General features: G+C 65.1%; 54 protein-coding genes and 2 pseudogenes. 11 read left to right on the top strand and 45 right to left on the bottom strand.

Annotated features, from left to right (window positions below):
- The 14 genes from Q8P38_01465 to mtrA form a co-directional block, all read right to left on the bottom strand.
- A partial coding sequence (locus Q8P38_01465) for a serine hydroxymethyltransferase (protein ID MDP4013282.1) occupies nucleotides 1-854 on the bottom strand: 854 nt, incomplete at its 3' end.
- Between the two features lie 83 nt (nucleotides 855-937).
- A complete protein-coding gene (locus tag Q8P38_01460) occupies nucleotides 938-1,864 on the bottom strand; it encodes a HemK/PrmC family methyltransferase (GenBank protein MDP4013281.1) in 927 nt (308 codons plus the stop codon).
- A complete protein-coding gene (gene prfA / locus Q8P38_01455; protein ID MDP4013280.1) occupies nucleotides 1,861-2,934 on the bottom strand; it encodes a peptide chain release factor 1 in 1,074 nt (357 codons plus the stop codon). Before prfA ends, Q8P38_01460 begins: the two co-directional genes overlap by 4 nt.
- 161 nt (nucleotides 2,935-3,095) lie before the next feature.
- Entirely contained in the window at nucleotides 3,096-3,314 is a 219-nt protein-coding gene (gene rpmE, locus Q8P38_01450; GenBank protein MDP4013279.1) for a 50S ribosomal protein L31, read from the bottom strand.
- Between the two features lie 137 nt (nucleotides 3,315-3,451).
- Nucleotides 3,452-5,095, bottom strand: a complete 1,644-nt coding sequence (gene rho / locus Q8P38_01445; GenBank protein ID MDP4013278.1) for a transcription termination factor Rho — start codon at nucleotides 5,093-5,095, stop codon at nucleotides 3,452-3,454.
- A 167-nt stretch (nucleotides 5,096-5,262) separates the two neighbouring features.
- Nucleotides 5,263-6,177 carry a homoserine kinase gene (gene thrB, locus Q8P38_01440; GenBank protein ID MDP4013277.1) on the bottom strand — a complete coding sequence of 305 codons (915 nt, stop codon included), beginning with the start codon at nucleotides 6,175-6,177 and terminating at the stop codon, nucleotides 5,263-5,265.
- A complete protein-coding gene (thrC, locus tag Q8P38_01435) occupies nucleotides 6,174-7,205 on the bottom strand; it encodes a threonine synthase (GenBank protein ID MDP4013276.1) in 1,032 nt (343 codons plus the stop codon). The genes thrB and thrC overlap by 4 nt, the downstream gene beginning before the upstream one ends.
- Before the next feature lie 32 nt (nucleotides 7,206-7,237).
- The gene (locus Q8P38_01430) at nucleotides 7,238-8,533 is read right to left on the bottom strand and encodes a homoserine dehydrogenase (GenBank protein MDP4013275.1); all 1,296 of its coding nucleotides are present in this window, start codon (nucleotides 8,531-8,533) and stop codon (nucleotides 7,238-7,240) included.
- Nucleotides 8,534-8,830: 297 nt separating this feature from the next.
- A complete protein-coding gene (gene lysA / locus Q8P38_01425; protein ID MDP4013274.1) occupies nucleotides 8,831-10,258 on the bottom strand; it encodes a diaminopimelate decarboxylase in 1,428 nt (475 codons plus the stop codon).
- Between the two features lie 51 nt (nucleotides 10,259-10,309).
- A complete protein-coding gene (argS, locus tag Q8P38_01420; GenBank protein MDP4013273.1) occupies nucleotides 10,310-11,968 on the bottom strand; it encodes an arginine--tRNA ligase in 1,659 nt (552 codons plus the stop codon).
- A gap of 57 nt (nucleotides 11,969-12,025) precedes the next feature.
- Nucleotides 12,026-12,415, bottom strand: coding sequence for a hypothetical protein (locus Q8P38_01415; GenBank protein ID MDP4013272.1), 390 nt, complete (start codon nucleotides 12,413-12,415; stop codon nucleotides 12,026-12,028).
- A gap of 3 nt (nucleotides 12,416-12,418) precedes the next feature.
- Nucleotides 12,419-12,679: a hypothetical protein gene (locus tag Q8P38_01410; protein ID MDP4013271.1), complete on the bottom strand. Its 261-nt coding sequence runs from the start codon at nucleotides 12,677-12,679 to the stop codon at nucleotides 12,419-12,421.
- A gap of 30 nt (nucleotides 12,680-12,709) precedes the next feature.
- On the bottom strand, nucleotides 12,710-14,230 hold the full coding sequence (gene mtrB, locus Q8P38_01405; GenBank protein MDP4013270.1) for an MtrAB system histidine kinase MtrB: 1,521 nt from the start codon (nucleotides 14,228-14,230) through the stop codon (nucleotides 12,710-12,712).
- On the bottom strand, nucleotides 14,230-14,904 hold the full coding sequence (gene mtrA / locus Q8P38_01400) for an MtrAB system response regulator MtrA (protein ID MDP4013269.1): 675 nt from the start codon (nucleotides 14,902-14,904) through the stop codon (nucleotides 14,230-14,232). Before mtrA ends, mtrB begins: the two co-directional genes overlap by 1 nt.
- A 68-nt stretch (nucleotides 14,905-14,972) precedes the next feature.
- On the opposite strand from mtrA, the gene Q8P38_01395 reads away from it, so the two are divergent.
- Nucleotides 14,973-16,490, top strand: a complete 1,518-nt coding sequence (locus tag Q8P38_01395) for a PQQ-binding-like beta-propeller repeat protein (protein ID MDP4013268.1) — start codon at nucleotides 14,973-14,975, stop codon at nucleotides 16,488-16,490.
- A 63-nt stretch (nucleotides 16,491-16,553) separates the two neighbouring features.
- Here Q8P38_01395 and dnaK read toward each other — a convergent pair whose 3' ends face one another.
- From dnaK to gvpA, 17 genes are all read right to left on the bottom strand, one after another.
- Nucleotides 16,554-18,266, bottom strand: a complete 1,713-nt coding sequence (gene dnaK / locus Q8P38_01390; GenBank protein ID MDP4013267.1) for a molecular chaperone DnaK — start codon at nucleotides 18,264-18,266, stop codon at nucleotides 16,554-16,556.
- Nucleotides 18,263-19,051, bottom strand: a complete 789-nt coding sequence (locus Q8P38_01385) for a GvpL/GvpF family gas vesicle protein (GenBank protein MDP4013266.1) — start codon at nucleotides 19,049-19,051, stop codon at nucleotides 18,263-18,265. Before Q8P38_01385 ends, dnaK begins: the two co-directional genes overlap by 4 nt.
- On the bottom strand, nucleotides 19,044-19,631 hold the full coding sequence (locus tag Q8P38_01380; GenBank protein ID MDP4013265.1) for a hypothetical protein: 588 nt from the start codon (nucleotides 19,629-19,631) through the stop codon (nucleotides 19,044-19,046). Before Q8P38_01380 ends, Q8P38_01385 begins: the two co-directional genes overlap by 8 nt.
- Nucleotides 19,631-19,960, bottom strand: a complete 330-nt coding sequence (gvpK, locus tag Q8P38_01375; protein ID MDP4013264.1) for a gas vesicle protein GvpK — start codon at nucleotides 19,958-19,960, stop codon at nucleotides 19,631-19,633. Before gvpK ends, Q8P38_01380 begins: the two co-directional genes overlap by 1 nt.
- Before the next feature lie 14 nt (nucleotides 19,961-19,974).
- Complete coding sequence (locus tag Q8P38_01370) at nucleotides 19,975-20,601, bottom strand: gas vesicle protein (protein ID MDP4013263.1); 627 nt, start codon at nucleotides 20,599-20,601, stop codon at nucleotides 19,975-19,977.
- A gap of 21 nt (nucleotides 20,602-20,622) precedes the next feature.
- Nucleotides 20,623-20,997: a gas vesicle protein GvpJ gene (gene gvpJ, locus Q8P38_01365; GenBank protein ID MDP4013262.1), complete on the bottom strand. Its 375-nt coding sequence runs from the start codon at nucleotides 20,995-20,997 to the stop codon at nucleotides 20,623-20,625.
- Nucleotides 20,998-21,005: 8 nt separating this feature from the next.
- The gene (gene gvpO / locus Q8P38_01360; protein ID MDP4013261.1) at nucleotides 21,006-21,260 is read right to left on the bottom strand and encodes a gas vesicle protein GvpO; all 255 of its coding nucleotides are present in this window, start codon (nucleotides 21,258-21,260) and stop codon (nucleotides 21,006-21,008) included.
- A complete protein-coding gene (locus Q8P38_01355; GenBank protein MDP4013260.1) occupies nucleotides 21,232-21,726 on the bottom strand; it encodes an Hsp20/alpha crystallin family protein in 495 nt (164 codons plus the stop codon). Before Q8P38_01355 ends, gvpO begins: the two co-directional genes overlap by 29 nt.
- Complete coding sequence (locus Q8P38_01350) at nucleotides 21,726-22,082, bottom strand: gas vesicle protein GvpG (protein ID MDP4013259.1); 357 nt, start codon at nucleotides 22,080-22,082, stop codon at nucleotides 21,726-21,728. Before Q8P38_01350 ends, Q8P38_01355 begins: the two co-directional genes overlap by 1 nt.
- Nucleotides 22,079-22,846 carry a GvpL/GvpF family gas vesicle protein gene (locus Q8P38_01345; protein ID MDP4013258.1) on the bottom strand — a complete coding sequence of 256 codons (768 nt, stop codon included), beginning with the start codon at nucleotides 22,844-22,846 and terminating at the stop codon, nucleotides 22,079-22,081. The genes Q8P38_01350 and Q8P38_01345 overlap by 4 nt, the downstream gene beginning before the upstream one ends.
- Before the next feature lies 1 nt (nucleotide 22,847).
- Nucleotides 22,848-23,873, bottom strand: coding sequence for a GvpL/GvpF family gas vesicle protein (locus tag Q8P38_01340; GenBank protein ID MDP4013257.1), 1,026 nt, complete (start codon nucleotides 23,871-23,873; stop codon nucleotides 22,848-22,850).
- A complete protein-coding gene (locus Q8P38_01335) occupies nucleotides 23,866-26,055 on the bottom strand; it encodes a CDC48 family AAA ATPase (GenBank protein ID MDP4013256.1) in 2,190 nt (729 codons plus the stop codon). The genes Q8P38_01340 and Q8P38_01335 overlap by 8 nt, the downstream gene beginning before the upstream one ends.
- Nucleotides 26,033-26,560, bottom strand: a complete 528-nt coding sequence (gene gvpH, locus Q8P38_01330) for a gas vesicle protein GvpH (protein ID MDP4013255.1) — start codon at nucleotides 26,558-26,560, stop codon at nucleotides 26,033-26,035. The genes Q8P38_01335 and gvpH overlap by 23 nt, the downstream gene beginning before the upstream one ends.
- A gap of 25 nt (nucleotides 26,561-26,585) precedes the next feature.
- On the bottom strand, nucleotides 26,586-26,909 hold the full coding sequence (locus Q8P38_01325) for a hypothetical protein (GenBank protein ID MDP4013254.1): 324 nt from the start codon (nucleotides 26,907-26,909) through the stop codon (nucleotides 26,586-26,588).
- 39 nt (nucleotides 26,910-26,948) lie between these two features.
- On the bottom strand, nucleotides 26,949-27,926 hold the full coding sequence (gvpN, locus tag Q8P38_01320; protein ID MDP4013253.1) for a gas vesicle protein GvpN: 978 nt from the start codon (nucleotides 27,924-27,926) through the stop codon (nucleotides 26,949-26,951).
- Nucleotides 27,927-28,043: 117 nt separating this feature from the next.
- Entirely contained in the window at nucleotides 28,044-29,003 is a 960-nt protein-coding gene (locus Q8P38_01315) for a hypothetical protein (GenBank protein MDP4013252.1), read from the bottom strand.
- A 121-nt stretch (nucleotides 29,004-29,124) separates the two neighbouring features.
- Nucleotides 29,125-29,340 (bottom strand): gas vesicle structural protein GvpA, encoded by a 216-nt coding sequence (gene gvpA / locus Q8P38_01310; protein MDP4013251.1) that lies wholly within the window; start codon nucleotides 29,338-29,340, stop codon nucleotides 29,125-29,127.
- Nucleotides 29,341-29,838: 498 nt separating this feature from the next.
- Between gvpA and Q8P38_01305 the strand changes: the two genes are divergently transcribed.
- From Q8P38_01305 to Q8P38_01285, 5 genes are all read left to right on the top strand, one after another.
- Nucleotides 29,839-30,519 (top strand): sensor histidine kinase, encoded by a 681-nt coding sequence (locus tag Q8P38_01305; protein MDP4013250.1) that lies wholly within the window; start codon nucleotides 29,839-29,841, stop codon nucleotides 30,517-30,519.
- Entirely contained in the window at nucleotides 30,513-31,175 is a 663-nt protein-coding gene (locus Q8P38_01300) for a response regulator transcription factor (protein MDP4013249.1), read from the top strand. The genes Q8P38_01305 and Q8P38_01300 overlap by 7 nt, the downstream gene beginning before the upstream one ends.
- A 152-nt stretch (nucleotides 31,176-31,327) precedes the next feature.
- A complete protein-coding gene (locus tag Q8P38_01295) occupies nucleotides 31,328-31,654 on the top strand; it encodes a hypothetical protein (protein ID MDP4013248.1) in 327 nt (108 codons plus the stop codon).
- Nucleotides 31,655-31,737: 83 nt separating this feature from the next.
- Nucleotides 31,738-31,938, top strand: a complete 201-nt coding sequence (locus Q8P38_01290) for a hypothetical protein (protein ID MDP4013247.1) — start codon at nucleotides 31,738-31,740, stop codon at nucleotides 31,936-31,938.
- Entirely contained in the window at nucleotides 31,935-32,279 is a 345-nt protein-coding gene (locus Q8P38_01285) for a hypothetical protein (GenBank protein MDP4013246.1), read from the top strand. Before Q8P38_01290 ends, Q8P38_01285 begins: the two co-directional genes overlap by 4 nt.
- A gap of 63 nt (nucleotides 32,280-32,342) precedes the next feature.
- On the opposite strand, the gene Q8P38_01280 is transcribed toward Q8P38_01285, so the two are convergent.
- The 12 genes from Q8P38_01280 to Q8P38_01225 all read right to left on the bottom strand — a co-directional run bounded on the left by Q8P38_01280 (nucleotide 32,343) and on the right by Q8P38_01225 (nucleotide 48,814).
- On the bottom strand, nucleotides 32,343-32,993 hold the full coding sequence (locus Q8P38_01280; protein MDP4013245.1) for a CPBP family intramembrane metalloprotease: 651 nt from the start codon (nucleotides 32,991-32,993) through the stop codon (nucleotides 32,343-32,345).
- Nucleotides 32,994-33,033: 40 nt separating this feature from the next.
- Complete coding sequence (locus Q8P38_01275; GenBank protein ID MDP4013244.1) at nucleotides 33,034-35,301, bottom strand: hypothetical protein; 2,268 nt, start codon at nucleotides 35,299-35,301, stop codon at nucleotides 33,034-33,036.
- Between the two features lie 241 nt (nucleotides 35,302-35,542).
- Nucleotides 35,543-37,045, bottom strand: a complete 1,503-nt coding sequence (gene ahcY, locus Q8P38_01270; protein ID MDP4013243.1) for an adenosylhomocysteinase — start codon at nucleotides 37,043-37,045, stop codon at nucleotides 35,543-35,545.
- A gap of 96 nt (nucleotides 37,046-37,141) precedes the next feature.
- Nucleotides 37,142-38,074, bottom strand: a complete 933-nt coding sequence (locus tag Q8P38_01265; protein ID MDP4013242.1) for a cation diffusion facilitator family transporter — start codon at nucleotides 38,072-38,074, stop codon at nucleotides 37,142-37,144.
- Nucleotides 38,071-39,165: a mannose-6-phosphate isomerase, class I gene (manA, locus tag Q8P38_01260; protein MDP4013241.1), complete on the bottom strand. Its 1,095-nt coding sequence runs from the start codon at nucleotides 39,163-39,165 to the stop codon at nucleotides 38,071-38,073. Before manA ends, Q8P38_01265 begins: the two co-directional genes overlap by 4 nt.
- Nucleotides 39,165-39,377 carry a Trm112 family protein gene (locus tag Q8P38_01255; protein ID MDP4013240.1) on the bottom strand — a complete coding sequence of 71 codons (213 nt, stop codon included), beginning with the start codon at nucleotides 39,375-39,377 and terminating at the stop codon, nucleotides 39,165-39,167. The genes manA and Q8P38_01255 overlap by 1 nt, the downstream gene beginning before the upstream one ends.
- Complete coding sequence (locus tag Q8P38_01250) at nucleotides 39,370-40,767, bottom strand: phosphomannomutase/phosphoglucomutase (GenBank protein ID MDP4013239.1); 1,398 nt, start codon at nucleotides 40,765-40,767, stop codon at nucleotides 39,370-39,372. The genes Q8P38_01255 and Q8P38_01250 overlap by 8 nt, the downstream gene beginning before the upstream one ends.
- Nucleotides 40,768-40,796: 29 nt before the next feature.
- Nucleotides 40,797-41,171 (bottom strand): DUF3499 domain-containing protein, encoded by a 375-nt coding sequence (locus Q8P38_01245; protein ID MDP4013238.1) that lies wholly within the window; start codon nucleotides 41,169-41,171, stop codon nucleotides 40,797-40,799.
- 59 nt (nucleotides 41,172-41,230) lie between these two features.
- Entirely contained in the window at nucleotides 41,231-42,676 is a 1,446-nt protein-coding gene (locus tag Q8P38_01240; GenBank protein ID MDP4013237.1) for a DUF5719 family protein, read from the bottom strand.
- Nucleotides 42,673-45,660 (bottom strand): glycosyltransferase, encoded by a 2,988-nt coding sequence (locus Q8P38_01235; protein ID MDP4013236.1) that lies wholly within the window; start codon nucleotides 45,658-45,660, stop codon nucleotides 42,673-42,675. The genes Q8P38_01240 and Q8P38_01235 overlap by 4 nt, the downstream gene beginning before the upstream one ends.
- A 172-nt stretch (nucleotides 45,661-45,832) precedes the next feature.
- Nucleotides 45,833-46,066 carry a WhiB family transcriptional regulator gene (locus Q8P38_01230; protein ID MDP4013235.1) on the bottom strand — a complete coding sequence of 78 codons (234 nt, stop codon included), beginning with the start codon at nucleotides 46,064-46,066 and terminating at the stop codon, nucleotides 45,833-45,835.
- Nucleotides 46,067-46,276: 210 nt separating this feature from the next.
- Complete coding sequence (locus Q8P38_01225; protein MDP4013234.1) at nucleotides 46,277-48,814, bottom strand: bifunctional FO biosynthesis protein CofGH; 2,538 nt, start codon at nucleotides 48,812-48,814, stop codon at nucleotides 46,277-46,279.
- An 82-nt stretch (nucleotides 48,815-48,896) separates the two neighbouring features.
- Between Q8P38_01225 and cofD the strand changes: the two genes are divergently transcribed.
- The 4 genes and pseudogenes from cofD to Q8P38_01205 all read left to right on the top strand — a co-directional run bounded on the left by cofD (nucleotide 48,897) and on the right by Q8P38_01205 (nucleotide 53,786).
- A complete protein-coding gene (gene cofD / locus Q8P38_01220; GenBank protein MDP4013233.1) occupies nucleotides 48,897-49,874 on the top strand; it encodes a 2-phospho-L-lactate transferase in 978 nt (325 codons plus the stop codon).
- Nucleotides 49,871-51,253, top strand: coding sequence for a coenzyme F420-0:L-glutamate ligase (locus Q8P38_01215; GenBank protein ID MDP4013232.1), 1,383 nt, complete (start codon nucleotides 49,871-49,873; stop codon nucleotides 51,251-51,253). The genes cofD and Q8P38_01215 overlap by 4 nt, the downstream gene beginning before the upstream one ends.
- 161 nt (nucleotides 51,254-51,414) lie before the next feature.
- Nucleotides 51,415-52,617, top strand: a pseudogene (locus Q8P38_01210) (ISAzo13 family transposase).
- A gap of 188 nt (nucleotides 52,618-52,805) precedes the next feature.
- On the top strand, nucleotides 52,806-53,786 hold the full coding sequence (locus Q8P38_01205; protein ID MDP4013231.1) for a hypothetical protein: 981 nt from the start codon (nucleotides 52,806-52,808) through the stop codon (nucleotides 53,784-53,786).
- 295 nt (nucleotides 53,787-54,081) lie between these two features.
- Here the strand turns inward: Q8P38_01205 and Q8P38_01200 are convergent, their stop codons facing one another.
- Together Q8P38_01200 and Q8P38_01195 are read right to left on the bottom strand one after the other, a co-directional pair.
- On the bottom strand, nucleotides 54,082-54,525 hold the full coding sequence (locus Q8P38_01200) for a hypothetical protein (protein MDP4013230.1): 444 nt from the start codon (nucleotides 54,523-54,525) through the stop codon (nucleotides 54,082-54,084).
- Nucleotides 54,522-55,526, bottom strand: a complete 1,005-nt coding sequence (locus Q8P38_01195; GenBank protein ID MDP4013229.1) for a hypothetical protein — start codon at nucleotides 55,524-55,526, stop codon at nucleotides 54,522-54,524. The genes Q8P38_01200 and Q8P38_01195 overlap by 4 nt, the downstream gene beginning before the upstream one ends.
- Between Q8P38_01195 and Q8P38_01190 the strand changes: the two are divergent.
- Nucleotides 55,456-55,692 (top strand): annotated as a pseudogene (locus tag Q8P38_01190) (transposase). The gene Q8P38_01195 and the pseudogene Q8P38_01190 sit on opposite strands and share 71 nt — an antisense overlap.
- Nucleotides 55,693-56,162 lie beyond the last annotated feature (470 nt).

The raw sequence follows: 56,162 nt of genomic DNA, 5'->3' as shown, positions 1-56,162 counted from the left end.
GCCTCACGCAAGGCCACAGCCTTAGCGGCCACAGCGTGCATCAAAGGCCCGCCCTGCATCATCGGGAAGACCGCCTTGTCGATCGCTTTCGCGTGCTCGGCACGGCACAGGATCATGCCGCCCCGCGGTCCGCGCAAGACTTTGTGCGTCGTGAAGGTCACGACGTCCGCGTATGGAACGGGGCTTGGGATGGCGTGTCCGGCCACCAGTCCAATGAAATGCGCGGCGTCGACCATGAGTATCGCGCCAACCTCGTCAGCGATCGCCCTGAACGCCGCGAAATCGATGAGTCGCGGATAGGCCGTGGCCCCGCAAATGATCATCTTCGGCCGGTGCGCCACCGCGACGTCCCGCACCTCGTCGTAGTCGATCAGCTCTGAGTCCTGCCTGACGCCGTATGACGCGACATCGAACCACTTGCCACTGAAGTTGACCTTCGAACCGTGAGTCAGGTGACCCCCGTGAGGCAGGCTCATGGCCAGAACCTTGTCCCCTGGCTTCACGAAGGCCGCGTAGGCGGCGATGTTCGCACTGGCCCCAGAATGCGGCTGCAGGTTGGCGTGCTCCGCACTGAACAAGGACTTGGCACGCTCGATCCCAATGATCTCGGCGCGATCCACCTGGGAGCAGCCGCCGTAGTAGCGGCGACCCGGGTACCCCTCGGCGTACTTGTTGGACAGCGTTGACCCCAAAGCGGCCAGCACCGCCGGTGAAGTCAGGTTCTCGCTCGCGATGAGCTGCAACCCGCTGCGGAGTCGCTCCAGCTCGCCAAGGACGACGTCCGCGATCTCCGGATCATCCGCGAGCAGTTCCCCGAAATCAGGACCCCAGAAAGGAGGCGAATCTTGCGTCATGCTCGCGAGTGTACCGACGGGTCCCGCGCATTCTCGTTAGCCGCGATCCCGCGAGGCCGACGTTCGTGCGAGTGAAGCCGCGCCTAGGCGCGAATGGCCGTGGTGAACCTTGGTCGTCCCGCGAGGTCGATGTTATCCCGGACCTCGGCGAAAGATGGCCGCCCGTCCGTCACGTGGTCGCGCACTAGAGCGGGCACGCCGCCGTCGCCAGCGTTCTCGCCCTGCAGATCCCCGTGCTCGATCGCGAAAAGCCCGTTCGGACGCAGCAAGAGCACGGCCTGAGCCAGGAGTGGGCGGATCACATCGTAGCCGTCAGAGCCTCCATAGAGAGCACGATCTGGATCGTGCAGCCGCACTTCCGGATCGATGGGGACGCAACCATCGGGGATGTACGGCGGATTGGACACGACGACATCGGCCCGGCCGCGCAACTCCTCGATCACGCCCCCGGGTTCCGCGCAGACGCGCGCGTCGCCGCAGTGCAAAGTGACGCTTGACCCTTGCCCCGTCATCCGCTCACTCAGCGCGGCGATGTTGCGTGCCGCGTACGAGCATGCGTCGGCTTCAGCTTCAACGGCATGCGCGCGCGCGCCGCGACAGTGCACTCCCACAGCCAGGGCGATGGCACCGGAGCCAGTGCACAGGTCCACGATCGTCGGGGACTCAATCTCGTTCGCATGCTCGCGGACCAGGTCGGCCATCACCTCTGTCTCGGGCCGCGGGACGAACACGCCCGGGCCGACCGCCAGTTCGAGGTCCAGAAATGGCGCGTACCCGACGATGTGCTGCAGCGGCTCCCTGTCCGCGCGGCGCCGCACGAGACTGACAAAACAACGCCGCTGCTCTTCGGTTGCTTCGCGGACCAGCGGCACTTTCGTCGGCGCCACCCCGAGAACGAAGGCCGCCAGGGCGCGAGCATCGTGATCCGGGCTGGGTACGCCAGCCTGGTCTAGCTCGCGAGCCGCCACACGAATCGCCTCTTGCGGCCAGTGCCCGTCAACTTGCGTCACGGTGTTGCGGTCGCCAGCCGGTGGGCGAGATCGTCCTCCGCGAGCGCGTCGATGACGGCGTCCAGATCACCCTGAAGTACCTGATCCAGGTTGTGGGACTTGTAGTTCACGCGATGGTCGGATATGCGGTTCTCGGGGAAGTTGTACGTGCGCACGCGTTCGCTGCGATCAACGGTTCTGACTTGCGCCCGCCTCGCGTCTGACGCCTCACGCTCTGCCTCTTCACGCGCAAGCGCGAGCATCCGCGCGCGCAGAATCCGCAGGGCAGCGTCCCTGTTCTGCAACTGACTCTTCTCGTTCTGACACGACACGACCAGCCCTGTCGGCAGATGAGTGATCCTGACCGCGGAGTCCGTGGTGTTTACGCTCTGGCCGCCAGGACCACTGGACCGGAATACGTCAATCCGCAGATCGCCTGGGTCGACTTCAACGTCGACATCTTCTGCCTCGGGCATTACCAGGACACCGGCGGCCGAAGTGTGAATCCGACCAGACGATTCAGTAACGGGAACCCGCTGAACCCGGTGGACTCCGCCTTCGTACTTAAGGCGTGCGAACGGGGCCTGATCGGTCGCCGCCGACCCCCGCGCCTTCACCGCGATCGAGGCATCCTTGACTCCGCCAAGATCGGACTCCTGCAGGTCAAGAACCTCGGTAGCCCAGCCTCTTCTCTCCGCGTACCGAAGGTACATCCGCATGAGATCCGCCGCGAACAAAGCCGACTCAAGCCCCCCTTCGCCGGCCTTGATCTCCAGAATCACGTCTTTGCCGTCGAGCGGATCCTGCGGGACGAGCAACTCGCGCAGATGATCAGCTGCCTCATCGCGCCGCCGAGCCAGATCCTCGGCTTCCTCAGCGAAGGATGGGTCTTCCCCGGCAAGCTCGAGTGCCGCCGTCACGTCGTTGGCCAGGGCGCGCCAGCTCTCATATGCGGTGATCACCTGTCGCAGCTCGGCGAACCTGCGACCAAGCCGGCGCGCACGATTCTGATCCGCGTGGACGGCCGGGTCAGACAAGTCGCGCTCAAGCTGCGCCGACTCCGCCAGCAGCTCCTCACAGGCCTCGAACATGCCACTCCGATCCACGAGGCCGACTGGGGGTCCCCCCCGTTGCCGGGGGAATCGCCGGACCGGCGCAACTGGCCAGACAGCAACGGACGGCGATCTGGGACGTCCCGCGCGACGGGGGAGACACGCGAGACGTCCCGAACCGCCGCCCGGGATCACTGATGCTACTTCTTAGAGGATACCTTGCCAAAGCGCTTCTCGAACTTGGCCACGCGGCCACCGCTGTCCAGAATTTTCTGCTTGCCAGTGTAGAACGGGTGACACTTGGAGCAGACGTCCGCGTGAATGATTCCGTTCTCGGCAGTACTGCGCGTCGTGAATGTGCTGCCGCAGGTACAGGTGACCTGTGTTTCCACATAGCGCGGATGGATATCGGGCTTCATCGGGGTCGGCTCCTTAGCATCGAAATCCGGGTCGCTCCGACGCGGTTCCATCTCACCGGATCTGTCGGAGCGTGAACCGGAATTGGTGTCTTAGTCTCCCACGCTGACCGGCTCGGGCAAAACCGGTGTCCCGTCGGTCAGTCGCTGTCCGAATCACCTGGCGTGGTCTTCTGGACCTGCGACAAGAACTCGTAGTTGGTCCTCGTCGCGCGCAGCTTGGTAAGAAGCAGCTCCAACGCCTGCTGCGTCTCCAAGGCATGCAGCACCCGGCGGAGTGTCCAAACGATCTTCAGCTCCTCCGGAGACATGAGCAGTTCTTCCTTGCGCGTTCCGGAGGCATCCACGTCCACGGCCGGGAAGACCCGCTTGTCCGCCAGTCGGCGATCAAGCTTCAACTCCATGTTTCCGGTTCCCTTGAACTCCTCGAAGATCACCTCGTCCATCCGGGAGCCAGTCTCCACCAGCGCCGTCGCCAGGATCGTCAGTGAGCCGCCGTCTTCGATATTCCGTGCCGCACCGAAGAACCTCTTCGGTGGATACAGCGCAGCTGAGTCAACACCCCCGGACAGGATTCGCCCGGACGCTGGCGCCGCCAGGTTATAGGCACGGCCGAGTCTGGTCATCGAGTCCAACAGGACCACGACATCGTGCCCGAGCTCAACGAGACGCTTGGCGCGCTCGATGGCCAGCTCGGCGACGATCGTGTGGTCTTCAGCCGGGCGGTCGAACGTGGAAGCGATGACCTCACCCTTCACGGAACGCTGCATGTCCGTGACTTCTTCTGGGCGCTCATCCACCAACACGACCATCAGATGGCACTCAGGGTTGTTGGCGGTGATGGCATTGGCTATCGCCTGAAGCACCATGGTCTTGCCGGCCTTGGGCGGGGAGACGATTAGGCCTCGCTGCCCCTTCCCGATCGGTGCCACCAGGTCAATGACCCGGCTTGTGAGGTTGGGGACGTCGGTCTCAAGCCGCAGGCGCTGCTGCGGGTAAAGCGGTACCAGCTTGGAAAACTCAGGCCGGGCACGCGCTTCCTCGATCGTCGCGCCGTTGATCGCATCGACCCGGATGAGCGGGTTGAACTTCTCGCGGCGTTCGCCTTCCTGCGGCTGGCGGACCATGCCGGTGACGGCATCACCCTTACGCATTCCGTTGCGCTTCACCATGGACAGCGAGACATACACGTCATTGGGACCGGGCAGGTATCCAGATGTCCGCACGAACGCGTAGTTCTCCAGCACATCCAGAATCCCAGCCACGGGAATCAGTACGTCATCTTCACTAACTATTGGGTCACTCTCGTTTCTGGGACGGTCGCGGCGACTGCGATCGCGCCCGCGCCGACGCCGACGCCGAGCCTCGTCGTCAGCCGCGTTGCGACCGTCGCGCTGCTGGTTGGATGTCCCCCCTCTTGCGGGAGAACGGGCACCTTCCCCGTTGTCTCGGGCGGTCTGACTTCCTGCCGTGCCGCCCCCTTCAGCTTCTGAACCGGTCTGGGATCGTCCGGATGGTTCTGATCCACTGCCGCCAGCCTGCCCGCTCTGACGCGGGCTGTCGCTCTGACGCGGGCTGTTCGGCTCCGCATCTCCCCTATCCTTCGCGGGGCTGCCCTGCCGGTCCGTGATGGCCTGCACCAGATCCGACTTGCGCATGCCGCCGACGCCCGCTATTCCGAGCTCGTCAGCGAGCTTTCGCAGCTCCGGCAGCAACATCCCGGCTGTGCCGTTTCCGCGAGGGCTTTGACTAGCTTGCTCTGACTCCGTGATCGATTCAATCACTCGGTTGATCCTTCCGAGCCATGTTCCAGATACCGAGATCCGGCACCGGAATGGTTATTGGAAACCGCGAGCTCAGTACTGCGCGTGATGTGCAGCTTATTGCCCGAACGGTTGTCATCAGCGTAGCACGGACAGTTCCGGGCGCCACTGGCCCGGCGTCAGGAGCGTCAGTCCGCGGCAGCTCCGGCCCCGATCCGCGTCGGCATCACCGCGTAGCCGGGCGCCTTCCCTGACCCTGCCGCCTCAAGCCCAGCGTCCGTGGTCAGCGCGAGCACCGCGGGTCCAGCTCCCGAGACGAACGCTGCCACGCCCCGGGCCCGAAGCTGCCCCACGAGTTGGATCGCTTCCGGGTATGAAGCCGACCTGTACGTCTGATGAAGGCGGTCCTCAGTGGCCGGGAACAGCAGGGACGGATCGGACGTGATCGCCGCGACGACAAGCGCTGCCCGCCCGGCGTTGAAGGCGGCGTCGGCATGGGGAACGCGACCAGGGAGTGCGGCCCTGGCGGCGGTCGTCGGGCACGTGGCCTCCGGCACGTACACCACAGCCATGATGTCCGGATTCGGCGCCAGACTGACGGCCGATACCCGGTCTCCGCTGGTCCACGCGATCGTGAATCCGCCCAGCATCGCGGCCGCCACGTTGTCCGGATGCCCCTCCACATCGGCGGCCAGGTTCAGCAGATCGTCGTCACTGGGGGAATGGCCATTGACGGGACCGGCAAGACGCGCTGCCAGCGACAGGCCCCCAACGATCGCGGCGGCCGATGAGCCAAGCCCGCGACCGTGGGGGATTCGGTTCAGGCAGTACAGGTCAATGCCCTTGGCGCTCACGCCCCAATGCGCCAGGCCTCGCAACATCGCTCGGGCAACAAGATGATCGCTGCCGGTGGGCACAGAGTCCGCTTCCAGGCCCTCAACCGCCACGCGCACTCCTGGCCTGTCTGACACCACGGCTGAGTACTCATCGCGCACATCCAGAGCCAGGCCGAGGCTGTCGTATCCAGGCCCCAGATTCGCGCTCGTCGCCGGCGCCGAGACGCGCGCGGTCGAACCCGCCGCGAGCTCCAGCGGCGGCGTCATTTCGCCAGTCCGAGCAACCTGGAGGCGGCTCCGGCGTCCACTTCGACGGTCTCGGGCTCCTTCGCCTGATCCAGCGCCCACTGAGGATCCTTCAGACCGTTTCCCGTGAGCGTGCACACGATTGTCACGCCCGGCCGCACCAGACCGGCATCGTGACACTGAAGCAATCCCGCGACAGCCGCAGCGCTCGCGGGTTCGCAGAACGCGCCCTCTCTGCGAGCCAACATTCGGTAGGCGTCCATGATCTGGTCGTCAGTGACCGAGTCGATAAGCCCCCCGGACTCGTCTCTGGCCGCAACCGCGCCGCCCCAAGAGGCCGGATTCCCGATGCGTATCGCGGTCGCGACGGTTTCTGGGTCCGAAACCGGATGTCCGAGCACGATCGGCGCGGCACCAGCCGCCTGGAACCCCCACATCGCCGGGGGTGAATCGGCCTGTCCGTTCTCGTGGATCTCCTTGTAACCCATCCAGTACGCGGTGATATTCCCGGCATTGCCGACGGGAAGACAATGCACATCCGGGGCCCTGCCCAGTGCGTCAACGACCTCGAAGGCGGCGGTCTTCTGGCCCTGAATCCGAGCAGGATTGACGCTATTGACCAATGACACCGGGTACTCGTCCGCTAGTGCCATCGCCAGTTCGAGGCAGTCGTCGAAACTCCCGCTCACCTGCAACAGGCGCGCACCATGCACGATCGCCTGAGCGAGCTTGCCCATCGCGATCTTCCCAGCGGGAACCAGGACCGCGCAGGCCAGCCCCGCCTTCCCGGCGTAGGCGGCCGCACTGGCGCTAGTGTTCCCCGTTGACGCGCAGATGACCGCGCGTGCTCCCTCATCGACGGCCCGCGAGATGGCCACGGTCATACCGCGGTCCTTGAATGATCCAGTGGGGTTAGTGCCCTCCAACTTCAGCCACACGTCGGCTGACAATCGCTCGCTGAGCCAGTCGGCGCGGACTAGTGGGGTCCCACCCTCGCAAAGCGTCACAGTCGCATCGCCGACCGGAAGCCGATCGCGGTATTCGGACATGACCCCACGCCACTGGTGCGCCCCATTCGCCATCATTCGCCGGGGCCCCTGATCACCCGCATTGACCCCACGACCTGCCGCACCTCAGGCAGGCTTCGAAGATCCGCCAGAGTCGCGTACAGCGAGCCGTCCCGCGCCGCGTGAGTGCGGATGATCAGTCTGGCGTCATCGCCCTCGCCGTCCTGACGCACGGTCGAGATGCTCACCCCGTGGTCGGCGAACTTCTGCGCGATCCGAGCCAGAACACCCGGCTGATCGATCACGTGCAAGTTGACGTAGAAGCATGTCGTCGCGTCGGTGACGGGCAACAGATTGAAGTCGCCGTGCGTGGAAGCAGCCGCTCCGAGAGATCCCGTCACCCGGTGACGAGCCGCCGTGACCAAGTCCCCCAGTACCGCCGAGGCGGTCGGCTGACCACCGGCGCCTTGCCCATAGAACATCACTTCCCCAGCTGCGTCCGCCTCAACGAAGACCGCGTTGAAAGCCAGCCTCACGGAAGCCAGCGGATGAGACCTGGGCACCATCGCGGGGTGCACGCGCACACACAGTCCCCCCTGTGTCAGCTCGGCCACGAACAGCAGCTTGACCACGAAGCCCATCTCCTTGGCCGCTGCCACGTCTTCGGCCGTGACGTCCGTGATTCCCTCGCGGTAGACATCGTCGAGAGTCACCCTGGTGTGGAACGCCAAGCTCGCCAAGATCGCGGCCTTCGCGGCGGCGTCATACCCGGCCACATCCGCAGTTGGGTCGGCTTCGGCGAAACCGAGGCGCTGGGCTTCCGCTAGAACCTCGGCGTAGTCAGCGGCCTCTTCATCCATCCTGGTCAGGATGTAGTTGGTCGTACCGTTCACGATGCCCAGAACGCGCCGCACCCTGTCGCCAGCGAGTGAGTCAGCCAGTGGGCGAAGCAGCGGAATGGCCCCAGCCACGGCAGCTTCGTAGTACAGATCCACACCGGCCGCTTCGGCTGCGTCATGCAAGTACTGACCCCGCTCAGCCACCAAGGCCTTGTTCGCGGTTACCACGCTGGATCCGGCTCCGATCGCGGACAAGATCCAGGAATTCGCTGGCTCGATGCCGCCGATCAGCTCGACTACGACATCCGCACCGGACGCGGCAAGCGACGCCGCGTCAGTTGTCAGCAGAGTCGGATCGATCCCGGCTCGTTCACGGGCCAGGTCTCGCACAGCGACTCCGGTCAGAACCATCCTGGCTCCGACTCGCGAGGCAAGCTCATCGGCGTTCTCACAGATGATCCGGGCGACTTGGCCACCAACCGTCCCGCCGCCCAGCAGAGCAACCGTGATATCCCGCCCCGGGGCCGCCATGGGAACCTCCTTGAGTACCGGCCGCTCTGAGACCGCGTCCGCACTAAGGATCGCAGAGGACGTCAGCGGAGTCCCGAAGACCCGCTATCCAGGCATCCTGCGCGAGCGCAGCCGATGCCGCCGTTACCCCCCTGCGCGGAAACGGCCGTTCCCCACAAAGGCGTCCGTTCCGCAAGGAAACGACCGTTGCAACGGTCGCGTCTGTACCCTAAAGGGCGCGTTTGTTGGGAACGGCCGTTTCCGCGAGCGGGGGGTGAGGTGGCAGGGGTGCGGGGGCTCTCAGCCATCCCCGGCGCCTCACTCATCCCCCGGATCGAGACCTGGATCGAGTGCCAGCAGATCGTCCAGCGTCTCTCTCCGCAGAACGACCTCTGTCTTGCCGCCGCGAACACCCACTACGCCGGGCCTGGGCAGATAGTTGTAGTTGGAAGCCATGGATCGGCAGTAGGCGCCAGTCGCCGCAACTGCCAGCAGATCCCCTGGGCAAACGTCCTCAGGCAACCACGCGTCGCGAACGACGATGTCCCCGCTCTCGCAGTGCTTGCCCACAACGCGGCACAAGATCAGCTCAGCGTCGGAGCTCCGGTTCGCCAGAGTGACCGTGTACTCGACGTCATACAGCGCCGTTCGAATGTTGTCGCTCATGCCCCCGTCCACCGACACGTAGGTCCGGGAGTGACCAGAGTCCAGAACAACGCGCTTGGTTGTCCCGACTGTGTACACAGTGATCGCGGCAGGGCCAACGATCGCCCTGCCCGGCTCGACGGCTAGGCGCGGAACCGGCAGCCCGTGAGTGTGGCACTCCCCGGCGACGATGGTGATCATCGCCTCGGCCATCTGCGACACGTCGAGGGGATCGTCGTCACTTGTGTACGCGATCCCCATGCCACCGCCCAGGTTCAACTCGCCAACAGCGAGTCCTTCACCCGCAAGATCAGCGGCCAGCCCGACTAGTCGCCGCGCGGCGACCTCAAACCCGGCGGGGTCGAATATCTGCGAGCCGATGTGCGAATGCAGGCCCGCCAGACGCAGACTCGGAAGATCCGCGACCCTCCTGCAAGCCTCAGCCGCCGACCCATCCGCTAGGGCCAGGCCAAACTTCTGGTCCTCGTGAGCCGTGGCGATGTACTCGTGCGTGTGCGCCTCAACGCCGACAGTCACTCGGACAAGGACATCAGCCATCACGCCCTTGTCCTCGGCCAGCGCGGCCAGCCGGACGATCTCAAGGAACGAGTCGACAACGAACCGACCAACTCCGGCTTCGAGCGCCCCCGCCAACTCGCCGGAGCTCTTGTTATTGCCATGGAACAGGATCGATTCCCCAGGCACACCCGCGCGCAGGGCCACTTCCAGCTCGCCGCCCGTGCAGACATCAATGCGAAGGCCGTCGTCAACCAGCCACCGGGCAACCTTGGAAGTCAGGAACGCCTTGCTCGCGTAATAGACGTCACAACCGGAGCCGTTCCGGCAGAAGGCGTCGCGGTACCGGGCCGCCACTGAACGCAGATGGACCTCGTCGAGCACGAACACCGGGGTGCCGAACCGCTCTGCGACGTCGCGCACATCGACACCGCCGATGACGATGGCCCCGTCAGCTTGGCGCGAAGCCGTCTCCGGCCAGATCCTTGGGTCCAGGGCCAGGGCCTGCTCGACGGAATTCGGCCGCAGCGGAACACCAGACTGGATCGGGTCCCCGTGGCGGGGACCGGCTGGGTGCGCGCGCATGCCTATGAGGATAACCGGCCGCGAGCCGTCACCCCCTGAGCCTGACTGGACCTACATCCGCTCTGGGGCGTTGACCCCACACAACTCGAGGCCGTTCGCGATAACCTGGCGAGCCGCGGCGCACAGCCAGAGCCTGGATATGTTGATCGGCTCGACAGGCGCCTGTCCCAGGGGCAGCACCCGGCACGAGTCGTAGAACTTGTGGTAAGCGCTCGCGACGTTCTCCAGGTAGCGGGCGACCCTGTGCGGTTCGCGCAACTCCGCGGCGCTGGCCACTACCCGAGGCAGCTCCGCGAGGACGCCGAGCAGAACTGACTCACGCTCGTCGGTCAGCAACGACGGATCGAAGCCGACAGAACGCCAGTCGATTCCCAGCTGCGCAGCGTTGCGAAGCACCGATGAGATGCGCGCGTGGGCGTACTGGACATAGAAGACAGGATTGTCGTTCGTCCTCTGGACCATGAGTTCCAGGTCCAATGTCAGCGGACTATCGCACGGGTACCTGATCAACGAGTACCGGGCGGCGTCCACCCCGACCTCATCGACCAGATCCTCCAATGTCAGCATCCGGCCGGCGCGCTTGGACATGATGACCTCTTCGCCGCCGCGGACCATCCGAACCAGCTGACCGATCAGGACCTCGATGTTCTTGTCCGGATCATCCCCCGCGCAAGCCGCCACGGCCCGCAGCCTGTTCACATAGCCGTGATGATCGGCTCCGAGCAGGTAGATGGAGACGTCGAATCCCCGGTCCCTCTTGTCCACGTAGTAGGCGGCATCCGAGGCGAAGTACGTCAGCTCCCCGTCGGCTTTGATGAGCACGCGGTCCTTGTCATCATCGAACGCCGTGGTTCGCAGCCACACGGCGCCGTCAGCCTCGTAGACGTAGCCTTCGTCCTTCAGCTTCGCCATCGCGCGCTCCACGGCGCCCGACTCGTGGAGCGATCGTTCCGAGTACCACACGTCGAAGTCCGTGCGGAACAGGTGCAGCACGTCCTTGTGCTGCCGCAGTTGCCGGGAGTAGCCCTCTTCGCGGAACGCGATACGCCGCTCCTCGCCAGGCAGGGAAGCGAACTCGGGATGGTCGGCGAGGATCTGCGCCGCCAGATCGGTGACATAGCCACCGAGATACCCGTCCCGGGGGGCTGGCTCACCCGCCGCCGCGGCGGAGATGGATTCTCCGAACAGGTCGATCTGAACGCCACGATCGTTGATGTAGAACTCGCGGGCGACGTCCGCCCCAGCTGCGTCCAGGACTCGCGCGATCGCGTCGCCGACGGCAGCCCAGCGTGTGTGGCCCAGGTGCAGAGGTCCCGTCGGGTTGGCCGAGATGAACTCGACGTTGACCTTCTGGCCCGCAAGCGAAGCGCCGCGCCCGTAGTCCGCGCCCGCGGTGACGATGCTTTTCGCCAGTTCCCCGGCCGCAGCCGCCTCAATCCGGAAGTTGATGAACCCCGGCCCGGCGACTTCCGCTGACTTGACTCCCGGCGCACCGGCCAGTTCCCGCGCGATCATCAACGCGAGGTCACGGCTCGACATTCCGGCACGCTTGGCCAGGCTCAGTGCGGCATTAGTCGCGTAATCTCCGTGCTCGCGGTTCTTCGGACGTTCGATCACGACGTCGGGCACCTCATCGAGCGCCAGCTCGCCGGAGTCCACCAGCGACTGGACAACGGCCTTGATGGTCGCGGCCAGGCGTTCTGGCGTCATCGCACGCGCTCGGTGATCATGAGCCCAAGGGTAGTCAAGGGGCTCCATGGGCTTCCCTTAGACCGGGCGGCAGACCAAGGGGCGGTTCACTGCGCTGGCGAGAGCGTGCAGGTCATCGGGGTCGGATGTCCACACGATCGCTCCGACAGCCATCGCAGTGACGACAACCACCGCGTCGACCACATCAGATGTCCCGGAAGCAGCCAGCAGCTCCCCGGCAGCCTTGGCCGTGGCGAGCCCGAGGGCAGGAGTTTCAACCGTGGCGGCGACCCTTGCCAGCAGCGGCTGGCGCGCGCCCCGGCGCCAAACCTGCGCGATGACGGCGGTCGGAACCACGACGCGCCTACCCTCCGCAGTTTCCTTGCGGTAGGCGCTCCACATCCGTCGATCGCTGGCTTCCAGGGCGATCAGCGCGCCTGCGTCGTAGACGTGGGGAAGCAGCAGCACCCTCTAGTCCGACCCGTACGCCCGGATGGCCTCGGCGTCCGCAGCGGCTATCTCCGCGCTGATGTCGGCCAACTCCGCTTCGCTGAAGGCGCCGTTCTCGGCCTCCCAGTCCTCAACCAACCTGCGGGCCAAGAGGAGTCTGAGTTCGCGTTCAACAGCGCTGGTCACGAGCTGGGAGGCAGGATCCCCTTCCCTTCGAGCGGCTTCCATCAGGGACTGCGCGAGAGCCTCGGGTACCGTGAACGTCATCTTCCGCATCGCCATATTCCGACCATACTCTAGTCTGGCCGCTTGTCATAACTCCGCAGCGTCATCCGGTGCGATGGGTAGACGCAAGGTGAAACGCGTGCCCGCACCGGGTTCGCTCGACACCGTCAGGTCCCCGCCGTGCAGTCTGGCGTCTTCCCTTGAGATGGCAAGCCCCAGCCCGGTCCCGCCCAGTGTCCTGGCACGCGATGGGTCCGCTCTCCAGAACCTGTCGAAGACGTGGGGAAGGTCCTCGGGCCTGATCCCCGACCCCTGATCCGAGACAACTACCCGGGCACCGCCCTGGTCCTCTACGACATCAATGGCAACCGGCAGCGCGTCACCGTACTCGATCGCGTTCACTACCAAGTTTCGGACTATGCGGGTGACGCGGCGCGGGTCGCACACCGCCAGACACGGACCGCCTCCCCGCACCGCGACGCTGATCCTGACGTCCGGAGCCAGACGCTGCGCGCTCTCGGCGACTTCAGTGACCAGCGTGACCAGGTCAACTTCCTCCAGCTCGAGCACGGCCGCGCCCGCGTCGAAAACGGACACTTCCAGTAGATCGCCTAGCAGCCGCTCGAAGCGGTCCACTTCCGAGACCAGCAGCTCGGCAGCCCTGAGAGTCGCGGGGGACGATCCGACATCCGACAGTTGGTCAGATAGCAGATCGGCCGCCATGCGGATCGTCGTCAGAGGTGTCCGCAACTCATGCGACACGTCTGCGACGAACCGCTGCTGCATGGCCGAAAGCCCCTCCAGTCGCCCGATCTGATCGACGAGGCTGTCCGCCATGATGTTGAACGACGCGGCCAACCTGGCCATGTCGTCCTCGCCGGTGACTTCGAGTCGGCTGCTCAGGTCGCCCTCAGCAAGCGTCGAGGCCGCCCTGGAAGCCATCCGCACTGGTCGAACGAGGCGTCGGCTGTACCACCAGGCCAGAGCGCCCAGCGCCAGGACTAGAACTACTCCAGTCACGATGGCCGCGGATCGCACGAGCCCGATGGCCTTGGTTACGTCCGTGAGCGGGAACAGGTACAGCAGTTCGTACTCGCCGAAACCCTGGATCGTTACTGGGGCCGCCACGATCAGGCCCGGCTCCACCCTGCCGTCGCGATACTCGATGGGGCCGAAGGCCCAGGTGACCCCGTTGGCTCCGCGCCCCGCCCGCTCAAGCTCAGGTGGCACCGAGGCATCGATCACGACGCTCGTTGGTTCGTCGGGAGGGCTGACGGCATCCGGGTCAGAACGCACCCGCAGAGCGACCACATATGCGGCGGGCCTCCCCGCTCGTTCCTCCAGCTCACTGATGAGATCGCCCAGCACGGCCTCACGCACTAGCTCGGGAAGATCTGGTCCACCGCTGGCGCGGGCGATCGATCTTCCGGACGCCACTTCAGTCAGCGCACTGCGTTGCTCGCTCTCCATCAGGCCGGTCGAGATGCGCTGCACCAGTACGAACTCCGCGACGCCGACGACGAGAACCGTGACAAGAACTGTGCTGGCAACAGTCCGGAATTGGAGCGAACGGCGCCAAGCGCTGGTCACGGCCGCGATCGGACGCATCACACGCTGCCGACCCGGTACCCCACTCCCCGAATAGTGAGCACGATCTTGGGGTCGTCGATGTTCGTCTCGATCTTGCGGCGCAGGCGCTGAATGTGGACGTTGACCAGCCTGGTGTCCCCCGCGTGCTGGTACCCCCACACCTCGCGCAGGAGCATCTCGCGCGTGAACACCTGCCACGGCTTGCGGCCCAAACAAACCAGAAGCTCGAACTCAAGAGGCGTCAAACGAATCGTCTGACCGTCCCGCGTGACCGTGTGGCCGGCGTAGTCAATCCGCAGGTCGCCGACCTGCAGGATCTCTGGTTCGCCGCCCGTAGACCGCCGCATCTGCGCGCCAACCCTGGCCAGCAGCTCCCGGGGCTTGAATGGCTTCACGACGTAGTCATCGGCGCCAGACTCGAGCCCGCGAACCACATCTCCGGTCTCGCTTCGCGCGGTGAGCATGATCACCGGCGTATCCGACTCGGCCCGAATGTCACGACATATCTGCATGCCATCACGCCCAGGCAGCATCAGATCCAGCAGGACAACGTCCGGCTTGGTTCTCCTGAAGACATCCAGAGCCATCAGCCCGTCGGAACAGACGTCGACAGCCAGGCCCTCCCCACGCAAGACGATGCCCAGCATCTCCGAAAGAGCCGGGTCGTCGTCGACAACGAGTATTCGCCCCATCACGAGGTAATCATTACACCTGGCGTGGGCAATGCCGGTGCAATCCGGCGCTCACATAGCATGTGCACGTGAAATCATCGCCAGCTCGTATCTGGCTAGCTCTAGTAGTCATCCTCGCGATCGCAGCGGCAGTGCTGTTCGTCACGATGCGCTCGCCCGAGGTTCAGGAAGCAACCTCGGCGAATCCCGTCAACTCACCAAAACCAGAACCGACGGCGGAGCCGACCCAGCGGCCTGAGTCTCCGTACTGGTCAGACCCGGCTGACGTTGGCAAGCCATACCCACCTGGGACTGTTTCCGGGCTGCTCACCTTCCGTGGCAACCCGACTCGCACTTACTATGGCGAGGGTCCGGTACCGAAATCGGAACCAGGAATCGCGTGGCGCTACCCGCGAAGCGGTGGACTGTGCGGAAGCTCGACGGACGAACATGGCACGAGTACTTGGTGCGGGACCGGTTGGACCGGACAGCCGGCCGTGTTCGAGCGCGACGGCAAGACCTGGATGATCTTCGGGGCGTACGACTATGGCGTCCACTTCCTGAACGCCGACACCGGCGACGAGCTGCTCCCGACGTTCAAGACCGGAGACATCATCAAGGGCAGCGTGACCGTCGACCCGGATGGATATCCGCTCGTCTACACCGGATCGAGGGACAACTACTACAGGGTCATCTCGTTCCAGGGCAAGCAGCCCAAGCAGCTGTGGCGAATGAGCGCGTATGACTTCCCGCAACAGTGGAACGACGACTGGGACAGCTCCGGACTCGTGATCGACGACTACTTGTTCGTGGGAGGCGAGAACAGCCAGTTCGTGATCGTGAAGCTCAACCGCGGCTACGGCAAGGGCGGCAAAGTCAAGGTGAACCCGAAGGTCGTCTTCAACGCTCCAAGCTTCGACTCCCAGCTGATCTCCGACTTCGGTGGCACGGCGACTTCCGTGGAGAACTCGGTGGCCATTTACAAGGACACCGTCTACTTCGGCAACTCCGCCGGTCTGGTTCAGGGATGGGACATCAGCGGGCTGAAGCAGGGCAAGGATCCAAAGCGCGTGTTCCGGTACTGGACAGGTGACGACACCGACGCCTCAGTCGTGATCGACGAGGACGGATTCTTGTACATCGGATCGGAGTACGAGAAGGGCAACGCCAGGTCCCGCGCGGTTGGCCAGATGATGAAGCTGGACCCGCGCAAGAAGAAGAACCCGCAAGTCTGGAAGATCAACGACCAGGGCGGTCTGCCATCCGGAGTTTGGGGAACTCCAGCCCTGTACAAGGACGTCGTGATCTTCGACACCGATGGCGGCAAGGTTCTCGCGGCGGACCGGAAGACCGGCGAAGTGCGCTGGACCAAGTCGCTTGCGGGTCCGACCTGGCAGTCACCGGTCGTCGTGGACGACGTCCTTCTCATCGGAGATTGCAAGGGCACGATGCACGCCTACGACATGTCCGACACTAAGGTCGACCCTCCGGAGCTCTGGACGAAGACAGTCGGCGGTTGCATCGAGTCAACGCCAGCGGTCTGGAAGGGTCGGATCTACTTCGGCACCCGTTCAGGAACCGAGTTCGCCCTTGGGGCCAAGCGCTAGGTGTCTTACCCGCGCATGTAGTCAACAACCTGCGTGTAGGTACTAGAAGCTAGGGGCCACTGGCTACGTGGCACTGCTCTCCGCGCCGCGCTGAAGAACGTCTAGTAGGGCATTGTGGGCGGATCGTATGGCGTCCGGCGTGTCCGACTCTAGAGCGACGTCCAGCTCAACTATGGCGTCAGTCAGCTCCTGTGCCAGCTCGCCCAGTTCCCCCGCATGGTCGAGCAGTAGCTGCTCTGCGTGGTACAGGGCGAGCTCGGCCTCATTGCGGGCACCGGTCTCCTTCTTCAGCCGACGGTCCTCCTCCGCATGGTCCTGAGCGTCGCGCACCATCCACTCGATCTCCTCGGCGCTCACGGTTGTCGGGCCGGAAACCGTGATGTCGCGCGCGGCGCCGGTGAACTCATCCCGAGCACTCACCGAGACGATTCCGTTTGCGTCTAGCGCGAACGTGACAGCGACCTCCGCGCGGCCACGTGGCCGTGCCGGGATGCCCTCAAGTTCGAACGTGCCCAGCAGCATGTTGTCCGCCGCCATCTCGCGCTCGCCCTGAAGGACCTTGATCTCAACTGATGTCTGGTCGTCCGCCGCCGTCGTGAAGATCTGAGTGGCCTTGATCGGGACCGTCGTGTTCCGCTCTATCAGGCGGGTCATCAGGCCGCCTTGGGTCTGGATCCCGAGGCTGAGAGGCGTGACGTCAACCAGGAGAACCCCGCTGCGCTGTCCCAGCAGCACTCCCGCCTGGTTCGCCGCGCCCACAGCGACGACACGCTCGGGGTCGATTCCGGTGTCGGGCTCACGCCCAGCGAGCGACGCGACCAAGCGCCGCACAGCCGGCATGCGTGTCGCGCCTCCAACGAGCACGACCCTGTCAATCTCGGCGACAGTCAGACCAGCGTCGGCTACCGCGCGCTCGAACGGCCCCCGGCACGATTCGAGGAGATCGGCCGTGCGCTCCTCGAACTCCTCCCGAGTCAGGACAACTTCCCGGTCTGTTCCGGGAACCGTTACATGTGCGGCATCCCTGGTGGAGAGCTCCAGCTTCGCGCGCCTAGCCGCTTCAAGAAGGCGCACTGGCTCGGGCTGACCGACTGCGCCAGCATCTTGGGTCTCTTCGAGGAGCCATTCGACGATGCGAGCATCCCAGTCGTCGCCGCCTAACGCGACGTCTCCACACGTGGCGCGAACTTCGAAGACGCCGTCGGCGATGTCCAGGATGGATACGTCGAGGGTGCCGCCCCCCAGGTCGAAGACCAGGACTGTCAGGTGCCCGAGGGTGTCGAGGGCATAGGCGAGGGCAGCCGCAGTCGGTTCGTTGACTATTCGCAGCACTTCAAGACCAGCGATCCGCCCCGCCTCATACGTGGCTTGCCGCCGCTTGTCGTCGAAGTACGCCGGAACGGTGATCACGGCGCCGCAGATACCGGTGCCGAGGAACGACTCGACGTCGCGTTTGAGCTTCTGCAGGATCCGCGCCGAGATCTCCTGCGGGCTGTAGCTGCGCTCCCCCAGCCGGAATTCCCACTCAGTGCCCATGTGCCTCTTGACGGAAGCCACCGTCCGCTCTGGGTGGGTCAGCGCCATCTTCCGCGCCAACTCGCCGACGACCACGCCGCCCGAGGGCGGGAACGCGACCACCGACGGTGTGAGCAGCGAACCCTCCCGGTTGCGGACGACGATCGCCTTGCCGTCTTGTATGACGGCGACGAGGGAGTTCGTGGTACCGAGATCGATGCCAACCGCAGTCGCATGCCCCGACCCGCTCTGGGCGCTCACTGGCGCGAACCATCCTCGGACACCCGTACGGTGCCGGCGAAGCTGTATGGCGGCCACGGCCCGGTGAAGTGCACTGCGTACCCTTTCGCGCACACCTCATCCAGGGACTCCCCCACCTCGCTCACATCCTCCCCGTCGACCAGTACCGAAACGTTGAGCATCTCCTGACGCCCCTCGCCGATCGCCGGAGGGGTTATCGGGTTTGGCGGGTTCACCCTCACGGCACACGCCTGGGCTGACAAGGCGTCAAATATCCGGTTGGCCTCAGCGTTGCGCCGCGCCTGACGGTCCTGTGTCTCTTGCCGCTTCTGGACTTGCTTGCGGAAGTACTCTCGCCCGCGGGCACTCTCCTCCGTCCCGCCACGTTCGGCGGCAACCTCGCTGTAGACCCTGACCCCCAGCTCCACCTTGCCGCTCAGCTCCTTGAGCTGTTCTGCCAACGCCTCGCGGTTGTGGTCTATCCAATCGGCCAGAACGGTTTCGGCGTCGCGGCCGGAGTCCCCGGCGATGATGGAATCGAAACTCATCGGCAGCACCGTGCCGACGGCTTTCCAGACCTCAGTGACGACATCGTTGTGCGCCTGAATCCACGACCGCACCTGGTCCTCTGATCCGTGGTATGGCTCAACCGGGCATGCGTGAACGGCCACTGCCAGGCCGTCGCACGTGATCACGCGAACAGCACCACCGTCCAGAGCTGGAGCCGCAACGATCAGCGGACCGGCCTTGGGGTCCTGGACTGAAATGCAGTACAGGTACAGGCCCATTGCGGCTGACTCACTCATCACCCACCGCCCCGGCCAGCGAGGTGATCCGCCGCAGCCGCACGACCATAGTTCCTGTGGGGCCGACCTCGACCACAGGGGAGTCACTCACGGGAACCGGAAGGCCCACGAGGCGTTCAGTGCCTGTGCCGGTCGCCAGAAGCAGCCCGTAGCGGTCGGGAGCAATGCGCACCTCAGGAGGGTCGTCACGGCTCTCCGTCGGCAGATCAGCCAGGACCACGACTTCGTCGGACTCCACATGCACCTCCACAGGAACATCGATCACGAATCGCTGCCTGGGCACGCGGGCCGCTAGCTCGGTCTGCCACAGCCCCACGTCAGCGGTCAGAAACCAGCACCGGCGTGAGTCGGACGAACGACCCGGAAGATATGTGATGATCAGCACCCTCTTGGATGTGACCAGGAACTTGCGCTGACTGACGGCGATGCCGAGTATCCCGGCCAGACGGGCGTTCACAGTGGGCTTGCGGTTCGGCGGCCCGAACCGCAGAGTGCGCCCGTCCATCTCCCACCAGCCGAGCTTCCACCCCGACCTGCCGTGTGTCGCGCACGCGCCCTGCGCCCTCAGAAGCGGCGCCATCACACAATCCGCACTTGGCGTCCGAGCAACCCGCTTGCGTCCATGCTCGAGTCGGCGAGCGACGTCACGAGGTCGTTGACTACGGCGTCGAGTTGGTCCCTGATGTCTTGCGTGACTTCCTCCACGCCCAGCTCAGCCTTGATCTCGGCGATGGCCTCCTCGATGGCGGCCATGGCGTTGCCGAGACGCTCGACCTCGTCGTCGTTCAGACTCCCGGCCTCGACTCGCTGCAGCGCGGCGTTGGCCAACACTTCTTGGATAACCTCAACGAGTGCCATAACAAGACCAAGCAGTCCCCGCTTGAGGTCTTCCTGATGAACTTCCACCACTGCCGGAGCACCTCCTAGCGGTCGCCCGCATCGTCGAAGACATCGTCGACGACCAGTTCATCGACCTGACGACCCGACCTGCGGAGCACGTCACGCAGTCCCGCCTCAACGAGCCCGGAGCGCGACGACCGCAAGACGACACTCCGACCGTCCGCAAGACCCAGGCAAACGATATCGGCAACCACGCTGCCCGCGGAGTATGTCGCGGTTCCGATCCCGGTGATGTCCGCCAGATCCGTCTCGAACAGGATCTCGTCGGGAGCCACCCGAGTTAGCACAACGCGACGATTCGTAACGTGAAGTCGCCCGGGCCGCCACCTGGTCCAGCCAAGTTCCACGCGGCACGACGCGAACTCGTCAAGGACAACGTGCTCGCCGGGCTGGAACACGATTCTTCCGCTGCCGGGCCGGGCGTCAGCCCCTCCGCGCAAGGCTTCCTTCCGGGAGTCGGCATCCCATGTACCCAACATCCCGTAGGCGTTCATTGTCTCGATCGAAGCGACCGCGAGCTGCGCACTCAACCCGATGAGCGGTATGTCCGCGACGCTGATGATCACGTCCAGCCTGAGCATGACACCGCGCTGGAGTATCCGTTCCAACAAGTCGGTGACGCCGGCGTTGTAGCTGCTGACTGGTTCCATCGCGCTGCGCCTATCCCACGGTCACGTTGCGACCGGGGGCGCCGGTGCCGCGATCAGGCCACGTGCGCGCGCGCTCTGCCAGCCGCAGGCCGGGCAGCCAACTTCGAGCAACTCCGCGGAGTCAACGAAGCGTTCTCCGCACTCCGGGCAGGCCGCCTTCCGGGTCTCGGCTTCCTTCCAAGCCTTGGTCGTCACGTCCGTTCCTGATGGGAACTCCAGGCCATAGTGAGCAGCGGTCTCGAACGACGCGAGCGCCGCTCTGATCTTGATACCCAGCAGCTCGACGCCAGCCAGCGACACCATGATGTCGGCATTGATCACCAGACCCTTGTCGAGCACGACGTCGATGACGTCGGCCAACGAGTCGCCGGTAGCTGTGACTGGCTCGAGCGCCATCGAGCCTCCTACTGCTCTTCTCCGGCCATTCCGCCCCGGACTCTCAGCGCCACGCGCTCGAACGACTTCAAGCCGCCCTTGGCGTCTAGCTGGACCTCATACATGCCAAGGAGGTCCTGCGTATCCGGAACTCTCTGCACCTCGATCAGCTCGATGCGCATGCTCCAGCCGTCGTCGGTCGGCTCAAGACCGGAGACCTTCTCGACCACACTTCCCGTGATCACCCCAAGCTCCTCACGAGCCTTCTTCACTATGTCCATCATCGATGACATTTCCAGTACCTTCCTTTCTCTTTCGCAGCCGGACTTCGACAAGTCCGTTTCGCAGTGTCTTCGAGTACTCATCCGCTACGTCCGCGGACAAACGCGCGTGCCCCGAGACGCGGCGGTTCGGATGGCAGCCATCGATTGTCAGGTCACGGCCTTCGACCCTAACGTAGATGTCAGCTTCAGTTAGGCCGGGAAGCTCGACCACAGCGACAATCTCGTCGCCCTCGTCGAATACCTCTATCGCGACGCTCCGAACATCTTCTATCAGACCGGCTGCCGTCAGCCGCTCGGTTATCTCGACGCGGACCTCTGCGAGACGTTCGCGAATTGGCTCGATGTTTCCTGCCGCTTCGAGGATTCCGCCGAGACCCGCGAGCGGATTCTCCGGGCCCTGCGATTCACCGCCGTTTCGCCGCCGTGGGATTCCCCCACCGGGCGGACGCGACCGGGGGCCGCCCATCAGACGCTCGTCCCACGGGTGTTCACTCGACGGCGCCGCGGGGGCCGCTTGCGCACCGCCTTGCGATGCCGGGGCGCCGCCGCCGGAGCCTCAGCCACTGAAGCTGCCCGCTCGGCCTGCTGGCGGGCCTCGATGTTGTCCAACCTATCGAGGATGACGGCCTCCGCCTTCTCGTAGGCCTCGTCGGACATCTCTCCAGCAGCGGCCCGGCGCTGGAGTTCCATGAGGTCGCCCCGGAGCTTCACCGGATCGTTGAGCTCTCGTTCTGCTTCTTCCTGAACCTTCTCGAACACCCAGAGCAGCCCCTTGGGCGGGAGGGTAATTGGAAGCGTCAGCAGGCCGAGGAGCGGGTTCATCGATCCTCCGCCCGTCCGAACATCACGAAGCTGTACGGCGGCAATGGCCCAACGACTTGGACCAAGTACCTGTCGTTGGTCGCCTTGTCGAATGCCTCGATCGCCGACGTGAACAGATCCTCCGCGACCTTGCGAACCAGGAAGGAGGCGTTGACGACCATCTTCTCGGCGATACACTTGCCCACCGAGACCTCGACCGGGCCGCCAGACTCCTTCAGTTCTTCTAGCAGTCGGCCTGACTCCGCGGCCTTCGCCTTCTCGATGGCCCGCTCGACGCGCTTGCCGATGTCGAGGCGCGTCCGCTGCGGCGTGCGCGGCCCAAGGCGTTTGCGGGCCGCCTGCAGGATGGGGTCGCCAGCGACGATACCGGCGATGATCTCCTGGAGGTCCTTCCAGGAGATCTTCACGCCGACTTCAATGCATCCGGCCGTGCTGCTGAGCTCGTTGACGAGCCGATCATGGTGCGGGGCAAGCAGGTCATCAACGATCGAGGCGCCATCCTGAACCATGCCGAATCGCGCCGGAAGGATTCCCTGAACGCTCATCGCCGCCTCCACGACAGCCTCGTGGCCGAGCATGAACTTGCGTGAGACCTGATAGCGCTCACGCCGCGCCTCGCTGACTACGGCCGTGAGGTCCCCATGCTTAATGCCGAACAGTCCCTGCTCACCGTCGATCGTCGGGATCGCCGCCAGAGCGTCACAGATGTCGCCCTTGACCAGTCCGTAGAAGTAGACGGGCTTCGCCTCGGTCGCGGCTGTCATCTCAGCCCCTCCCGAGACTGCGCTCGACGGAGAAGTACAACACCGGGGCTCCGGTCCCCGCGCCACCGTTCCCGCACGCCGTGATCAGGTCAGCGCGCGCCCTTGAAAGATCCTCGAAACGATCGGGCGCGGTCTCGTCACCGGGGTTCGTGTCTGGATGCAGACGCACGGCCAGCGCACGGTACTTCGCCTCGACCGTCTCCTCGTCGTAGTCGTCCGGCAGGTCGAGCAGCTTGCGGGCAGCTTCCAGCTGGTCGACCCCTATCTCCCGCAGATGCATGGTCGCGAAGCTGAATGCAGGCAGCGGCCCAACACGGCGGAAGTTGTACCGCCCCTCCAGCTTCGTGTCGACCACGCGCAGCGCGTCGTCGAACGCCGCCATCTCGCCAGCCGACACCAGGAACGCCGAGTTGCAAACCAGGACATCGGAGGCCAGCGCATTGTGCTGCGTATCCCGGACATGGGGAAGCAGGGTCTGGGTCATCAGGCCCTGGACGTCACCGCGGCGTTCGTCCAGCTTGGCGCTGACGAGCTTGCCCACATCGATCGCGAGCGACGACCGCAATTCCGCGGGTGCGTTCTGCGCTGCGTCTCTTGCCGCGCGCACCTCAGGATCGGCGGCAACTTCCTTCAGGACCTCGTCAAGGTCCCAGGTGACCGCGACATCGATCTCGGCGACATCCCGGAACCGCTGCCACACGTCGCGGATCAGATCCGCGCTGGCGCGCAGGAGCCGACACACCGCCTCTTCGTCGGGAACGATCGTCCCGAGGCGCACCGGCAGCACACTGTCGCGCTCCCTCGCGAGCTCGATGACCTTCTGGTGCAGAACCAGGTTCCTGACGACTTCCGACTGCGGGATGTCTTCCGCGGCGGAACCGCTGTAAGTGCTTCCGAGCGCCACGATGCCGTCAACAGTGATCGCCTCGACATCTCCGAACTGGTCGGGCAGCGCCGGGATCGGCAGCCGCCGCGCGAAACGATCCGACGCGGCGACCGCGAACAGGTAGATGCCCTGCTCAGGCATTTTGAGGCTTCTGGTTCAAAGAGGTCAGAGCCTTCTCGAAGTGCGCCGGGGTCACCTTGAAAGCCGACAAAGCCGGCTTTGTGTCCGCAGCCACGAACTCGCGGATCGCGCCCATGGTTGCCTCGCGGCACAGCTCGGCCAGATCAGCGCCCACGAAGCCCTCGGTCCGCTCCGCCAGCGAGTCCAGGTTGATCTTGCGGTCGAGCACGCCCTTGCGCGTGTGCACATCGAGGATGGCCCTCCTGTCGGCGGTGTCCGGTGGCGCTATCTCGACGATCAGATCGAAGCGTCCAGGGCGCGTCAGGGCGGGGTCTACGACGTCGAGGCGGTTGGTGGCGCCGAGCACAGTCACGCCACGCAACTCCTCGATACCGTCCAGTTCGGTAAGGATCTGCCCGAGCATGCGCTCGGTCACGCGCTCACCGCTGCTGGAGCCGCGGCGCGCGGCCATGACGTCTATCTCGTCCAGGAAGACGATGCAAGGCGCGGCCTGACGTGCCTTCTTGAAGACCTCGCGCACGCCCTTCTCGGATTCCCCCACCCACTTGGAGACTAGCTCGGGACCCTTCACGGAAATGAAGTTCGCGTTTGACTCGTGAGCTACGGCTTTCGCCATCAGCGTCTTGCCACAGCCAGGGGGTCCGATCAGCAGTATCCCCTTCGGCGGCGCCGCGCCGGCGTGGGCGAACAAGCCCTCATGGATCTGCGGCCACTCGATCGTTTCCCGCAAGTGCTGCTTGACGCTTTCGAGCCCCCCGATGTCACTCCAGCGAGTGTCCGGAACCTCGATGAAGAACTCCCTGATCATCGACGGCTCCACTTCGCGCAGCGCCGTCTCGAAGTCCGGAGCGCCGACCGTGAGCGCGAGGAGTTCCTCGTATGGAATCTCGGCCGCTGCCAGGTCGATGCTGGGGATGATCCGGCGCAGGGCGATCATCGCGGCCTCCCGTCCGAGAGCCGCGAGGTCCGCCCCGACGTACCCATGAGTTACCGAGGCCAGGTACTCGATGTCTACGCTGTTGTCCAGGGGCATCCCGCGCGTGTGAATCTCGAGGATCTGACGGCGTCCGTGGCGGTCCGGGATCGGGATCTCGATTTCGCGGTCAAGCCTGCCGGGACGACGCAGTGCTGGATCGATGTTGTCCGGGATGTTGGTCGCGCCCATGACGATGACCTGGCCGCGTGACGTCACACCATCCAGCAGCGAGAGCATCTGCGCGACGACACGCTTCTCGACCTCGCCTTGCACTTCTGAGCGCTTCGGCGCGATGGCGTCCAGCTCGTCCAGGAACACGATGCTCGGGGCGTTCTTCTCCGCCTCCTGGAATATCTTGCGCAGGTTCGCCTCGCTCTCCCCGTAGAACTTGGCCATGATCTCCGGCCCGTTCACGTGGATGAAGTGTGCCGAGGTTTCATGCGCGACAGCGCGGGCGATCAGCGTCTTGCCGCAGCCTGGCGGTCCGTACAACAGGACACCTTTGGGCGGATCGATGCCTAGGCGATCGAAGACCTCGGGGAAGCGCAACGGGAGCTCGATCATCTCCCTGAGCCGGGCAAGGGTCCTACCAAGTCCGCCCACGTCCTCGTAGGACACCGAGACGCCGTTGCGGGCAGCCGCCGCCCCGTCAGCCCCCGTGTCCACCTTGACCCGGGTGCCTTCCTGGACGAGCACGAAACCGCCAGGTGATGTGTTGGTGACTTTGAAGTCCTGCGGACGCGAACCGAACAGGTTGACGCGGACGCGGTCACCAGCTTGAACCACCAGACCGTCGACAAGACGCCCGATGTAGGACGCGTCACGGGCCTGCTTGCTCAGCCGCGACGGTCCCAGAGGTTCCAGCGCGACGACCCGGGCGCTCTCGACACTGGCCGACTTGACCGTCACCCGTTCGTCGATACCCACACCGGCGTTCTCACGGGCGATGCCGTCGATCTGCATCAGCTCATTGCCGCGGTCTTCCGGGTAGACGGGCACGACCTTCAAAGGGACGGTTCGTTTCCCCGTGACAGCGACGACGTCACCGATCTTGACCCCCAGCCGCTTCATGTCTTGGGGATCAAGGCGGGCGATGCCGCGGCCGGAATCCTTCGGCCGCGCTTCACCAACGCGCAGGCTCAGCGACGGCGGCCCGCTCGATTCGGGTAGTGCTCCACTCACGTCACTCGCTACCAGATCCGCCACTGGCACTCGAACCGGACTTCTTCGTGAACCGAAGCTGCAAGTAGCCATTCTCGCAGTCCCTGGCCACTGGCTCCGGGTCCACTTCGGCCGACAGGAGGGCCTCGCACGCGTACTTCTGCTTCGTGCCCTTGGCGGTTAGCGCGACGACGTCTCCCCGAACATCGAGCTCGACGTCGGCGTCCTTGACTCCGGGTAGCTCAGCGACGAGCAATATCTCATCTCCTTCATCGAAGATGTCGATGAGTGGCTCTCGCGTCTCGCTGACGACCGCCCCTTCGTTCGTCACCTTCACGTTGCCGAACTCGCTCACAACGGGCGTCTCCCGGCCCAGCCCCATGCGAACGGAGAATCCGTACACACCCTGAGCGCCGCCCGGCAGGGTGAACTCCTTCTGCCCGCTCGTCGATTCTCCCTGAGCCAGATCGCCCAGCTTCCGGATGAACTCGGAGAGATCGCCAAATATCCCTGAACCGCCTCCTGGTCGTCTGTCGCGTTCCGATGCCATGCAGTCCTCACTTTCGCCGGGGAGTTCAGTACTCGATGTCCACTTCGTTCCACGCGCGCCACGTGCCCGCCAGGCCCTCGCGCCCGGCGCTTCCCGGGGCGCTCGACAGGCTAGCCTGCAGCTTCTTGATCTGGCCGTCGACCGTCTTCAGGCGGCCGAGAATGTTCTCCTGCTTCGAGCGAAGATCACGGAGCCGTTGCTCCAGTCGGTCCTTCTCGGCGCTGAACAGACTCAACTGGAAGTAGACCGTCCGATTGTCTTCCGCTGTCTTCGCGGCAGGAACCGCCCTCTTCAGGAGGGAGTCCTGCATCGTTGGCAGATCCGGCAGCGCCCTACGTTTGCCGCTCATATTCGGCTACCCACCTGTCCATACGTGCGCGAACGAGTCCTAGGCAATAGGTACCCGCTGCTCGTCGAACTCCTTCTCGATGTCCTCGCCGCTTGCTCGCAGGCTCGGACGCTGCGCGGCGAACCCACGAACGATACCGAGAAGCTCGACGGAGACCGCATCCACTCCCCGCTCACGCGTGTATCCGCCCCGCACGAGTGCGCTGAGCAGTACGTCCAAACAGGCCTGCTCGAATATCTCAACGTCAGCGGTGGTCTTGCCCTTCTGGAAAAGCACCCTCGCGATCACTACCGCGCTGCGCAGCGACGGACTGTGGTCGCCGCCGATCAGCTCGCGGACCTTCCGGACAACCGACACGACGACGAGCGCATCCGCCTGATCGACACCAGAGCGAGCCTGCGTGATCGCCGTCTCCGTCTCGTGGTCGAAGCATGCCAAGTCGATGGTCACCATGCGTTCGAGGAGAGCGTCCTGAGCCTTGTGCACGCCCGCGTATTCATCCGGATTGCTCGTGAAGATCGTCTTGAATTCCGGATGCACCTTCAGGTAGCTCGAACCCCTGTTCCGCGTCGGAAGGATCAGTATCCCTTCCTCCAGAACCGACAGCAGCGCGTTGTTCGCTTCCGGCCGCGACCGAGTGAACTCGTCGTATACTAGGGTCAGTCCCTCACGGCAGGCCACCGTCAAGCGGTTGTCGACCCATTGCTCGCGCATCGACTCCTCGACTTTGGTCACAGACCGAATGAAGCGGTCGACTGTCCGGCGCCGGTTGTAGCCGGTGGCGCCGCCGACTAGGTCGGAGCTGCCAAACTCGTCGTCACCGCTCATTAGCATTACCGGTCGGCCCAGCTTGTGGGCTATGTGCATCGCGAGGGTCGTCTTGCCCACACCTGACGGTCCACATAGGTGAAGCGGGAAATCGGCAGCCAAGTAGTCAAGTCCCCGCGCGGTCAACTGCTCGATGTATGGAGTAGCCACGAAGTTCTTGCGCGGCACGGCTCTAACAACTGACGTCATCAACCTTGTCCTCTCGTTCCGGTGCTCCTAGAGGGCGCCTCATGCACACCCTTCTAGGGGCACCGTACTATCAGTTACCCATCCCTCACAGCCCGGGCACCCAGTGCTGCCCACGGCTCAGATCGCGAGGTATGTCTTTGTCGCTTCGTCCTGGCTGACCAGGTTCTGATCACGCAGCTCCTTCAGAGAGCGTGTCAGAACAATCCTGGCAACATCGAAATGCTCCCCGAGCTCAACCAGAGTCTTGCCATCGGGGCTGTCCGCCAGGTACGAGAAGATCTCACCTGACGTTGGCCGACGTTTGGTTGCTGGCGCAGCCTTGGGCTTCGCAGCCTTGGGCTTCGCGGCCTTGGGCTTCGCGGCCGGAGCCCCACCGGACCGGATGTCGCTCCTCGCCTTGACGCCCTCGCGCCACAGGTCGGCAGCGCCAGCGCGATCGTCGGCCAGTTCCGTCAGGTCGGCGGCAACGTCAGCGACCCGTTGGGCCACTTCCTCCACCCGCGCCCGAGCCGCGTTGGCAGCGTCATCCAGACGCGCCTTCTCCGCCTCGTCGCGTGCCTGATGGTCGGCCTCAGCCTCAGCCTTGCGCGTCGTAGCCTTGTCCGTCAGGTCGGCGGCAACGTCAGCGACCCGCTGGGCCACTTCCTCCACCCGCTCCCGAGCCGCGTTGGCAGCGTCATCCAGACGCGCCTTCTCCGCCTCGTCGCGTGCCTGATGGTCGGCGTCAGATGTTGCCTTGCGCTCGCCAAGCAGCGAACCCAGCATGTTGGAAACGTCCGCTCGGATGCCCGCGACGCTAACTTGTACGTTGCTCATGAAGTCCGCGGCGCTCGCTTTGCGATCGTCGTCGGCGCTGCGGCGGGCACTGTCGTCCTCGGCCGTGTTGGTTAAGCGACGCTCCTTCAGGTCTTCAATGAAGTCATCGACACTCGCCCTGTTCGCCGTGAACTGAACAGCACGTTCCCGCGCGTCCTCCCCGGCTTCCATCAAGCGGGCGGCTTCCCCCTCCACTCGTGTCCTGGCACTTCCAACGAGACCATCCACGAGGTCACGCATCTCATCTGTTCGTGATGCCATACAAATCGTTTCTCCTGCGTAGTGACTGACCGTCAATGCGCGGCACGCGGGATCGGGGGCCCACCCGATTCATTCACGGGAGGGCGCACCCGATCCCGTGTGCCGTTGATGAAGCGAGTGCCTATGCGGCGACCTCTTCTGCCTTCGTCAGGCCAACGGCCTCGGCGTACTTCAGCCAAGTGTCAACCGACGCGATCACAACGCGGGCCTCGATCGCAAGGAGCTCGATCCCCACCAGGGAGACGCGAATCCAAGCATCGACCACTACGCCCTTGTCGAGAATGCGGTCTACGACCTCAACCAGGCTCGAGGACGAGTTTGCAGTTTCGATAGCCATGCCATCCATCCTTTCAGTGCCACCGGTCGGTGCCACATCAACTTTCTCTTGCACTTCCAAGCCTCGCCACCCTCATATGAGGTCGCCACCCGCAGCTAGCCATCTTGAGGCGCTGAGTGACCATATTCACGCGCTGCGCAACTGGGCTGATGGGGCGCCCAGTTGTGGCAGTCAGGTCAGCTCGCGGCACCAGTCGGCGCGGGGGCGACCCACACGGGTCCACACTCAGGCGACAGCAACCTACTGGACAACGCGCGACGTGGCCATCAGACCACCTACATTGGTTTTGGGCGTGCTTGAGCCATGAGCTGCCATGATGGGAACGGGTCACTTTGGCGGGAGAGGGGGATGGGCGTGAAGAGTTCATCCGCGATACCCCCCCCCGCCCCCCCGCGACGTCGGTAACGCGAGCGCAGGCACGGGTGAAGACGCACGGCCAGCCACGGGTGAGGGGAACGCGTCCCAGGCAGTGCCCTGCAGAATGAGCGGCGGTGACTAGTGACGTTACGCAACCGAAACGCAGACCGCGAACCCGCCGACTGGAAGCGCACCATCGAGGCCCAGGACCGTGAACTGGAGCTGATCGGCCTGGAGATCCACGACGGTCTAGCACAGCCAATCTCCTCGGCCATTCGCGAACTGGACCTGCTCGCAAGCGCCTCGTCGGGCGACACGCGCAAGCGGATACTGAGGAGCGCCAAGCTGCTCAGGCAAGTTCTTTCCGAGACGAGAATCATCGCCTACCGCCTGCGGCCCGCGTCACTGGAAACCCTTGGGCTGGTCAAGACGCTGATGTCACAGGTCCGCGATCTTGAGGAAACAGGCGTCGAAGCCCACTTCGACGCCGACGCGGACTACCTTCCGCAGAAGGCCGACATTTCCCTATACCGCATCATGTCCGAGGCGCTTCACAACGTCGCGAAGCACTCCCACGCAGCGTCCGTGTGGGTTGAACTGCACTCCACCAAGACCTCCATCTCAGGCTCGGTCAAGGATGACGGCGTCGGTTTCGATCCGGCGCTCATCGCCGAGCGCGAACCGACTGAACGCGGGAACCTGGGCCTGGCATCAATGCGAGTCAGGGCCGTGGTGCTCGGCGGTTCCTGCGAAATCAGCAGCACCCCAGGACTTGGCACGAAGGTCAGCGTCACGATCCCCATCGCGGAGTCCTCATGGTGACCGCGATCAGGGTGGCCATTGTCGACGATCACGACCTGGCCTGCGAAGGCGCCCGATCCATGCTGGATCGCGACAAGCACATTCAGGTCATCGGCTGCGCTCACGACCGCGACACCCTCACCGAACTCGTAGCAGCCAAGGAGCCGGACGTCGTCCTGATGGACATCGAGCTCGGGCCACCGGAGAACGGTCTCGCCCTCGCGAAGTGGCTCAGGTCCAAGCTGCCCAGAGTTCACATCGTCTTCCTGTCGAACTACGACGAGGACGCCTTCGTAGTGGAGGCGATCGCGAGCGGGGCGTCAGGGTATCTGTTGAAGGACTGTTCAGGCCCTCTGCTGACACACACGGTCCACGCGGTCGTCGGCGGAATGACACTGTTCCGGAGAGACCTTCTGGACAAGGCAATGAAGATGACGAAGATGGGGGACGCTCGCTCCCGGCACATGGTTGCTCAGCTGACCCCGGCCGAACGGGAAGTGCTGATCCACCTGGCCGCTGGCGAAGTGAACAAGGACATCGCCGACCGGCTGATCGTGTCCGAGTCGACGGTCAAGAAACACGTCCAGTCCATCCTCAAGAAGGCAGGCGCCAGTAACCGCACCGAAGCCGTAGCCAAGATGGCTGCCGCCGGGTTCTTCAACGCGTCCACCGGATAGCACAGATGTGGCCAGATGGCCACCGACCCTGAGCCGAGGGGCCGCAGGATGTGGCCAACCGCGAGTTGCGTGGCTGGTCGGCCGCGAGGACACAATGGAGTGCGCGGGGATCTTTCAGCGTGGTGGGTCTCAAGTGACCGGAAGAAGGCAACGTGGCAGATTCAAACCTTTCCGATCTGATCCCGCGGCTGGTCTCGGACAAGGAGGCCCGCCTCGCCGATGAGGAGGCGCGCAAGCAAGACGGCAGAGTTCGCGGCGAGGAGCTCCGCGAGGGAACTGCGAGCTTGTGCGACGAGACCAGATCCAAGCTGGATGACCTCGGCTCGGAGCGGCGAGCAGCAAGCGCCGAACGCGCAGAGCAGCGCAGGGAAGAGGTCGAGCATCTGCGCAGCAATGTCGCCGACGAAATGGCCAGACACGCCGAGGAGCGCCGGAACTCAACCCGTGAGTGGCGCGACGCGTTCGGGCCAAGAGGCTGAGCCCAGCGGTCCCGCGCACGAGTCAGCAGCTCGGACCGGCTGGCAACATTCGAAAAAGGAACGATCTGAAAACAGGAGGCAACATGCGGAGAAGAACAGTCCTGACGTCCAACGAAATCCCTGGGCTCTCCCAGGTCCGGAAAGCGCAATCGGCTCCAAGCCTGAATACGCGGAAGGCGCGCGCCAACCAGACGCTGGACATCGCCGTCTCCAACCGGATGCTGTCAGCACGCCGTGGAGCCATTTCCCTCTCACGGGCGGCGCGGCCAGGTCGGGGAGCATGATGGACAACCCCGACAACTACTTGATCTGTGCCTTCTGCAAGGGACAGGGACTCGACCCGTTCGATATCATGTCGGCCAGCTCCGTCTGCGAGGTGTGCGGCGGAAGCGGAAACGTCCGCGTGCGCCCGCCCAGGGCCGGGTGCGCGTTCTGTTCTGGCTCCGGGGTCCAGCCCGGGAAGCGGCTGACGTGCGGAGCCTGCGGTGGCAAGGGAGCTCAGACCGTCAGAGAACCCGTCATCGAGTGCGATCGCTGTTCGGCCACCGGCCGCGAACCAGCCAGTCCGCTTCTGTACTGCGTCAAGTGCCACGGTGTGGGACTCGCGGCCGGGGCCGCCGTCTGACCCGAGCTTGGGAACGACCCCCGGAAGTAGCACCTGGGTAGCAGTAGCGCCTGCGCGGAACCACTAGCCCGAAGCGAGCGCCACCATCGCGATCGCCCCTGGCAGGTTGTTCACCGCGTGAGCGACCATTGGCGCCCCGAGGGCGGCCGTGCGCTGGCGAAGCACCGCCAGAACGGCAGCGACTGCAGCCAGAACGAGTATTCGCTTGATCTCCAGGTGGAACAGCGCGAAAGCCAGCGTCGTGACGACACCTGTCACCCAGGCACTCCACCCGCGCCTGCGCAGACCCGCCCACAGCAGCCCGCGGAAAACCAGCTCCTCCACGAAGGGAGCGCCGACCACGACAAGGACGGCGAACAGTACGAGCAGCCAAGCAGCGCCCGACTCGGCGATCTCGCGCGCCACATCACCAGCAGCGGAATCGAAATCTCCTACCCACAGCGTCGTCAAGGCCGCGGCCAGGGACCCAAGGACCAGCGCTGCGACGCCGCCAAGCAGACCCCAGCCAAGATCGCTCCAACTCAGCCGGAGCCCAAGATCAATCCGCGGTCCGTTGCCGCGCCGGTGCACGATCCACAGTGGCCAGCCAGCCATGACGATCCACGGCACCAGCGTCCCCAGGACAAGATCTGCCCCCGAACCGAGAACGCCCATCTCCAAGGCAACGATCGCGCCCGCGAGAGCCAGCAAGAACGCTCCAACGAGTGCGATCACCGCATCGCGGACTCCAGAACTCCTGACAGGGTGAGTTGGTTTATGTAGGGCCGGGGTGGCCTTTGACGCTGTATGCCAGGGTCAGGTTGGTGTCGGGGTAGCGCGTTTGGGTTTGGGTCAGTTCGGTGCATAGGGCCGCGAGGGCGTTGCTGCGTCTGGGTGCTGAGGCGGGGTCGAGGCGCACGTGCAGGGTGCTGCCGATGATCTGGATGTCCCCGGGCAGTGTGAACGCTTCGCGCAGGAGCGCACGGGTTTCGTCCTGACCGCGACTGTAGTGCGGACGCAGCAGTCGGGCCAGGGCGCTTTCGCTGTTGTAGGCGCTCATCCTGATCGCGTGGGTCAGCAGTTTGCGTTCGGTTTCCAGTAGTCGGCTGCCGGGCCGCACGGCTGACAGCGGCAGGTGGCTGGCGGTGTCTCGCGAGGCCTGCTTGGCGGCGGCGAGATCGGCTCGCGCGGCAGTTAGGGCTTCGCAGACGGTCGGGTCCAGGGTGATGGTGCCGCTGTTGGCGGGGCGGCGGGCTCGGGTGAGCGTTTTGTCGATTGTGTCGGCGAGGTCGGCTTGGGCTGTGGTGAGTGCCTTGCGGGCAGCGCCGACCTGGTCTTTGGCACGGGCCTTCGCCGGGTTCGGCACCAGTCGCTCAGGATCGTCGGGTTGGTCGGCGTAGCTGTCGAGGGCGTCTAGGGCGAAGTGTTCGCGGGCGTATTTGAAGTAGTTCTCCTGCCGCCACCGGGCGCTCATCCGGTAGGCGATCTCGGGGGCGTTCAAATCGGTGCGGTTGGTCAGGATCGGGGTTTGGTGCCCGTCGGGGCCGCGGCGCACGATCAGGCGCAACGTCAGCGTGCTCGCCGGTGTCAGGTCGCGACCGTCGGCGGCGCGCTGGCCTGGCACGGGCAGCACGATGGGGCGTTCGGCGAGCTCATAGCTGTGGACGGTGCCGTCCGCGGCGGTGTGGCCCATGGTGTTGAACGCCGCACCATCGCAGCGGGCCCAGGTGCCTTTGAAGTAGGTCAGGACATCGAAGCCGGCGGTGATGATTTCGGTGAAGACCGTCGGGGAGTAGCCGCCGCGGTCGAACACGACGGTGCACCGCCGATCCGGTCCGATCAGTGCCCGCAGTCCAGGCAGCGACCGGCGCAGCTCGGCGGCCAGCGACTGGGATGGGGCAGCGGTGATGACCATCACCGGGTCACCCTCGCTATCGCATACCCAGGTTTCCTCGGTTGCAGGCCCGGCGATGCGCATCCTGGCGATGTGGGTCTTTGGTAGTTCCCGGGTACCGGTGTAGACCCGGACATGCCCGTCGAGGTAGAGGAACCCGACCGCCTCTGGGCGGGTTGTGACGTGATGGGCGCCCAGGCCGGCCTGTAGTCCGGCTCCCCTGCCGTGACCGGCGAGCTCGGTGAGCTTGCGGCGCAGCGTCTTGACTTCCGGGGCCCGGTCCAAGCCCAGCAGTCGGCCCAGATCGGCGGGGCGCAGCCGGGTGGCGCCTTCGGCGCGCGGTTCGCGCAGCAACGCCATGAACACCCCCATCAGCAAGGTGGCGCGCAGCCCGTAGAAACCTTTGCGCAGGTGCCCATAGACCTCGGCCGCGACTTCGAGCAGTCCGGTCGCCTGTAACGCTGGCAAGGCCAGCAGCAGACCGGCCAGGGGCAGCTGGGCACCCTCGGTGATCACCACCGGGGCCTCGGCCAGATACCCGAAACGCGCCGCGGCGCGTTCGGCGGTGCGCGGCTCCGGTGCCGCCAGGATGACAAGATCTCCGACGCCAGCAGCGTCAACGTCGTGGTCGTGAACGTCGTCTTGCCTCGCGGCCGTGTCGACGACAGCATCATCGGTGTTCGCCGCCTCGGGTGCCGCCTGGATCGGTGGGGCAACGCGCCCGAGCGCGACCCGCACCGTCGCGGTCGACACCCCCACCCGGGTTGCGATCCGGCGCAACGACAGACCAGAGGCGTCGAGCTCGCCGATCTGGGCGCTTAGCGCCGGGGTGAGCTTGATCGGCCCCTTCGGCCCAGTGCGCGCGCGCTGGAGCCCGGCCACCCCGCCGGAGGCGAAGTCGGCTCCCCAGCGCCACAGCGTCACCGTGGAGACCGCGAACGCCGAGGCCACCTCCACCGATGTCGCGATCCTGGATGTCACCAGTTGCACTGCCGCAAGCCGACGGCCGATCTCATCGGTGGCCGCGTAGCTGAACGTAGCCAGCCCGAACACGAAAACCACACCGCCGTGCGGGCCTTCCAGTAGACCAGCGGACGGGCCGACCGCCCGAGCCTGCGGCGGCAACAGCGACAACACGGGCTGGCTCACCCGACCTACTCTGTCCTGCCCTGAATCCATAAGTGAATGATCTCACACATTGGCGCCCAAACACCGGCCAAACACGCCCAAGAGTGCTCTCCTACAAGGGAATCTGGCTCAACATCCAGTCGCTATGTCAGGAGTTCTGGACTCCCCACGATGTCGGCACGACGCGTCCTGGAACCTGCGCCGCGACCAGGGCCGCCGCCGGGCACCCTTCGTAGACGGCTGGGCGGACCGGGCGCACGGATCAGTACCGGTAGTGATGCGGCTTGTACGGTCCGTCCGCGCTGATTCCCAGGTACGACGCTTGCGCTTCGGTGAGCTGCGTCAGATCTACCCCCAGCGCGTCAAGGTGCAGCCGCGCGACCATCTCATCAAGGTGCTTCGGTAGCACGTGGACGGCAACCGGGTACTCCTGAGGCTTCGTGAACAGCTCGATCTGCGCCAGGACCTGGTTGGTGAACGAGTTGGACATTACGAACGAGGGGTGCCCGGTCGCGTTGCCCAGGTTCAGCAGACGCCCTTCGCTCAGCACGATGATCGAATGCCCATCAGCGAACTCCCACCTGTCCACCTGAGGCTTGACTAGATGCTTCACGGCGAGCGACGCGAGCCCCGCTACATCGATCTCATTGTCGAAGTGACCGATATTCCCGACGATCGCCTGATGCTTCATTCGGGCCATCTGGCTAGCGGTGATGACATTCACGCAACCGGTCGCGGTAACGAAGATGTCGGCGCTACCCAGTACGTCCTCCAGGCGACTCACCTGGAAGCCGTCCATGGCGGCCTGTAGGGCACAGATTGGGTCGATCTCAGTGATCATCACTCGGGCGCCCTGGCCCCGCAGCGAGTCCGCGCACCCCTTGCCGACGTCCCCATACCCGCATACGACGGCCACCTTGCCGCCGATCAGAACGTCGGTCGCGCGGTTGATCCCGTCGATCAGGGAGTGGCGGCAGCCGTACTTGTTGTCGAACTTGCTCTTGGTCACAGCATCGTTGACGTTGATCGCCGGGAACATCAATGAGCCCTCGCGTGCCATTTCGTACAGGCGATGCACTCCAGTCGTGGTCTCCTCCGTGACCCCGATGATCCCGGTTGACACTTCGGTCCAGCGCCGTGGCGATTCAACAAGGCTGTGCCGCAGCAGATCCAGCACGACCGAGTACTCAGCGCTGTCTTCGGCGCTGGCCTGTGGCACCTCCCCCGCCTTCTCGAATTCGACACCCTTGTGCACGAGCATGGTGGCGTCACCGCCGTCGTCCAGGAGCATGTTCGGACCCTCGCCCGGCCATGTGAGCGCCTGGCGTGTGCACCACCAGTACTCGGTGAGCGTCTCGCCCTTCCAAGCGAACACTGGGACTCCGCGAAGGTCATCCGGACTTCCGTCGGGGCCAACAACGACAGCGGCGGCGGCGTGGTCCTGCGTGGAGTAGATGTTGCATGACGCCCACCGAACTTCGGCACCGAGCGCAATCAGCGTCTCGATCAGAACCGCGGTCTGGACTGTCATGTGCAGGGAGCCAGTGATCCGCGCTCCGCGCAGAGGCTGATCGGCCGCGTACTGCTCGCGCATGGCCATCAGACCGGGCATCTCATGCTCGGCGAGCGAGATCTCCCGGCGGCCAAAATCCGCCAGGTCCAGATCAGCGACCTTGAAGTCCTCAGGGTTACTACTCAACACGGCCATCACCATCCCATCAGGTCGAATCGTCCACCCCAGCGCCACGACGTCAGCGTTCCGCATGAGTCTCGCGGGGGAGCGAACGGCACGAGGCTTCGATGGTCCGCGACCGCCAGTTTGCCACACACTTCTAGCAGCGGACGTTGCCCGCCCCTCGGTCTAGGAAGTGCCCCCAGCCTCGCCCAGCTCGTAGATGTCCGGTTCTAGGTACACGACGCATTCCTTGGTCACCGTTTCGCGCAGTCGCCTCTCGGCGGCGTCGATGATCGAGGACACCTGCAGCGCCGTCCGCGAAGGATCGACCCCAATCTTGGCGGCGACGAGGAGCTCGTCCGGACCAAGGTGCAAAGTGCGCAGATGGATGACCCTGCCCACGCCGTCGGTGGACTCGATTGCCTGCCGAATCGCGCGCTCCTCCTCCGGCAGCGCGCTCTCCCCTGTCAGCAGTGATGCCATCTCAACGCCCAGGAACACGGCGATCACGACGAGCAGGGTGCCGACAGCGGCAGCGCCGAGACCGTCCCATCGCCCGTCACCGGTGAGCGTGGCGACAGTCACGCCAGCCAGAGCGAACACCAGCCCGACGAGGGCACCTGTGTCCTCCAGCAGGATCACCGAAATCTCAGGGTTGCGCGTCCGCCGCAAGAACGAGGGAAGCCCGTGGCGACCGCGCATCTTCTTGGCCTCCCGAACCGCGATTCGCAGAGACAGGCCTTCCAGCAGGATGGCCACGCCAAGAACTATGAAGGCCACCCCGGGGTCGCTGAGCGCCTCGGGGTGCTGGATCTTGTGCCAACCCTCGAACAGCGAGAACAGGCCACCGACGAGGAACAAGACGATGGCGACTATGAACCCGTAGAGGTAGCGAACCCGCCCGTATCCGAATTGATGTGTCGAGGTTGAGCGTCGGCGGCTTCGCTTGTTACCGACGAGCAGCAGGATCTGGTTACCGGAATCAGCCAGCGAGTGAACAGCCTCGGAGAGCATCGACGACGAGCCGGTCAGCGCGAAGGCGATGAACTTCGCGATCGCGATCCCGACATTCGCCAGCAGGGCCGCCACGACGGCTCTCAGTCCCCCCTCGGAGCTCAAACCTGGTCCTGTGCGAGAGCCACGGCCACCAGAGTGTGACCCGATGCGGTGATCCTCACCGTCGGCGTGCGCGAGGTCAGGGCCAGCGCGAGACCCTGCGGTGCGGTTGCCACGTCAGTGCCCGTGTCGGCTGCGGCCGATCCGCTCACGGGCAGGACCAACCTGTACCTTCCGCCCTCAAACTCGACGGGCTCGTGACCCACCGAGACAATCTCGAAGGGAGCCCCCGGGACCGAGTACCGCCCGTCGCCCGGGACGCTCAACAGCGTCCCCGTGCGGTCGCGGCGCATCGCTTCCAACGCGTGTTCCACGGACACGGTCTTGTGGGTCAGGCCAAGCCGTAGCACATTGTCCGACGATGTCATCACTTCCGCGCCCATCCCGTGCACGTAGGCATGGGGCACTCCCGCCGGTAGGTAAACGGCCTCACCTGGACTCAGGCGCCTAGCGTCCAGCAACGTCGCGACAGCCACTCCCGGATCCTCGCCGAACCGTCGGGCCACAGCGCTCATCGCGATGACCGTGACCTCGTCCAGCCCGCACTCGGTCAGCGCGGAGTGCCACTGTTCCAGGGTGCGGGACATCGCCTCAGAACCGAGCAACAGCGCCGCCGCCAAGGCGCTGTCGCCGGAGTCCAGCGCGGCCAACACCTCAGGGCTGACGCCAGCGCAGCCCAGGAGCCGCGCCGCCTGCACGGGCGGCCGCCAACCCACCAGCACGGTGCTCGGCGCGAGCGCCACGAGCATCTCTGTCTTCTCGTTCTCGTCCGCGAGCAGGCCGCGACTGCCCGGCTCGGACGCCATCGCGATCGCGGTCGCCCTGTCCGGGTGTACCTGCAGCGACAAGGGAGTCTCCGCGGCGAGGAGTTTCACGAGCAGCGGCACATCCTCCGGAGCCAGGACATCGGTGATGAGTCCCGAATGGTCACCGGCCAGAGGCGAAGGAGAGCTGGCGTGAGCCCCAAACCACAGCTCAGCCTGCCGACGGCCATCTCGCTGCCCGGTCCACGCGGCCAGGCCGTCAACCACACCCCAGTCGTAGTCCTTGAGCACACCGCCGATCAGGATCGGACGGTCCGGGCGGAGCTCCATCACCCAGCAACCTCGCCAACGCCAGCCGGACCCGCGGTGGCCTCGTCGAGCAACATGACGGGAAGCCCGTCGCGTACAGGGAACCGTGTGGCGCAACGGCGGCAGACCAACTCGCTGTCCGCCAGATCATCGTCCAGCTCGACATGCTCCGGGCACGGACACCTGAGCAGCTCCCGCAGCAAAGGGTCGATCCCCAGCGAATCCTCAGGCATCTCGCCCTCCACGGATGATGGCCAACACCTCATTCGTGACGCGATCAAGCGTCTCGTCATCGTCGGCCTCGACATTCAGGCGCAGTAGAGGCTCGGTGTTGGAAGGCCGGACGTTGAACCAGTAGCCGTCCCCGCACACGGTAAGCCCGTCCAGCTCGTCCATCTCTTGCCCCGCGTACCGGGTGCGGATGGCCTCCGTCGCGGCAGCCTGGTCCGCGACCTCGGAGTTGATCTCACCACTGTTGCGGTAGACCTGGTACGTATCCACCAGCGATGACAAAGTCGTGCCAGGTTCGGTGTGGCCCAGCGCGAAGAGGACATGAAGGGCCGCCAGCATCCCCGAATCCGCCCGCCAGAAGTCCCTGAAGTAGTAGTGACCGGAATGCTCACCGCCGAACACCGCACCCGTTTCGGCCATCGTGCCCTTGATGAACGAGTGGCCGACGCGCGTGCGCACTGGCTTCCCGCCGCGCCGCTCCACGAGCTCCGGCAGAGCCCGGCTCGTGATGACGTTATGGATGATGGTCGCCCCCGGCTCGTCCGTCAGGATCCGATCGGCGATCATGCAGCCGAGCGCTGACGGATTGACGGGGTTGCCCTGTTCGTCCACGACGAAACAGCGGTCAGCGTCACCGTCAAAGGCCAACCCCAGGTCAGCGCCCACTTGCCGGACCCTCTCGCACAAAGCGACGAGATTGGCAGGTTCGATCGGATTCGCCGGATGGTTCGGGAATGACCCGTCAAGCTCGAAGTACATCGGCGACACAGTCACCGGCAAGGGCGCCAGGCCCGCCTGCGTACCCAGAACCGCCGGCACCGTGAGCCCGGCCATCCCGTTACCGGCGTCGACGACTACTCGCAGGGGCCGGATCCCGCTGACGTCAACCAGTGAACGCAGGAAGCCCGCGTACTCCCCCAGCAGGTCACGGTCCCGCACTGATCCGCGCTGCCCCTCTGGTTCAGGGATAGCCCCCTCGGCGATCATGTGCTTGATCTCGCCAAGACCGGTGTCCTGACCGACGGGAGCCGCCCCCGGCCGACACATCTTGATTCCGTTGTACTGGGCCGGATTGTGGCTGGCGGTGAACATGGCGCCCGGCAGTCCGAGCCTTCCCGAGGCGAAGTACAACCCGTCGGTGGAGCAAAGTCCGATCCTCACGACGTCGCACCCCTGGCCGCATACTCCATCGCTGAAGGCGGCCACCAGTTCCGGGCCGCTCTCTCGCATGTCATTGCCTACGACTACGGCTCCCGGCCCGCCATCCGCGTTGCGGGCCCCGACCGCATGCACGAACGCCGCCCCGACATCTCGGACCAGCTCGGCGTCCAGTTGATCGGGCACGGTGCCACGGACGTCATAAGCCTTGATCACAGCATCTAGATCTCGCACGCTCGCAGCCTAGCGGGCTCGATTGTGCGTCAGCCGTCGACGCTGCGAAGAACCCTCAAGTGACCCCGCCGGTTGACTTCCATCGTCCCTGGGGGGGTGGGCTCGTCGGCGGCCAGCGGTTCCGAGGGACGCGGACGCCCGGCTTCCCGCACCGCGTTCGCCAGAGCCTCCAGGTCATCACTACTGGGTTTCAACGCGTCTGGATCGGGTTGGAGCCTTACGACTTCCCACCCCCTGGGTGCGGTCAGCCGCTCGCTGTGTACCTGACACAGGTCATAGCAATGCGGTTCGGCGTACGTGGCCAGTGGCCCGAGTACAGCGGTGTAGTCGGCGTAGACGTACGTGAGTGTCGCGATCGCGGATCGATTGCACGACGGCTTGCTACAGCGACGGGCACGGCTCACATGCGAAAACTACTCTCTTGCCCCCGTCGCCCAGGTAATTGGGCCCGTGTCGCCGCTGCTCAACCGCGCCCGTATTCCGGACCTACAGGCGGCAGTTTGACCCACGGTGAAACATCCACCGCCGCGTAGCCTGTCATCATTCCGTCGCGGTCCGCCTGCACGTGAGCGACATGGAGGCCGCGCCCGTCGAGCCGCCGGACCACAACCGAGTAGACGGAGGTCTTCGGCGCCTTCACATCAACTTCCACAGTCCGGCCGGATGGAACCACGATCTCGCCACCCGGATCACCGACCGGAACCAGCTTGGCCCCGGACAGGGCCGCGGGAAGGACGCTTATCGAGGCCCGCGCGTCACCGTCTGTGGCGGTCAGCAGGAGCTTGGTGCTCCAACCCGACCGAAGCCCGGCGATCGCCGAAGCACCTGACAGCGCGGAGCCTGGGACCCCCCACACCAGATCTGATCCGCGCGAACTCAAATCAGATGAAGCAGACACGGCCGCCAGCACGGGCACGTTGCTTGTGACCTCAACCGCCGCCGCGCGACCCGCCAGTATCCCGGTCAGTCCGACACGCACGACGCTGTCCAAACCAACCCGAGTTCCGGGCATGGCAGGCATCCCGACAACGCCGCCGGAAGTGAAGGCCCGCACCTTGACGGTGCCAGGCTTGTCAGGCGCGAACAATAGAAGCTCCCGGACCCCTGTCCCGCTGGGCACACCTGGTATGACGAACCGCTTGCGCGGGCCCGCGATCGCCGGGATGATCTCAACCCCCCGGGGAACCAGCCCATCCATGCGGTTGTCAAGCACTGCGGCGGTGACAAGCCCAACCTTGGTCGTCACATGCAGCGCGAGTACAGGAACATCGGGGGCGACCGCGTCGAGCTGCAGCTCAGATGCCTGCCCCGGGCCCACAGCCAATCCCCGCGTCCCCGTTGTGTCTACCAGGCCGTCAGGGCCATATACGCGGACATCGGCGACCGCGTCGGTATCGGTTGGGTTGGTCAGCACGAGTACATCGCGCTGACCCTTGCTGGCGCCGCCACCGAGCAGCCAGAGGTCCGAAGACGGATGCGAACACGGCGTGCTCGCGATTCCACGTCCCTCCTCGCGGCGATCGCTTGACACGCGGGCGGACACGACCCCGGGCGCCATGCCGCCAGTCGCGCGAACCTGTGCGGAATCGGAGCTGAACTGATCCACCGTCCCCGACCCACCGGGGGTGCCGATCGTGAACAGCTTGGCCCCCCCGATCACGTTGAGCGAACCATCCTGAGACTGGCCTGGCAATCCAGGGACACTCGCCGCACTCACCCAGGTGGACCTGCCCTCCATGTCGCCGACGTCCGGACAGCCCAAGCGAGACGAACGGACATGCTCGCGCACTGGCGCCACCGAGTCGCCAGACGCCACCACTAGGTCTTCTCCGGCGAAGGTCCCGACGGCTACCACACCAACGCCCAGGGCGAGCACCAAGACCGCCGCCAGTCCGCTCCTGCGGCTCACGGGCACTCACCTCCAGCGTCAGTGGCCAACCTGGGTGAGTCCTGTCGGCGACGCAGTCTGGGTGAGGCGAGCACGACGAGGGCCAGCAGCGCGAACAGCGCCAGCACCCGCCCAGGAAGTTCCCCCAGGATCGGCGACGGCGCGGATGCCACGTCTGACGCGGTCGCATCCGCGCGGGCACGAACCCCAGAAACCGTCCACAGCGCGGTGCCGCTGACAGTGGACAGGCGACTCAACCCGGGGACGGCATCCATCTGCCGGGCGATCCGGGGGGCATCACGCTGCCGCACCTGCACGTACTTGATCGCCTCATCAGCCAGGAAGGTCGCGTCCCCCTGCCCGGCGAGCATGCGGGCAACGCCGGTATCGAGCTCGGCCATGGTCCCAGACGGCGGAGCGACGTCCGCGTCCCCGATCCTTGAGCCCTCACCCGAGATCAGCCGGTAGGTCACAGCGCCGTTCGCGGCACCGGAGATGACCATCGTCCGGGGGGCATTCGGGCCAACCATCTCGGCGGCGATGAACGGTGACACACCCGAGGGATCTCCCCTCTCCATGATCTGGCCCCCGGACATCCCCCACCACGCCGCGAGCAAGGCTGGCGTCAGCAGCCCGACAGCGAGGACCGTGATCCGCCTGCGGCTCCTCATCCAGGACAGCGGAGCGCCGACAGCCGCAGCGAAGATCAGAGCCGCGCCCATCACCACAGTGGTCGCGCCGGGCCAAGCGGACTGGTGAAGCTGGCTCCACGGAACAGGGACGAGTAGGACGCTCTGCGCTGTAGCCAGAGCCAGTGCCCCAACGAAGAACAGCCATGCGGTCGCCACACGCGCGCGGGTCCTGCGTCTGCGGAGCGCGAGCACGGCCAATACGGCCAGGACAGCCCCCAGGAGCGCAGGGGGAGCCGCCGGGCCCCCCGGATTCAGCGCGAGAAGCTCCAGCGGACTGGGACCGGGATCTGTGAGCGCCGGGGACACCGCTCCAACCTCGAAGAGCAGCAACGTCGGATTGGTCACTACGTAGGCGGACCAGGGCCAAAGAACCGCCAGCGGTGCCAGGAGAACCACGAGCATCCGGGCGACACCGGTCCGGGTGCGCCTAACCAGCGCGACGCCGAGCCCAAAGCCCGCGATCAGCAGGCTCACCGGCGGCGCGAACGCGAACATGAACACCATCAGCAGTGCCGCTCCCCCGGCAGTGGACCAGTTGGCGGACCGGAGCGTCGAGCCGCTCAGCGTGGACACCCTTGCGATCATGCGCACGGCCGGGGGCAGCAGGATCGCGACGGCTATGGTTCCGAGCTGCCCGGTTCCCACCGCGGCGATCGTCGCGGGCAAGAGTGCGTAGGCCAGTGCGGCGACGAGTCTAGGAATTCCGCGCACGAGCCCCCGGAGCGACAGGTACGACGTGACAGCCGCGAAGACAGGGCCAAGTAGGAGCATCACCTGCACGGCCATGGTCGCGCTGCCCGCCAGCGGAATCGCCCCGGCGGCCAGAAGTAGCAGATACGGAGCCGACGGGACTGCCGAACCCAGGCCGACGTCATGCCAGGCAGACGAGAACGATGACCACAGGTCAGCGACACTGTCGGGCGCCGGCAGGAGCGCCCCGCCGAGCAGCCGCCCGGGCCCGAACCACAGTCCAGCCGTAGCTACCAGGCAGACGATCAGTACAGGCATGACGACGGCCAGGGCGAAGATACGCGCGTTCCGGATGCGGGAGCGCAAGGCTTGCCTGGCATCTTCCCGTGATGCTGCCCCCGAGGAGTTTCCCCGGGACTTCGCGCCGAGAATCTGGGCCAGATCGTCCCGCCAATGCGTGGCTGTGGCTCCGCGTGAAGGCCGGAGCTGCCTGGCCGCGCCGTCGCCTACGTCACCGGCCTGACGAACGCGCGCCCTCATGCTGGCAACCGCGCGACGCGAGGACAAAGCACCGATCACAGCCCGTAGGTCGTCCCACGCCCCGTCGGACACCTTGACCAAAGTCAGGAAGATCCCGCGAATCAGCGAACCCAGCAGCAGCCGCAGTCCCTTCAGCACCACGCGCCGCTTCGGTGCGTGCGCCAGCATGACCATGGCAGCGGCCCGCCGATCGGCGCTGAGGGCCTCATCAGGTGCCGCCTCTATTGAGCGGTGGCCCCGGAAGGCGGCTTCGGCGTGGTGGATCTCCGCCCCCGGCACCACGATGACGCGCTCACCAGACCTGCGGGCACGCCAGCAGAACTCCAAATCATCGCGGAACATGGGAAGTTCGGCGTCGAAGCCGCCTAGCCGCTCCCACAGTTCCCGGCGAACGAGCATCCCGGCACTGCCGACGCCGAGGACGTCGAGGCGGCCATCGAGCTGGCCCTGATCGCGTTCCCCCCGGGTCACTCCCACGTCACGGCGGCCCGATCCCGCTATGGATACTCCGCACTCCACGACAAGTCCACGGTCGTTCCAGCCCTTGACCTTGGGTCCGATGACTGACGCGTCCTTATGTGCGTCAGCGGCCGACAGCATCCGCGTAAGGCAGTCCGGGCTGACCTCGACATCGTCGTGCAGAAGCCACAGCCACTCCACAGTCGCGCCAGGCTCTACGCCCCGCTGCTGCTCGGGAGTCCGAACGCCCCCAGGGTTTCCTGTCCTGATGTCAACGGTTGCGGCGCTGGTGACATCCACTTCGGTGACATCCACGACTCTGCCTGCCCGGGCCAGCCCAAGCCCGACGGCTTCGCCGAAACCGAAATCCCTGTCGGCGACCACGACTTCGCTTACGTGTGGTGATCTACGCAGCAACTCAACGCTGCGATCCCGCGAACCTGAGTCGACGGCGATCACCTGGTCTGGATGGCGGGCCAGCCGCGCCAATCCATCTAGCGCCCTCGGGAGCCAAACCTCACCGTCGTGGGCCACGAGGATGGCCGTCACACGATGCTCGCCCTTCCTGTGAACGGAGGGCCGCGTGCGGGATGCCAACCAGCTGGCCGTCGTCGCTGTACTCATGCCGCCCCAACCTGCGCCGACACTCGCGGCGCGTGCGACACATTAGGCGACATTCGCGACACAATGGGGCGGTTTCGCGACTCTGATTTCGAGTTGCGGCCTTGACGGCGTTCGCGACTCGCTCCAGGCAACGTCCGAACCGGTCGAGCTACGCCAGTAACTCCCCCGGACGTTAGCCAGCAGCGCGCTTCAAGCGGCGGCGTTCCCGCTCGCTGAGGCCACCCCAGATACCGAAGCGCTCATCGTTGGCGAGCGCATAGTCCAGGCATTCCCCGCGAACCTCACACGACAGGCAGACCCTCTTGGCCTCCCGCGTGCTGCCGCCCTTTTCGGGGAAGAACGCCTCTGGGTCAGTCTGCGCGCACAGAGCCCGCTCCTGCCAAGGCAGTTCTTCATCCTCGGTCATTGGCAATGAAAATGTCTCACTCACCGTGGTCCTCCCTCTTCCCCTCCACGGACGCACCGCCAGCTCTCCCTGCCCCTGACGACGCGGTTGTAATTACATGGGTGTTCTTCGCCTTGGTCAAGCGAAATTCCAAGATCTGTGGATAGAAACCCGACAATGTGGCACATCTTGGGTTCCAAGCCTGTTGACAACTTCCCCACGCGGCCTGAATCAAGTAGCTGCGACAGCTCCGTGGGCAGCCCCGTAGACCGTGGTCCTGGGGGCGCAGGAACGGCCGGCCAGAGTCGCCAAGGCCGCCATCTGGCTGGGTGTTCGGCTGGTTCCGTGCTGGGATCCGGCCATTCGGGAGATCGACTCCTCCATGAGCGTGCCGCCCATGTCATCCGCGCCGCCGTTGAGCACTTCAGCGCAGCCGTCCTCCCCCAGCTTGACCCAAGAAGCCTGAACGTGATCAATGGCGCCGAACAACATCAAACGAGCTAGCGCGTGCACAGCTCGATTGTCGCGGCGCGTTGGACCGGGTCGGGCCACTCCGGATAGGTAGATGGGCGCCTGCTGGTGAACGAACGGCAGCGGCACGAATTCGGTGAATCCGCCCGTCGCTTCTTGGACCCGACGGATCGTGACGATGTGATCGACCCACTGCTCCGGCCCGTCGACGTGCCCGTACATCATCGTCGCGCTCGACGGCAACCCAACCTCGTGTGCGAGCGAGATGACGTCTATCCAAGCTCGCGACGGCAGCTTGCCCTTCGTCAGGATCCACCGCACGTCGTCATCGAGGATCTCGGCGGCGGTTCCGGGTATCGAATCGACGCCCGCCTCCTTCGCGGCCAGCAGCCATTCACGAACGCTCAGTCCGCTGCGTGCCGCGCCATTGACGACTTCCATGGGGCTGAATGCGTGCAGGTGCAACTCGGGGCCACGCCGCTTGACCTCGCGGGCAAGGTCAAAGTACGCAGACCCCGGAAGCCTCGGGTGGATGCCGCCCTGCATGCATATCTCAGACGCGCCACAGTCGGCGGCTTCCACAACGCGCTTGCCCACTTCGTCCAGGCTCATCGTGAAGGCATCGGGATCATCTTCGCGCTGGGCGTAGGCGCAGAAGCGGCACCCGGAGTAGCAGACGTTCGTGAAGTTGATGTTCCTGTTGACGACGTAGGTGATCGTCTCGCCCACAGCATCAGCTCGCACGTCATCGGCCATCCGGCACACGGTTTCGAGAGCCGGGCCGTCACAGGCCATCAACGCCACGGCCAAATCCCGGTTGCGCGGGGCAGCCAGAGCGGCCGGATCCCGTCCAGCGAGGTTCATCGCCATTCGCAGATCATGCGGTAGGAACTCGGGCTGTCGGATACGCCGGGCGCGGTCGGCCATCTGCGCGGCGACCGAATCGCCGATGCCCAAGCCTGACCCGGACCCGAAGTTCGCGACTCCGCCCCCATTCGCCGCTGATCTCGCGGCACGACGTAGCAGCGCGAGTTCCGAAAGTGCCAGGTCGGGCTCCTGCCATGGGATGCCGCGTGGGGCAGCTTCGCGCTGCGCCAGCCCTTCGGCGTTCGCTAAGGCCAATACGTGCTCGTGGAGCCTGGGGTCAACCCACGTCTCGATTTCCCTGACGTACCGAGGATGCACCGCCAACCTTGGGACAAGCTCGAAACCCGCCCGGACCGTCAAGGACCGCAGCTCCTCCACACCGGGCCAAGGCCGCTCAGGATTCACGTGGTCGGGCGTTATCGGGCTGACGCCTCCGAAGTCATCGGCACCCGCGGCTATGAGTCTGGCCAGGTCCTGCGCCTCACTGAGGTTGGGAGGGACTTGCACTCGCATGAGTGGACCAAGCAGTATCCGAGCAGTAGCAACGCACGCTACGTAGGCATCTGTGGACATGCTGGGCCTGGAACCCGCGACCGTGCCGGGCTTCGCGCGGAAACTCTGGATGATCACTTCCTGGATGTGACCGTATTCGCGGGCCAGTGAGCGAATCGCCAGTATCGAGTCGATTAGCTCCCCGGCGCTCTCGCCGATCCCGACGAGAACGCCCGTTGTGAAGGGGACGTCCTGGCGCCCAGCATCAGCGATCGAGCGCAGCCTGACTTCCGGATCCTTGTCCGGCGACCCGTAGTGGACACCGCCCGCCTCGGTGAACAGTCGGCGGCTGGACGACTCAAGCATCAAGCCCATGCTCGGGGCCACGGGCCGCAACCGTTGGATCTGCTGCCAAGACATGACTCCAGGATTCAAGTGCGGAAGCAGCCCCGTTTCCTCCAGGACCGCGATCGCAGCGGCTCGCAGATACGCGAACGTGTCCTCGTAGCCACGCGAGTCCAGCCACTCCGCCGCGGCTGGCCAGCGGAGTTCTGGGGCGTCGCCGAGCGTGAACAACGCCTCCGTGCAGCCAGCCTGAGCGCCGGACCTGGCGGTCTGGACGACCTCAGCCATGTTCAGATAGGGGCTCTGGCCAGCAGACCTGAGGCTCGCCGGGTCGGTTGCGAATGCGCAGTAATGGCAACGGTCCCGGCACAAGCGGGTGAGGGGAATGAACACCTTCGGCGAGTAAGTGATTAGCCCGGGAATCCCCGCCTCGACGAGCCCCGCATCGCGCACACGGCCACCGACAGCGACAAGACGCTCAAGGTTTTCGCCGCGCGCTGCCAAGAGACACTCGGCCTCCCGCGGGTCTATTGACATCCCCTTCTCCGCTCGCCTTAGCGCGCGCAGGATCTCCCGATCGTTTGGTTCTCGCACAGACTGAGCCTAGAAGCGGCCAGGAATCCGCATACTTGACCCTCAGGATCGGATCGGGCTGGCCGCCTGCCACGATCGGGCGATGCGCGTATCTGTGTTGGCCGGGGGCCATGGAGGAGCCCGGTTCACGCGCGGGCTTCGAGATGTCGCAGCCGATGACGGCACACCGCACGAGATCACAGTCATCGGCAATACGGCCGATGACATTCAGCTGCACGGACTGCGCATCTCACCGGATCTTGACACGATCATGTACACGCTCGGGTCGGGGCTGGACGAGGAGCGGGGCTGGGGAAGATCCGACGAAGCCTTCCGGGTGAACGAGGAACTTCGCGCCTACGGCTTGCCGAACACGTGGTTCGGACTGGGCGACCGTGACCTCGCGACGCATCTCGTGCGAACTGGGATGCTCGCGGCCGGATATCCGTTGAACGAGGTGACCGCGGCGCTGTGTGCCCGCTGGAACCCGGGCGTGCTCCTTCTGCCCATGACCAACGACCGCGTCGAAACACACGTTCGCGTGCGTGACCCGCAGGCAAGGGCGATGCACTTCCAAGAATGGTGGGTCCGACACTCCGCTGACATACCCGCGGAAGGATTCGCCTACGTCGGCGCCGACTCCGCCACAGCGGGCCCAGGGGTAGTGGAGTCGATCGTGTCAGCGGATCTGGTAATCGTGGCACCGAGCAATCCCGTAGTGAGCATCGGCGCCATCCTGTCCGTTCCGGGCGTTCCGGAGGCCCTGGAGCAGACCGCTGCTCCGGTAGTTGGGGTCTCGCCCATCATCAGCGGAGCTCCAGTCCGCGGGATGGCAGATCGCTGTCTGGAGGCTATCGGGGTACCGGCTACCGCTGGCGATGTCGCGCGGCACTACGGGAGACGTCGCGATGGCGGCGTGCTGGATGCCTGGCTGGTCGACACCGTTGACGAGGAGCACTCCAGTGCCCTCCGCGAAGAGGGGTGGCTGGTCGCGGAGCGGCCGCTGCTGATGTACGACGTAGTGGAATCGGCGAAGATCGCAGCGGCTGCGATCGATCTGGGTGACCGGGTTCGATCGTGACTGGACCTAAGGCGAGCCCAGGGCTACCAGTCGCCCCGTCCGGACTGAGTGTCGTCGCCGTGCCAGGGATCGGCGAGGTAACGCCAAGCACCGACCTGGTGGCGGAGCTGCGAGACGCGCTCACCGCGTTGTGTTGGCCGGACGGAACCTTCGGCGTGCGACCCGGCGACGTGATCCTGATCAGCAGCAAGGTCGTGGCCAAGGCTGAGGGTCGCCTGCTCACCGGCGTAGCCCGGGATAAGGCCGTAAGCGACGAAACCGCCGATGTAGTGGCCAGGACCGGGGACACTCGCATCGTCCGCACGAAGATCGGGCTCGTGCTGGCGGCCGCAGGCGTAGACGCGAGCAACACAGCCCCCGGATCCGTTGTGCTCTTGCCGAAAGACCCGGACGGTTCGGCCCGGCGACTGCGAGCCCAGCTTCAGTCCGCCACAGGGGTCGCGCCGCTCGCGGTCGTAGTCACCGACACACTGGGCAGGGCCTGGAGGCTCGGACAAACAGACACGGCCATCGGAGTGGCTGGCATGAGGCCCATTCTCGATCTGAGCGGCGCCTTCGATAGCTACGGCAACACGCTGGCTGTCACCGCACCCGCGGTAGCTGATGAGATCGCCGGGGCGGCCGACCTCGTGCGCGGCAAGTCGTCTGGTCTCCCCGTAGCGGTAGCCCGTGGCATTTCCTCAACCGTCATCGCCGATGACGGTCCAGGCGCGGCTGACCTGATCCGACCGGCGCAAGAGGACCTGTTCCGGCGCGGAGCAGGCGAATCCTTCGCCGACGGCATGCGCCACGCGCCACTGAGCCGCCGGACCGTGCGGGAATTCGCTGCCCTGCCCGTTCCCAGTGCGCTTGTCCGAAGCGCCGTCGCAGCCGCCATCGCCGCGCCCGCGCCACATCACTCATCCCCATGGCGCTTCCTGCACCTGCGCACGAAGCAGCGTCGTGACGAGCTTCTCGATGCCATGGCCGAGCGCTGGCGCAATGACCTGGCACAGCTCGACGGATTCGACAATGCCGCCATCGAACGCCGTCTGAAGCGAGGTGCTCTGCTGCGATGTTCCCCCGAGCTGGTGCTTCCATTCCTGGATCTCGGCGGCGCCGCTCACGACTATCCCGACGCGGCGAGGGCTGGCTACGAACGAGACATGTTCCTGATGGCCGGAGGAGCCGCCGTCCAGAACCTGATGATCGCGCTGTCCGCTGAGGGCCTCGGGTCAGCATGGGTTTCCTCCACCGTGTTCTGTCCTGACGTCGTGCGTTCTGTTCTCGGCGTCGCTGATGACTGGCAGCCCCTCGGCATGATCGCTCTTGGCTTCCCGGCCCAGCCGCCCACACCTCGTCCCGCCCGCGACACGGACGGGTTCCTGATCACGATCTGATCCGGGTTCCTCCGGGGCCGTGCCCGGTTCAGATCGTGGTGATGCGTTACAGTGCCCGCCTCGTAGCCATCGCCCACTTGCGAGGGTGTCCGCGAACGATCGTTAGGGCGCGCGTCATAATAACGTAGGTTTCCCGATGCGGGGCCACTATCGTTTGCGCTATGAGCAGCAACGTGGATCTTGCGGAGTCTGTTGGCCGTAGGTACGAGGTCCTCAGGGGCCACTTGGATGAGCGGCAACGCCGACTGTTCCTGGGCACGGAGGCCGGGGAGCTGGGCCGTGGCGGGATTAAGGCGGTCGCGCGGGCCACCGGGGCGCATCCGGACACGGTGGCCCGTGGCGTGCGGGAGATGGAGGGCCGACCGGAGCCGCAGGCCCGGGTCAGGGCACCGGGCGGGGGGCGTAAGAAGCTGGCCGAGACCGACCCGGTGCTGGCGGCGCGGCTGCTGGAGTTGGTGGATCCAGAGACCAGGGGAGACCCGATGTCGCCACTGGTGTGGACGACCAAGTCGACGCGGCACCTGGCTGGGGTGCTCACCGGGGAGGGGCACACCGTTTCGGATCGGACAGTGGCGCGGATGCTGGCGTCGATGGGGTTCAGCCTGCAGGGCAACGCCAAGGTCACCGAGGGCCGTCAGCACGCCGACCGGGACGCCCAGTTCCGCTACCTCGCCGATCAAGTCGCCGACCACGCGGCTGCCGGGCAGCCGGTCGTATCGGTGGACACCAAGAAGAAGGAACTCGTCGGGGCGTTCAAGAACGGCGGCCGCGAATACGCCCCCGCCGGGCGACCGGAACGGGTCAACGTCCACGACTTCCCCGACCCCGAACTGGGCAAGGCGATCCCATACGGCGTCTACGACGTGTCCGCCAACACCGGCTGGGTCAGCGTCGGCACCGACCACGACACCTCCGCGTTCGTCGTGGCCACCCTGCGCACTTGGTGGGACACCATCGGCCGCGACAGGTACCCGCACGCCGACCGGCTCCTCATCTGCGCGGACGGCGGCGGGTCCAACGGCTCGCGGGTCCGGGCCTGGAAGATCGAACTGGCCCGGTTCGCCGCCGACACCGGCCTGACCATCACGGTCACTCACCTGCCGCCGGGCACCTCGAAATGGAACAAGATCGAGCACCGGCTCTTCTCCCAGATCACCCTCAACTGGCGAGGCCGACCGCTGATCAGCCACCAAGCCATCGTCGATCTGGTCGCCAGCACCACCACCGAAACCGGCCTCACCGTACACGCCGTCCTCGACACCGGCGAATACCCCACCGGGATCAGCTACACCCAGCAGGACATCGACGCGTTACCTCTGATCCGTCACGAATTCCACGGCGAGTGGAACTACACGATCCTGCCAAGCGACATGCCGTGAAGGTCCTACCTTATTTCTTCGCGGGTCCTTAGCGATGCGCTTCCTAATCGTAATGTTTCGCATGGTTGTTCCTCACTGGCCGAGGCGGACGTACGTGTCTGCTTCAGGCGCGCTCACCGCGACTAGATCGCTGATGCGCTGTAGTGTCCCTTTGCGAAAGGAGGGAATCCAACATGGCGAATACGAAAATGCTGTTCGGAGCAGCGGTTGTTGTCGGTAGCTTGATGTTGGGTGCCTGCTCAGGTGAGACCGCAGCCTCTCCCACCGCATCTTCCGGTTCCGATTCAGACCCAACCCCCGTGGTGAATTACGGCCCCGAAGTGCCCACCACGACCGCAGAAGCGAACAGCCAAGTCACGTCGAGTCTGAATGAGTTTCGGAGCGGCGTAACGAAGATGGAGACCGGGATCGCGGATGATGTCTTCGCCACCGTCAGTGAGGGCTACTCCATCGCGGCAGTGGAACTAACCAACGCAAGAAACGCGCACGACTACTTGGTCGAGGACAGTTCCAACACAGCACAGTTGAAGGCATACGAAGCCAGCATTGATCAATGCGAGCAGGCTCTCACCAGCATGGACACGTCCTTCTTCAACGATGCAAAGCAAGGGATTCCGGAAGCGGAGAAAGCGGTCAAGGACTGCGAGACAGAATTGGCCAAGACATCTGAGGCCCTGACGGGTGCTGTCACTAAGAGCAGCGCCTCATCTGGCGCGGCTATCGAAGACGTGGCTTCTTCCGCTGATTCAAGTGAGTCAGGCGAACCGAACGCACCCATTCCTCATCCCTCCCTGGTTGCACCTACCGTACAAGAGGACGTGCCCAATCTGGGTGATTGCAGTACGGGAGACCATACGGTAGTGCTTTGGAAAGGAACCCGGTGTGATGGCGGGAATGGTGCGTGGGCCGGAGGCACGCCGGGGACGCTTTATGGCGTCCAATACGTGGGCGACCATATTAACGACGCAACCAACTCATACGGCAAGGGCATCTTCACCAACGTGATCAACCTCTACAGAGACGCCGACTACGGTGGTTGCATCTCCACCTACTACGGCCAGCATCTCTCTTTCCCCGGCCAGAACTACAACAATTGCAGCGCCCCCGTCGCCTTGAGCAACAGCGTGTCGTCACTTACCTTCAAGGCATCCTGATTCCAGACTCTGCCAAAGAGGAAATCTTTGGCCACCTGACACGCAACTACGGTTGCTCCGCGAGCAGTCTGTGCCCAGACCTGTTCGGGATGGCCCGACTCATTGCCCCAGGCATCTAACTCCTATATTCCGTTACAACAGGTGGTGTATCACGTTAGCCCTCGAGGGGCTGCTGTTCATCGCGACTAAAGGTGCTTAGCGTGACTTATTGCATCGATGTTCCTCACGGGCCGGGTTTCCCCAGAGTTCACGCGAACTGAAGGGTCTTCGGGGTGAACTGGTGAACGTGTAGCTTCTATGGGGTGTTCGGACCCTTGGGTTCGCGGGGACTGGCGGGGTCTTGTTCCTCGGCGGTGGTCTGAAGGAGCTGCCTGGCGTTGTCAGCGTAGCGGATCGCGGTTTTGGGGTCGAGTCCGAACACGGCGGCCAAGTGGAGCGGGTCCGGGCCATGGGCCAGGGCCTCTTGGAGCTGCCGGTCGACGCGCAGCTGTTCGAGGGTCGCGGCCTGGCCGCGCAGTGCTGTCTTGGCGAAGTAGATGGTGCTGGCCGGACCGGTTCCGTTTGCGCTCATCTGGTTGATGATCAGGTGGTGGTTCGCTGTTCGCGGCCAGCGGGTGCGCCGGTAGTCGAGCCATTCGATCAGGATCTCGTGGGTGAGCTTGTCGATCGGTCGGACCCGGCCGCTGATGGTCAGCCGCCGGTTGCCCAGATCGATGTCGTCCAGGAGCAGGGAGGTCATGGCTGAGGTGCGGGCGGCGTGTGTTGACCGCCAGGCTGGCTGAGGATGATGCCGTAGGGGTGTGCGCCGACCTTGATGCCTCGGGTCGGGTTGCGGAAGACCATGTGCTTTTTCAGGGCGAAGGCGAACAGCGACCGCAGCGAGCCCAGGACGTTGGCGCGGCGTGATCCGTGCAGTTCGTCGAGGACAGCGACGACGTCGTCGCGGGTGACTTCGCGCAGATGGTCGTGGCGGCCTGACCAGTCCATCAGCGCAGGGCGCAGGTTGTTCATGCGATTCCAGACGGAGGCGATGTCGGCGGGCTTGGAGCGGGGGCCGCCATCGCGCATGGTTCGCAGCCAGATCTCGACGGCGTCGCGGATGCCCGGGGCGAGGCCGTCGAGTTTGCGGTCCAGCCAGACTTCGAAGGAAGGCCGCCGGTCGTCGACGAGAACGCCCATCTCCTCGAGGACCTCGCCGACCCGCTCGACGCTGATCGAGCGGGCCCGCAGGGCCGGGAAGATCTCGCAGTAGTGCACCTCGGTGCCGGCGGTGTGTCTGGACAAGACGATGATCAGTCCCCGGCGAACGTCTCGGCGGGTCCCCGGTCTCCAGCCGCGGGCCTCGCCCCTGCGGTGAGCCAGGTAGATCGCCCAAGTCAGCCACGGGTTGCTCAGGTCGGTGTCTTCGTCTTCGTCGAAACAGGTGAAGTCCCGGCGGGCTTCGAACAACTTCGGCTGGGTCCATCCGAGGCCAGGGCGAACGACCGGCACCGGGGCTGGTCTGCGCGGGCGCCCGCGCTGGCCGTGGCGGTGCACGGGGCTCTCGGTCCGGCGTCCCTTCATCCGGTCGAAGAACAGCTGGTGGTGCTCGAGCCTGCCAGCGGATTCCCCGACCGTCACCGCGCCGCGTTTCAAGCCGCCCGCGAGTGCGGCCTCACGGCGGGCCTGCTGCCAGATCCCGGCGTTCATCAAACTGGCCAAGGCCATCACCAAACATCGGGCCCGGATCCTGGCCAGCATCGAACACGACCTCTCCAACGCGATCGTCGAATCCACGAACACCAAGAGTCGCGTCTTGGCCCGAATGGCCTACGGCTTCCACAGCGCCCAGGCCCTCATCGCCATGATCATGCTCAACCTCGGCGGCCTCGACCCGCAACTCCCAGGACGGTCTAAACGATCATGAAACTGCCACGAAAGAAGCAGGAGAGCCTGTATTCGGGGTTGTTGGGCTGCCCTGTGCTCGGTTCCTGCGGGGGTCGCGCTCGGTTCCTGCGGGGGTCGCGCCCGGTTCCTCCGGGGGCCGCGCCCGGTTCCTCCGGGGGCCGCGCCCGGCGGCTTCAAGCCTCACGTTGGGGGTCCCTCCCCCAACGAAGTGGGGGACTGGTCTCGGCCCGCGCAGGAATCCGTCCCGTACCGCCCGTGGCTAGGGCGGGGGTCTTCGCCATCGGTGTCGCGGTGTTGGGGTGACGGTCCACCACGGCTGGGATGGATCGCCCGCGGGGGGTTCCCCGCCCCCGGGTTGGCCCGCCCCGGGTTGGTCTGGCTCGGTGTCGCGGGTCAGTTCCCACCGGCCGAGGTCGAGTTGACGGTGATGTGGCCAGCAGACGCTGGCCAACGAGTCCAGGTCGGTCGCGCCTCCCAGGGACCACGCGG

It is taken from the genome of Candidatus Nanopelagicales bacterium (assembly GCA_030700225.1).
Taxonomy (GTDB): Bacteria; Actinomycetota; Actinomycetes; order S36-B12.
This window is presented reverse-complemented; position numbering and strand designations above follow the sequence as displayed.

Coding starts and splice junctions, on each gene's coding strand:
- prfA (MDP4013280.1), bottom strand. CDS start 2,934: ATGTTCGAGGCCTGTGAGGAGCTGCTGGCGGAGTCGGCGCAGCTTGAG.
- rpmE (MDP4013279.1), bottom strand. CDS start 3,314: ATGAAGCCCGATATCCATCCGCGCTATGTGGAAACACAGGTCACCTGT.
- thrB (MDP4013277.1), bottom strand. CDS start 6,177: ATGACGCCGCCGCTGGAGCTCGCGGCGGGTTCGACCGCGCGCGTCTCG.
- thrC (MDP4013276.1), bottom strand. CDS start 7,205: ATGTCCGAATACCGCGATCGGCTTCCGGTCGGCGATGCGACTGTGACG.
- Q8P38_01430 (MDP4013275.1), bottom strand. CDS start 8,533: ATGGCGGCCCCGGGGCGGGATATCACGGTTGCTCTGCTGGGCGGCGGG.
- lysA (MDP4013274.1), bottom strand. CDS start 10,258: ATGCGCGCGCACCCAGCCGGTCCCCGCCACGGGGACCCGATCCAGTCT.
- argS (MDP4013273.1), bottom strand. CDS start 11,968: ATGACGCCAGAACGCCTGGCCGCGACCATCAAGGCCGTTGTCCAGTCG.
- Q8P38_01410 (MDP4013271.1), bottom strand. CDS start 12,679: ATGGCGATGCGGAAGATGACGTTCACGGTACCCGAGGCTCTCGCGCAG.
- mtrB (MDP4013270.1), bottom strand. CDS start 14,230: ATGCGTCCGATCGCGGCCGTGACCAGCGCTTGGCGCCGTTCGCTCCAA.
- mtrA (MDP4013269.1), bottom strand. CDS start 14,904: ATGGGGCGAATACTCGTTGTCGACGACGACCCGGCTCTTTCGGAGATG.
- Q8P38_01385 (MDP4013266.1), bottom strand. CDS start 19,051: ATGAGTGAGTCAGCCGCAATGGGCCTGTACCTGTACTGCATTTCAGTC.
- Q8P38_01380 (MDP4013265.1), bottom strand. CDS start 19,631: ATGGCGCCGCTTCTGAGGGCGCAGGGCGCGTGCGCGACACACGGCAGG.
- Q8P38_01370 (MDP4013263.1), bottom strand. CDS start 20,601: ATGGAACCAGTCAGCAGCTACAACGCCGGCGTCACCGACTTGTTGGAA.
- gvpJ (MDP4013262.1), bottom strand. CDS start 20,997: ATGGCGCTCGAGCCAGTCACAGCTACCGGCGACTCGTTGGCCGACGTC.
- gvpO (MDP4013261.1), bottom strand. CDS start 21,260: ATGATGGACATAGTGAAGAAGGCTCGTGAGGAGCTTGGGGTGATCACG.
- Q8P38_01355 (MDP4013260.1), bottom strand. CDS start 21,726: ATGGGCGGCCCCCGGTCGCGTCCGCCCGGTGGGGGAATCCCACGGCGG.
- Q8P38_01350 (MDP4013259.1), bottom strand. CDS start 22,082: ATGAACCCGCTCCTCGGCCTGCTGACGCTTCCAATTACCCTCCCGCCC.
- Q8P38_01345 (MDP4013258.1), bottom strand. CDS start 22,846: ATGACAGCCGCGACCGAGGCGAAGCCCGTCTACTTCTACGGACTGGTC.
- Q8P38_01340 (MDP4013257.1), bottom strand. CDS start 23,873: ATGCCTGAGCAGGGCATCTACCTGTTCGCGGTCGCCGCGTCGGATCGT.
- gvpH (MDP4013255.1), bottom strand. CDS start 26,560: ATGGCATCGGAACGCGACAGACGACCAGGAGGCGGTTCAGGGATATTT.
- Q8P38_01325 (MDP4013254.1), bottom strand. CDS start 26,909: ATGAGCGGCAAACGTAGGGCGCTGCCGGATCTGCCAACGATGCAGGAC.
- gvpN (MDP4013253.1), bottom strand. CDS start 27,926: ATGACGTCAGTTGTTAGAGCCGTGCCGCGCAAGAACTTCGTGGCTACT.
- Q8P38_01315 (MDP4013252.1), bottom strand. CDS start 29,003: ATGGCATCACGAACAGATGAGATGCGTGACCTCGTGGATGGTCTCGTT.
- gvpA (MDP4013251.1), bottom strand. CDS start 29,340: ATGGCTATCGAAACTGCAAACTCGTCCTCGAGCCTGGTTGAGGTCGTA.
- Q8P38_01300 (MDP4013249.1), top strand. CDS start 30,513: ATGGTGACCGCGATCAGGGTGGCCATTGTCGACGATCACGACCTGGCC.
- Q8P38_01290 (MDP4013247.1), top strand. CDS start 31,738: ATGCGGAGAAGAACAGTCCTGACGTCCAACGAAATCCCTGGGCTCTCC.
- Q8P38_01285 (MDP4013246.1), top strand. CDS start 31,935: ATGATGGACAACCCCGACAACTACTTGATCTGTGCCTTCTGCAAGGGA.
- ahcY (MDP4013243.1), bottom strand. CDS start 37,045: ATGCGGAACGCTGACGTCGTGGCGCTGGGGTGGACGATTCGACCTGAT.
- manA (MDP4013241.1), bottom strand. CDS start 39,165: ATGGAGCTCCGCCCGGACCGTCCGATCCTGATCGGCGGTGTGCTCAAG.
- Q8P38_01255 (MDP4013240.1), bottom strand. CDS start 39,377: ATGCCTGAGGATTCGCTGGGGATCGACCCTTTGCTGCGGGAGCTGCTC.
- Q8P38_01235 (MDP4013236.1), bottom strand. CDS start 45,660: ATGAGTACAGCGACGACGGCCAGCTGGTTGGCATCCCGCACGCGGCCC.
- Q8P38_01230 (MDP4013235.1), bottom strand. CDS start 46,066: ATGACCGAGGATGAAGAACTGCCTTGGCAGGAGCGGGCTCTGTGCGCG.
- cofD (MDP4013233.1), top strand. CDS start 48,897: ATGCGCGTATCTGTGTTGGCCGGGGGCCATGGAGGAGCCCGGTTCACG.
- Q8P38_01205 (MDP4013231.1), top strand. CDS start 52,806: ATGGCGAATACGAAAATGCTGTTCGGAGCAGCGGTTGTTGTCGGTAGC.
- Q8P38_01200 (MDP4013230.1), bottom strand. CDS start 54,525: ATGACCTCCCTGCTCCTGGACGACATCGATCTGGGCAACCGGCGGCTG.
- Q8P38_01195 (MDP4013229.1), bottom strand. CDS start 55,526: ATGCTGGCCAGGATCCGGGCCCGATGTTTGGTGATGGCCTTGGCCAGT.